A 57,671-nucleotide genomic window follows, 5' to 3' on the forward strand; every position below is an offset into this window, starting at 1 on the left:
CTGTTGCTGCGTAAAAGCCAGAGCCTTACAGAGACTCCACAGCCACAGGCAATTCTGCTCTCGACTCTAGAGGGTGCCAGCGGCTGGGGGACTCTGGAACGTAGCCTTTCTGCAGTGGCAGCGGCGGGGTATCGGCCCGTGGTTCTGGCCCACCCACGCCTTTCGTCCGATCTGTTCCCATCCAGCCTCGGTATCGTGCGTCCGGCACGAGTAGACGCCGCGACGCTGCTGGCAACCTTGCGGGTGTTTGTCGTCAACCTGGTTCGGTCCCGTCCGCTGGTGCTGGCAAGTTGTGTGGCCCGGCGTCGTTTGTGGCAGGGCAGCCTGAGAAGAACCTTGACTGGCAGCCGTGGCGTACTTCTGTTGCACAATGACTTTGACATGATGAGCCGCTCTGCGATCGGCCTCGGCCTGCCTGCTGTCTGTTTGCAGCACGGCGTGCCAACTGACGAATTCTTTCCCACCAACGCCGATTGGTACCTCACATGGGGGGGCAGCAGTCGACGCGCATTCGATGCCGCCGATAGCCGCTCCAGCCAGCTTATCGATGATGCGCTTGGGCGAGAGACAAAAGCGTCACACCCGCTGATAGCACCGGACGGGCTCTGTCTACTCTCCCAGACCCATGCCCAGGTATTGGGGGAGGGCATTGAGGCGGCGTTGCATGATTTTGCCGATGCATTATTGAAAATCGCACCGCAAGCGAGGATCCTTTTACACCCGCAGGAAGGCCAGTCTTATACAGGCAGCGCAGCAATGGCGACCCGCAGGCCTCCACACCCGGAGTTAACGCCTGGAGCCCGTGGCTCGTGCCTGATGATGGGGTATTGCTCCACCGCCATGCTTGAAGCTGCTTTCGCGGGTCATTGGGTGGTGGCCCTGCAACTCAGGCTTGACGGTAATCTGCCCGCCCGCAGCCTATTGGCGGCACCTTTGCGTGCAGAAACGGCGGGGCAGGCTGTCGCCCTTTATCATCGTTTGATCGGGGACGCCGACTTTCGTCGTGAAGCGGCCGAGGCGCAGCGCCAGTGGTTGAAGGACAGTTTTTGCAGCCAGCCAGGAGGGCTTCAGCAATTGCTACAGAACATTGATGTGCCGTCGCGTGCGGAGTGCCGACAGTGACGATACACGTCTTGCAGGTCAGCAAGGAATTTCAGCCCTTGTCCAGCGGGGTGGCGCGTCATATCCAGGGGCTTGCCCAGGCACTGAGTGGCAACCACGAGATTGCGCTGAATATCCTGGCACCCACCGTCGAGGCAGCCAGTGCCCCCTGTCCTGTCAAGCAAGGCGGTTATCGCCACCTGTGGGCGCTCATCGGCGCCAGTGACGTTGTGCATGTCCATGGTGCGCGCACGCCATTTGCTGCCGTGGCGGGAATACTCGCCCGGCTGCGTGGCGTCCCATTGGTGTATACACCGCATTGTTACTACGACTCCGGCGCGCCGTGGCGTCGGTTACTCAAGACCTTGTGGGACAAAACCATTGAGCGTGCACTGGTGGCCAGCGCTGGCGCTGTGGTGTTGCTGCATCAGGGCTGGGTTGCCGATCTGGCGCGACGTGGGTTGTATCCGGCCAGCGTGATGATTATCCCCAACTGCATTGATGACCAGCGGCGATCAGCTCCGTGGACGGTAGAGCGTATTCCAGGAGCGCCAGCCCTGTTGTCAGTGGGTCGACTCGATCCGGTCAAGCGTATTGATGACGTCATTGCGGCTTTGGCGACTTCATCTCTGGCGCATGCAGTGCTGCACATCATTGGCCGGGGCGAGGATCGCTCACGACTTGAAGCCATTGCTCTGCAGTCAGGGCTTGCCGATCGCGTGCGTTTCCACGGTTGGCAGGACGACGACGCTACACAACGAATGATGGCCGGTTGCGATGCGATGGTGCTGGCTTCCGAGCGCGAAGGCATGCCGACGGTGGTGCTCGAAGCCCTGTTGGCCGGTGTGCCCATCGCTTGCTCGGACATAGACGGCTGCCGGTCTATCACTGACGCGGTAGGCTGGGAGCATCTATTTGCGGTTGCAGACATTCCCGCGCTGTCTGAGTGTGTTGCCCGCACCGCTCTAGGCGCGGTTCCGGACGCGGTCATCGAAGCGGTCAAGGAGGGTTTCACCTGGCAGCGTAAGGCCCCCCAACTGGCTGCCGTTTATGTTGATCTTGCAACAGCGCGCCGCCCCTCGCAGTCTCTGATGAAGCGCCTGGCAAGGCATCTGAGCAACTATGACAATCCTCACTCGCTGGGTTCGCGCCTGCGTGCCAAACGCATCGGCCCGTTGCTGGCGCTGATCGATCAGGCTTATCTGCGCCATGGACATGTCAATCTGATCGATGTGGGTGGGACAGTGCGTTACTGGAACATCGTTCCGTCTGAGTATCTGGATGCCCGTCGCGTCTCGATCACACTGGTTAACCTTGGCACCGTGCGCCAGGTGGCCAGTCATCCGCGCTTCACCCTGGTACAAGGCGATGGATGCGACTTGAGTGCCTACGAAGACGGGGCGTTCCATGTGGCGCATTCCAACTCTGTCATCGAGCATGTCGGGGGCGCGCTTCGAGCGACAAAATTCGCTCATGAGATGAAGCGGGTTGCGGAGCACTATTTCATCCAGACCCCGGATTTCTGGTGCCCATTTGAACCCCATTGCATGACCCCGCTGTTTCACTGGTCACCGTACTGGCTGCGCACCTGGCTGGTGCAACGCGTGGCGTTGGGTCACTGGCCCCGTGCTCGCAATGGCGCAGAAGCACGCGCGCTGGTAGACAGCGCTCAGCTGTTAACCCGCCGCCAATTTCAGGCGATGCTGCCTGAGGCGCGGATCATCCGGGAGCGTGTTATCGGGCTACCCAAATCATTGATTGCCGTGAACTCATGAGCGTCAGCCAACCTTTTTCATTACTGCGCATTCCGTCCCGCGCCCTGAGCTTTGTCAGAGGTTGCGGCGCCACCAGGGCCAGCATCACGTCGATGCTTTCGATACTGGCAGGAAAGGCCGGCCTTGATGCGATATCTGCACTGTTGCTGGCAGCCGTTCTCACCGTGATTCTGCCCGTGAACAGAGCCGCAGGTGGCTGGTACGCGCAGATTGAAGCCTTTGTTGAAGGCCCTTTCACTGGTGTGGTATCGCCATTGCTCGTGCTGGTGGCTCTTCTGGTGCTATGCAAGGGGCTGCTGATTCCTTTACTGCTCGGGTTACGTGGCCGCCTGATGGATCAGTGGACGTTACTGGTGTCCATGCAAGTGCTGACACAAGAGTTACTGCCGCAGGCTCGTTATCGGCCGCAGGCTCACGCACAAGGCAGCAACGTGGCTGTCAACTTTGTAGTACCCCGAATAGTTGCAGGAGTGATTCTGCCGAGCCTGGATGTGCTGACAGAAATTGCCCTGGTCAGCCTTCTGCTGTGCGCTCTGCTGGTGATTGAACCATTCGCTTCTTCGGTGCTGATTCTGGCATTGCTGGGCATCGCGTATCTGGGCAATTTGCTGTCGCGCAAGCTGGTAGATAGGCAACAGGATCAGAAATTCAAACTCAATACGTTAATGCAACGGTGGGTGACTGATTCGGTTGGATGCGTTCGCGAGATCAGGCTTTACCGGCGCATGCCTGCGGTGCTTGACCGTTATCGCTCTCTGGCGAGGCGTTTTGCCCGCGACAGCGCACGAGAGCGGACGTTTATGGATGTTCAGGCACCGGTCATGGAACTGACTTTCCTGCTGATCCTTGGCGCGTCGGTGCTGGTGATCACCGAACGATCCTGGCAAGCAGACTTCCATTTGCTTGCGCTTTTTTCTGCTGTGGGAATGCGTTTGATTTTAGGCTTGCGACGCATTCTGACCAGTTTGCAAGTCATCAGGTTTTCCCGTCCTGCGCTGGAGCACATGACCGCCGATAGGCCGGTAAACGTTGAAAAAGTGATTCGCGCTTCGAGCCAAAGAGAGTGTGAAACGGAAGAATTATTGGTCTGTGAATCGCTGTACTACGCCCATCCGGGTGCGGATCAGGACATCATTCGCCGCCTGAATCTGTGCCTGCGCAAGGGCGAGTGGGTCGGGCTGGTGGGCCAGTCCGGGGTTGGCAAATCGACGCTGGTTGACCTGCTCATCGGAGAGCTGGAACCACGCGAGGGGCATATCCATTGGCGGTCGGTTGGCGGGAGGCGCTCGGGTATCGGCTATGCAGGGGCCGTCACGACACTGATCCCCGGGACGCTGCGGGACAACGTTGCCTTCCTGGGGCAAGCGTGTACTGACTCGAAGGTCATGGAGGCCCTAGGTTTCGCGCAAATAGCATTGCTGGTAGAGCGCCTTCCGGAAGGCCTGGACACCGCCGTCGAATTTTTCGAGCAAAATATTTCCAGCGGTGAGCGTCAGCGCATCGGGCTGGCCCGCGCCTTGCTTCATGCAACCTCGTTGCTGATTCTCGATGAGGCAACCGCTTCTCTGGATCAGTCAACTGAACGTGATTTTCTGGAACAGGTGCGCGCCGCGCGGCCTGATCTGGCGGTTCTGCTGATCACTCACCGACTGAGTGCCCTGCATTACACCGAGCGCAACTTGCTGATGACTAACGGTACATTGGACGTATTTACGCCTGATCGACAGAGCGATCAGGTCGCAGGATTTACAGGGTAGTTGAACACATGCATATAGCATTCGTTTTGGGGACGCGCCCCGAAATCATCAAGCTTTCGTCACTGATCATCGCCTGCATCCGTGAAGGCGTGAGATATACCTTGATCCATACCAATCAGCATTACGCGGCGGTGATGGATCGTTTGTTTTTCGAAGAGCTTGGTCTGCCGCTCGCGCATTTCAACCTGGGTGTGGGGTCCGACCATGCCGGCTCGCAACTGGCAAGGATGATCATGGGGGTCGAGCCCGTATTGCGAGAGGTGAAGCCCGATTACGTCATCGTCCAGGGCGATACCAATAGCGCGCTTGCTGGCGGGCTGGCGGCCAGCAAGGCCGGCATCCCGGTGGGTCACGTAGAGGCAGGGTTACGCAGTTTCGACAAAACCATGCCAGAGGAGACTAACCGGGTCTTGCTGGATCATCTGTCCAGTTTCTGGTTTTGCCCTTCGTCGCTGCAGGTCGGGCTTTTGGCGGAGGAGGGGATCGAAAGTGCCAACGTGGTCGTTACCGGCAACACCGGTATTGATGCAACGCTGCAACACGCGCAGTCGGCGGCCCGGCACTCGGTCATCCGTGAGCGCCTTGGGCTGGAGGCCGACAATTATTTGTTGTTGACGTGTCATCGCCCTTCAAACACCGACCATTCAGAGCGTTTCTCGCAGATTATGCTGGGCGTACAGCACCTGGCTGAAATTCAGCAACGCAAAGTGGTGTTTCCGGTGCATCCGAGGCTTGGCCAGCATCACCATGACGTGCTGCGAGCCCAGACGCATATTCATACCATTGAACCGGTTGGATATCTGGACATGCTGGCGTTGCTGCAAGGTGCCGCTCTGGTGCTGACTGACAGTGGCGGGCTGCAGGAAGAGGCCTGTGTTCTGCAGCGACGATGCTTGATACTCAGGTCCAATACCGAGCGCCCTGAAAGCCTGGAAACCGGCGGAGCCCGGCTCGCTGGCTCTCTGACGTCGACCAGTCTGGTTGAGGAAGCGCAGGCGCTAGGCCGTAACCACGTTAGCTGGAAAAACCCGTTCGGTGATGGTCATGCGCATCGGCGCATTCTTGACACTCTCAAATCCGGGCTAAACCCGGGCTTGGCATCCGCCACCCGCTATATGGCAGGCAGCGACCTTGATCGCACAGCCTGACCGCGATCATGGCTGGTTTTTGAGAATGACTGTGATGCTACCGACACACGCAGGTACCAGCCCATGAGGCTATTACTCAACATCGAATCGCTCATCCCGCCGCTGACCGGCATCGGCAACTATACGTTTAACCTGATTGAGCAATTACAGGCAGAGGACATCGAGAAAATCGACTGTTTCATAGGCGCTCGGCACTATTCGGCTGAGCGTGCCCTGACCGATTGCATCCATGCCAGCAGCGTGTATGCGCAACGCAGCGGTTCAACGGCTTTTTCGCTGTTACATGATTTGCTGCGCCGTTCGACTCTTGCTTATCGCACCCGCGAACTGGTGCGTAATACCCAATTGCGGGTCGGTGCGCACAGGTTTCGCCAGCACGTCTATCACGAGCCCAATTTCATGCTCAAGGCCTATGCAGGGAAGAGCGTGGCGACTATTCATGACCTGTCATTCATCTACTATCCTCAGCTCCACCCACCCAAACGTGTCGAGTGGCTCAGCGCACAATTGCCCCGAACCCTTGAGCGTGCCGACTTCCTTATCACTGACTCGGACATCATCCGTGACGAGCTGATCAGTGATTTTGGCGTAGGGGCGGATCGCGTAAAAACCGTATACCTGGGCGCAGCAGAGGTATACCGGCCGCACACTGGCGAGCAAACCCGGTCAACGCTTGAGCGATACAAACTCACACAGGGTCGTTACGTGCTATTTGTTGGCACTATCGAGCCGCGCAAAGGGGTAGGTACGCTGTTGGAAGCCTGGTCCCGATTGCCCTTGGCCGTGCAGCAGGATTTCCCGCTGGTGCTCGCTGGCGCGAATGGATGGCGTAACCAGCCCCTGAATGATCGCATCAAGGCTATGGCCGCCAGCCACGGGGTGCGTCAGTTGTCCTTCGTGCCTCGCCATGACTTGCCGGCGCTGTACGCCGGGGCTGCAGTGTTTGCCTATCCTTCGCTGTACGAAGGTTTCGGTTTGCCCGTGCTGGAGGCGATGCAAAGTGGTGTGGCATCCATCTGCACCGCAGGAACGTCAATGGCCGAATTCACACAGGGCTGCGCTGTATTGGTGGAGCGTGGCAACCATGAACAGCTCGCTGCCCATCTGAACGATCTGCTGGGCAATGAAACCCTGCGCAATGCAGTGGCCCAGGCCGGACTTGCGCGTGCGCAAGCATTTTCCTGGCAGCGGTGTGCCAGGGAGACACTGGATATTTATCGGGCTGTGGGTTAACGGGCGTGTATCAATGATTGCGTTCGGGGGGATATATGAAAAGCTTGAGAAATGGTTTCAGCTGTAAGGTTAGGCTGGCTGAGGTTGGCAAGAATGAATTCCTTGACCCTCATTAGGGAATCTCCGAACAAGTCCCAAGATGTGATGAAATACGCCTGACCACCTGATCCGAGCCGCCCCTTGGGACTTGTTCGGAGATTCCCTAGACGCCCAGCGGCAGTGGCGACAACGTGGGCGGCAAAAAAAATCGTTAACTGAGCTGCAGCGCTACATCACGTTTGTGTTGCAAACGGCGGGTCAGCATTGCAAGTGTCACGGCCAATGCACCGCACAAGCTGTTAACCAGCGCCATCGGCAACGCCGTGCCATCGTGAAGCACACCCACAAGCGCGGCCGCCGCCGCTACGCTTAACTGCAGGCAACCTAGCAATGCCGACGCGCTGCCCGCACTTGCCCATTGCCCGTTCATGGCGCAGGCTGAGGCATTGGGGGCGATGGAGCACAGGCAGGCAATGCAGATAAACAAGGGCACTAACAGGGGCCAGAGCTGTTCGGTGCGTAGACTTGCAATCGCCAACAATGCCAGTGCAGCAGCGAGGTACATCCAGATAACCCGCGACAGCAGGAACGTAGGCCCCTGTTTGCCCACCAACCTGGCATTGAGCTGCGAGACCAGGATGAAGCCCGCCGCATTGGTCCCGAACAGCCAGCCATAGTGCTCAGGCGGCACCTCGTACAGCTTGATGAACACGAACGGCGAACCGGCGATGTAAGAAAACATCCCGGCCATGGCGGTCCCGCCAGTGAGCGCTTGCCCGAGAAAAATACGATCGCCCAACAAGCGCCGGTATTGCGTCAGTGCGCCAGATAAAGGCAGGCGCGGATGAGTGGCGGGCATGCTTTCCGGCAGGCCCACGGCCAACGAAGCCAGTGCACTGAACGCTGTTAAGCTGATGAAGATTGACTGCCACCTATAGAGGTTGACCAGCAAGCCGCCGAGCATGGGCGCCAGAATCGGCGCCAAGCCCATCACCAGCATCAATTGCGAGAACACCTTGGCCGACTGAACGGCATCGCACTTGTCGCTGACAATGGCTCGGGCAATTACCATCCCTACACAGCCGCCCAGCGCCTGAACGAAGCGCGCGCCGATTAGCCATTCCCGATTCGGCGCGAAAGCACAGGCCAGCGATGCCAGGGTGAACAGCGAAGTCCCGAACAGCAGCGGGATACGTCGGCCGAAGCGATCCGCCACCGGTCCGTAAGCCAGTTGGCCAATGGACAAGCCCAGAAAATATGACGCCAGGGTCAACTGGACATGCTTCTCGTCAGTGCCAAACGCCAGGGCAATGGCCGGGAAGCCAGGCAGATAAAAGTCGACGGCCAAAGGGCCGAAGGCGCTCAAGGCACCGAGAATAAGGTAAGGATCGCGCGCAGGTTTATCAGGCATCCAGACGATATTTAGAGCAGTTGGGTAGCCGTCGGCAACGGGCATCAAGACGCTAGTTCAAGTCGAGACCTTCCTCGAGTATGGATTTCTGTACGGCTTCACGGCTCTTCACGCGCTCGTACCAGGTCTGCAGATGATGAAGACCGTCAAGATGAAGTGGCGTGTCCTCGTAGGACTTCAGCCAAGGTGCCTTAGCCCAACCAGTCACCGCAAACAGGTACGAGTCAGCGACCGTGAATGTGTCACCCATAAGAAACTGTTTGTCTGAGAGGTGCTTATTAATCCAAGCGTAGCGTTTCTCCAACTTCGGTCTTGCAATCTCGATGTAAACTCCTGCCGGAGCAGCATAAAAAAGCGGAATAAAGCCCTTATGAATTTCCGTTGAAAGGAAGGCGAGCATCTCCTGAAGTTTATATCTTTCAAATGTTCCGTTGGCTGGAGCAAGGCCTATTTAGGGATTCTGGTCAGCAAGATATTGGATGATTACAACACCCTCTGAAAGCATTTCACCATTATCAAGCTCAAGCGCAGGGATTTAGCCGTGCGGGTTGACCTTGTAAAGGTTATTTCCTTGTTCTGTTACATGATCTTTGAGGTCGACTTTGATGAGTTCGGCTTTGAGTCCATGTTCGTTTGCAACGATGTGAGGCGACAGGGAGCAGGCGCCAGGCTTATAGTAGAGCTTCATTCTTTGAAGCTCCATGGACTTAAGTGTCGTGCTTTAAAATGTGAAGCCTACGATAGTCCCTTGTAAGCGACTCGCTCGTTACGTCTTAGCGAGATATGGTCGAGTTACCCATGTGCCATTTTCCGCACAGCCAGAGACAGCGAATCACCAAGAATCCGCCACAAAGCGGCAAGACGCCGACAATAGGCGCCTTCACTGCAGTAAATTAACTCGACATGAAGGCTGTCGATCACGCCGATATAAGCATCCTGAAACATCGATATTTCGGTCGCCGATAGGGCTGGATACGTGTTCTCAAGGCTCGCGCCAAAGAGTTCACGCAGGCGATCAAGATAGGATTCAAAGCCAGTCGTGACCGATGCCTTTAGCTCCAAAGGCGGAAAAAATGCCGTGCGCAGCAGGAAACGCAGGGCAGCGGAAGACTCGTACCGGTTTGAAAGACTGTCTGTGTACAGCTTGCCGGGCTGCTCATTATTTGCCGGGACGTTTGCAAATATCTCTTCGATATAGAGCCTCTCCGTCACCAACGCCAGATTCAGCGCAGCGTCGAACAGATCATCCTTGCTTTTGAAGTGCGCGTATAACGAAGGCTTGCGCATACCTGCCACGACAGCGATTTCATTGAGCGAAGATGCGTCGTATCCCCGCTCAGCGAAATGCACCAAGGCGATGTCACAGATTCTGCTTGCCGAAGGGCTCAGCACTTTCATCGGAGTAACCTTTTAATCAGTGATTTAACACGGTGATGTGCTCGGCCCGGCCTTCGCGCACACTGACCCAGGTCAGCGCACCCACCAGAACGGCGCAGACTATCAGGAATGCGCACCAGGCAATGGCGCCATGGCTGCTCGCCCAGCCGGTCAACGGTGTGGCGAAGGCCGAGATGCCAAGCTGAAAAGCGCCCAGCAATGCAGCAGTGGAACCTAGCGCAGTGGTTTGCGAAGACATCACAAGGGTCATCAATGTAGTTTCTGCCATCCCCAGTCCAAGCAGGGCTACCGCGACACCGGCGGCCAGCCAATACAAACCGGAACCAGATACCGCTGCACCGTAGGCGATCAAAGAACCTGCAAAGATGCAACAAGCCCCAGCTGTTGCAATGCGGGCCAAACCGTATTTGCCCACCAGTCTGGTAGCCACGACGGCCCCGATAAGAATCGCTATGCCGGTTGCGCCAAAGAGCGTACCAAACTGGGCAGCAGGCAACCCGTATTCCTTCTGATAAACAAATGTAGCGCCGCCTACATAGGCAAAAAGAAAGAAGAATACGGCTGACAGCGCTAAGGCGGGCCGTAGAAAACGACAGTCTTTTGCGATCCGCGCATAGGTGCCAATCGCCCGTTTCATATTCAGTGGCTCGCGCTTTGGCACGGGTAGTGTTTCAGGCAAAACAGCCAGCGAGTTCACCGCCACCAGCGCACCAAGAACAGCCAGCACCAGCATGACGGCCCGCCATCCGAAATGCGCTTCAATATAACCACCCACCCCCGGGGCGATGATGGGAGCAACACCTTGAATGGTCAGCAGCAGGCCAAAAAGTTTTGCCGCCTGAACGCCCTGAGTGACGTCACGCACCATGCTCATGATGACTACCAACGTCAAAGCACTGCCTATCCCTTGGGCAAATCGTGCCACAAGTAGCCACTCAAGGGTTGGTGCCGCGCCTGCAGAAAGCGCACTCAAGCTGAACAGCAACAAACCCGCCATCAGTGGACGTCGTCGGCCTAAGGCGTCGACAACCGGCCCGAACAGTAATTGCCCAAGCCCCATTGCCAACAGAAAGACCGTGAGCGTTAGCTGAATGCTGGCAACACTGGTCGAATAATCGACCGCCATTTCGGGCAGGCTTGGCAAATACATATCGACGGCTGAGGGGCCCAGTGCGGCGATGGCGCCCAAGGCGATGGCAAACTTCAATGAAGGATTGCCGGAAAGACTCTTTTCCATAACAAACTCATAATTAGCTTCCTACCGGAAGGTAGGAAGACTCGACGAGGTTAACGAGAATACGTAGGGAAGGTCAAGTCGTTATTGTTTCGGTGGTCAGCCAGCGTCGGCCAGCGCGTCGCCTAGAGCGGGGGAGGCGCAGGTAAGCGCATTAGGCTTCGGTTCAAAGTGTTTTTTGAAGGAGCGGCTTGAGGGTAGTCTGTGAGACTCCATTTGTGAGCGATGGAGATAGTCGACTCCGTGCGCAGAAACAGGTTGGCCAAATCAGTCGTGCCACGGCTGGCCCACATGCCAACAGGATACTTAGCAACTTTGTGGGCGGAATCAGGGTTCAAATCGAACCCTGTGTGAGCGAGGCTTGCCTGCGAACTAGGCTCCTTGGTATGTCAGGCAGACCTCTTCCTCACGCGCGCGGGCAAGCCTTGCTCCAACCGATGTACTCCGATACTTCTTACAAGCTAAACCTCGAAACCATGTTGTTCAGGTCAACCGCCAGGCGGGTCAACTCGCCGCTGGCGGCACTGGTCTGGGCGGCGCCGTTGGAAGATTGCGTCGACAGGTCGCGGATGTTGACCAGGTTGCGGTCCACTTCACGGGCGACTGCGGCCTGTTCTTCCGCAGCGGCAGCGATGACCAGGTTACGCTCGTTGATCTCGATTACTGCGGTGTTGATTGTTTCCAGCGCCAAGCCTGCGCCTTTCGCGATGTTCAGGGTAGATTCAGCACGATCGGTGCTGTTACGCATTGAACCGACCGCTTTTTCGGTGCCGCCTTGAATGCTGCCAACCATGCGTTCAATTTCGCTGGTGGACTGTTGGGTGCGATGGGCCAAGGCGCGCACTTCATCGGCAACTACCGCAAAGCCGCGACCGGCTTCACCGGCCCGGGCCGCTTCGATGGCTGCGTTCAGCGCCAGCAGGTTGGTCTGATCCGCCAAGCCACGAATCACGTCCAGAACCTTGCCGATGTCGCGGGATTCTTCAGCAAGATTGCCGATCAGATCAGCCGTGCTTTGCACATCGCCGCTCATGCGTTCAATAGCGTTGACGGTTTCCTGAACCAGATCCCGGCCATCGCCAGCTGATGCCGTCGCGTTTTTTGATGCCTCGGAAGTGCTGACTGCGTTACGCGCCACTTCTTCGACGGCGCTGGTCATTTCGTTGACTGCCGTTGCGGCTTGCTCTATTTCGTTGTCCTGCTGCGCCAGACCACGGGCGCTTTCATCGGTTACTGCGTTCAACTCCTCGGCAGCGGAAGCCAGCTGTGTTGCGGAGCCGGAAATACGCATCAAGGTATCGCGTAGTTTTTCCTGCATTTTTTGCATGGCGAGCAGCAACCGACCTGCTTCGTCAGTGCCATCGACCTTTATCGGTCGGGTCAGATTTCCTTCGGCGATGGCTTCAGCAGCTTCAAGTGCCAACGCTATCGGTTGGGTGATGCTCTTGGTCAGCAGCCAGGCAAACAGCATGGTCAGCAGCGAGGCAATAATAAGCAAGCCGACAACCAGGTTGAACGCAGAGCTGTAATCGTCAGCAGAGGATTGATTGATGATAGCCAGTTGGGCGTTATTGAAGTCAGTAAGCTTGCTCAACGCCACATTTATCTGTTCAGAGTTGGCCGCAGACTCGGCGCTCAGCACAAGCGTCAGCTCTTGCAGATTGCCGGCCCGACTGAGGGTGACAAGGCGCGTTTCGATCTTCCGATAGTCATCCATCAGCCGCATATAGTCGTTGTAGTCGGACTGCTCTTCAGGCGATGAAATCAGTTTGGCGTATGCGGCCTGCAACTTGTTAAGTTGTTGGTTTTGCTCCGCAAGTAATTCGATGGTTCTGTTCTGAGCATTCGGTTCCCGATCAGTCAACAGCCGATACGACAACACCCGCATGCGGACGCCCGTCACCGTGAGAGCATTCAGGGTCTGAAAGCTTGGGACGCCAACTTTCGCGACGTCATCGCCTGCTGCACGGATCTTGCTCATCTGCGACAGAGCGAAGAGGCCGAGAATCAGCATGAGCGCGCCTATCAGGGAAAACCCAAGAAATGCGCGCGGAGCAATATTCATTGTTCTTATTGTCATGGTCTTCCTAAAGCGTGGAATGTGCTCCCAGCGAGCAGCGGCGAATAGTCCAACGCATAGACTATTATCGGTAAATTGATCTCACACTTGAGCGAAAAAGCGGTGTGTCTTGAATCAAAACAGATATAGCTCACTCACAAACTTTTTATATAGAAGTTAGGTTGGGAATAGGTGACTCGATCGCAAAACACTCCAACCCAAACGACCCGGATGGGATCTCGTCATTTGGGTAGATACACGTCACCAAGGTCAACTATTTCCCACACACAAATCAGCGTCGAAGGCTGAGGCAGCTGGGTACAAGCAGCTGTTCAGATTGGCACTCAAGGGTAGGGCATGTTCGGTTCGATGCCAGCGAACACAGCGCCGGCGCCGTCATAAGTCGCTTCGCCGAGGAAAGCATGCTGGGTTACTACCATGGAGTCGCGTACGATCCATTGCAGACGATTGTCATTGAAAATGGCTGCAGTCCCAGCCAACCTATAAGCCTTCATGACTACGTCCGCGCCGGTATGAGCTGCATGGGTGGCGCTAAGGCGCAATAAGTTTGCCTGCTGCAGGGTCACCGGATTACCGGCCAAAAGCGAGGCCCATACAGCTTCTGCAGTTTCGTAGAAAAACGCCTGGGCACTGCGCAGCATCGCCTCCGCCTTACCCAGTTCGCTGCGGTAATAAGCCCGATCACCCAAGCGTGGGGCGCCGGTGACCGTCTTGTTACTGCCCGACATTGCGATTACCAAGTCCAGTGCTGCGCGCGCCAGCCCAAGGTTAACGGCGGCGTGGACTTGCGCTTGATAGGCCACAGATGGGTAATGATAGAGGGGTTCATCAATGGTGGCAGCGCTACCACGCACGAATGTCCACTGGCGCTCGACGGTCTTTTTGTGCAGTTTCAGGTCATGGCTACCCGTCCCTTGCATGCCGACAACATTCCAATTATCGACGATCTGCACTTCCTCAGCCGGAAACACTGCGGTCAGCGGTTTGCCTGCCGTCGGTCCTCCACCGTTGGCCGATGTGCCACCGATGCCTACACCAATCCAGTTGGCACCTTTGCACCCACTAGCAAACCGCCAGTGCCCGCTGACTTCCCAGCCATTTTCAGTCTCTTTGGCGGGTTGTAGAGGGTAAAGGCCGCCAGCATAGACCTGGTCTGGCCCTTTGGCATAGATCAACGCCTGGGTTGCCGGGGGGAGTGCCGCCAGATAGATATTGGCTGAGCCGAACGCGGTCACCCAACCGACCGAACCGTCGGCTTCGGAGACACGCTCGACGATGCGGAGAAACTCGGCTGGAGCCAGTGCATCGCCGCCAAAACATTTGGGAGTACTGGCGCGGAAGATACCGACTGCTTTCATTTTTTCGATCATGTCTAAAGGGACATGGGAGCGTTGATTAAACTCGCTACGACGCTCGGCAATCTCCGAAATCACATCATCCAGGGTAATCGCTTTGATGCTGATTGGAGCGCCTTTAGGTGTGTCACGATCATCAAAATTATTCTTGCTGTTCATGTTTATTGTTCTCTGTCTAGGGGGGGATTACATGCACGTTCAGGATGCGTGGGCCGACCAGAAAAAATCAAATTCGGAATATGAATAAGCTTAATAATCGGTGGGAATTAACTGTCGCGCCACGCTCCTTTAGCGGGGAGGGTGCTGGTTATTCCTGCTGTCAATAGTCCGTATGAGTAAAGCGAATTTGACCGGATGAGTCATCCGTCTCAACATAGACCCACTACATCAATAATTACAAGGTGAAAGTAATGGGTTGCGATCAATCAAAACAACATTTTCGGCAAGCGCTGTCATTGTTGTCTGCGGCGGTGAATATCATTACTACCGATGGTCCTCATGGTCGCTTCGGATTAACTGCGAGTGCGGTCTGTTCCGTCACTGATACGCCCCCAACATTGTTGGTTTGCATCAACCGTAGCAGTTCAATTCATGAGGCCTTACTGAGCAACAGGGCGTTGTGCGTAAATATACTGACCGGTGATCTGGAGGGGGTTGCGCGACAGTTTGCTGGTATGACCGATTTGCCGCCTGCGGAGCGCTTTACGGGTCAGGACTGGCGTACTGGTTCCTCTGGCGTACCTGTATTGAACGACGCGCTCGCAAGCCTTGAAGGGACCATTGTAGATATCAAGGAAGTCGGATCGCACTCGGTGTTGTTTGTCGAAATCAACCAAATAGAGGTGCGTGAAGATGGAGAGAGCCTGGTTTATTTTGGGAGAAACTTTCACCGTCTGGGTCGGACTGCAGCCGTCAACGCGCAGACTTCGGCGTCCTGAATCATTGCACCCCTGAAACGACCGAGGCCTTGGTAGACCTTTAGCTATCAGGGTGCGTTACAAAGCTTGTAGAAGCCTGACCAAAAGCTGCACGTCGAATGTCATTGCAGTTCTCCAGTTCGCTGGTGACATGGTTTATACATAGGGCCCGACGCATCATTTGATATGAGCTCCAGTATGGCTGCCGGAGGCAAACAGACTAATGATCAACCCGCGCAGCCAGGTTATCCCGGCATCTGATAGGAACCGGCGATGGTAATAAAGTCCCACCGAGATGGATGGCAATTCGATGGGCAGACTCAGCAGCCGATAGCGCTGGTCGCGGTTTAGCTGAATGGCAATCGCACGCGGGAGAATCAATGCCAGATCAGTGTTGGCAACGATTTTCGGGGCAATGGTGAAGTTAGGTACTTTCAGAGCGATTTCGCGCGCAATGCCGGCTTTTCCGAATGCAGCATCGGCGGTCAGGCCATGGCCGGTAATGTTACTCGACACGTCAACATAGCGCAGGGCGAGAATGTCTTGAATGCCCAATTCATCTTGCCGAAAAGGATGGTCCTTGCGCAGCAGGCAAATGAACTCGTCGTCTAGCAGGTTTTCATAAATGCACTCTTCACCAGGTTCCACCAAATAGCCCACGGCAATGTCTACATCACTTTTGCGCAATGCCATGGCCAGTTGCTCGATAGGCATTTGAAGCACATCCACGCGTACGTTCGGCGCCTCGCGCGATAACACCTCCATCATCGTCGGCAGCACGTAGAGTTGTGACATATCCGACATCGAGATACGAAAGGTGCGATCCGCTGTTTTTGGTTCGAAGTTTGAATACATCATCAATGCGCTCTGAATAATAGTCAGCGCATGCTCGACTGGGCCATGCAGGCGAATAGCTGCGTCAGTCGGCTCCATCGACGTCGCAGTTCGTACGAACAGCGGGTCGTCAAAAACATCACGTAGTCGGCGCAGTGCGTGACTGACGGCGGGCTGGCTGAGGTGTAGGCGCTCCGCGGCGATTGTCAGGCTCCGGTGTTCCCAAATAGCCACAAAAGTCCTGAGAAGATTCAGATCGATCGTGGCCATGTTGATGTGAGTCATATGCTCTACCCCACCTAATGAAGCGCAGCAGGCATGATATCTGCGTGGCCTCGAACGCAGACATGCCCGCGCAACGGGCTAATAATAAATCTCTCTGGCGCCTGAGTGGCGACTCACCGGTCATGTGACGGCGAAAGCCAATCGCCTCGCCGTCTAACTGACCGAAGCCCATAAGCGAACGCTTATCGCCAGATCCAGAGGCGTAAAGCCTCTGATGTTTTTGCATGGCTTAGTGCGAATTTATTCGCCAGAAGTCTTACGCGTGATGCTGGAGAAGACGCCGTCGCGGTAAATCCAGGCATGGATCAGCGCTGCGCAAAGATGCCCTAACACAAGTAGAAACAGAAGCCAGGCGAAAAGCCCATGTGCGGCCCGAAACCAGGCGTAAAGCACGGAGCTGACTGGAGCAATGGGTGGCAGGTTCCAGCCCGCGAACATGGTGACAGGCCAATTGCCGGCAGAGAGCGTTGCCCAACCGAGCAGTGGCAGGCAGAGCATCAGCAAGTAGAGCAGTAGATGCGAAACATGCGCTGCCATTGCCTGCCAGTACGGTACGCTGGCAGGCAATGGCGGCGTGGCGCTTAAAAGCCTATTGCCTAGACGCAGGAGGGCCAAAAGAAGAATGGCGATTCCCAGAGGCCTATGAAGATCAATGAGCCAGGGGCGCAGGCTCAGAGAAGACATCATGCCGACGCCTATAAATAGCATGGCCAGGATAAGGACAGCCATGAGCCAATGGAGAACCCGTGCCGCAAAATTGAAGTTTCGCACACCGTTGTGCTTCTGCTGGGCATGCATTATTTGACTTCCTTCTTGCCAACCGCGTCAGTGGCTTTACCAAAACCGATTTCTCGTAATCTGGCGTTATAGGACTGGGAATAAATACCCGCACGGGCTGCAAGCACCGGGTCGTCTGAAAGTGCTATTCCTGATGGTACAAGCGTAGGGTCAAAGTTAATGTCACGACATGCCCCATGAGTTTGCTCTACCACTTGGTTGACCTCTAGCGTTCCAGCGATTATCTCCTTACGGTTGCTCGGCCATGGTTGAGAAGGGTCGTTCACCGGATCTCCTGCCTCGGCCAGTTGGAATACCAGATCCCAATACAAGGGCGCTACACCCACACGCTGAGTTATTTCATCAAACAGGAAGTCATGACTGGCTTGCGCATGAGCCTCTTTGCTCAACAGCTCTACAGGTGCATGAGGACGCATGGACCAGCGCACAGGTTGACGTTTTCCATCCGCTGCAATGAGTAGGAAAGCGTTGATGGAATTATATTCAGTTCCTGCAAAACTGGCCGGCCAAGTCGCATTCGCCTCTCGCTCTACAGACTTGCGAGCCTCGGGATATTTTTGAAAAAACGCGGCCACCTTGTCCGGGGCTGGTTGTCCAGTGGCAGCCACCGGTTCAAAGGCTTCGACCTGCGCCAGGAAACCCTCTGCATCTCGAGTCGCGAAGTAGGGTTCGTTGTTGAGCTTCATTCGCCACTGTGACTGATCGTCGCCTATCAGCATAAGTGCCATGCTGACGGTCGCCGTGGAATTGTCCGCCGCATGCGGGTCCACGGTGCCGATTGAAAAACGCCCTACAGCGGGAATGTTGGCCGGTAGAAAAATACGTGATGTCGACAGAGGGACGGCCGCGCCGCTCGCATGAAAAGTCCCGCTGAAACACATGCCCTTACCGTGGGCCCTTCGATAGCCTGCTGGAAAATTATCCAGGGACTCACCCAGAAATTCCTTTGTGGTAATGCCAGTGCCTAAGAATCCTCCTGTCCAGGCAAATGCCAGCACAAGAGCAGTCGCGATACTGAATATGCCTAACAGCGGCAGTCGAAATTTCCATAAACCTTGAAGGCTATTTTTAAGCATAAAATTCTCAGCTACCTGTTGTCAGGCAGCTCTGGATTGAAACTGCCGAATGGGATGGAGCGGAAAGTAAATGGCGCAAGGCAGTAGGTATGTGTAAATCAGAGGATTTCAAACGCCGATACGGCAAAAAATCCCGGTGTGCTCAAGGCATTTGCTTGAGCGGCAACGCCTGCTAAGCCTGCGGCATAGCTGGCGAGGGCTATTCCTCGTTGAAGACACCCAGGACGAAAAGTGCCCGGGTTGCAACAGCTTTTCACGTTTATATGTCGAGAACCAATCGTGGAGATTTTGATCGTGAACAGCATACTAATATCGTATCGTTCGCCGCTTTTTCATCAGCAGTGAGATACACATCGCGGTGGTCTGGTTCACCCTCTAATACGTCACACAGGCACGTTCCACATACACCCTGTTCGCAGGATATTTCGATATCAATACCGACTTCAGCCAGTGCTTGATAAATGGTCTGCCCGGTCACGACATTGACGGTTTTACCGCTGCGCGCCGCTACAACCTCAAAACCCGACCCATTGGTATCAATATCGGCCTGAAAGTATTCGCGATGGATGTGTGCATCAGGGTAACCGAGTTCGAGAGCATTATTAATAGCCCACTCCATGAAACCTCCTGGTCCACATGTATAGATGTGAGCCGTCTTTTGACGACCTCCTAATACGCGTTTGAGGTCAAGCTTGCTTTCAGGTTCATCGTCGAAGTGAAGCTGGACGGCATGGGAAAATCCGGAGCGCTCCAACTCTTCAAGAAACGCACTTCGGTTACGTGAGCGTGCGCAGTAATGCATTTCAAACGCCTTGCCCTCAGCCTCAAGCGCATAGGCCATGGCCAGCATCGGTGTGATGCCAATACCCCCTCCGAGCAGGATTGAATGTTCGGCATTCAAGTCCAGCGGGAAATGGTTACGAGGCAGGCTAATGTTTAGCGTTACGCCTTCTAGCAATTCCTTATGGACTGCAATGGATCCACCCCTGGATTGAGGATCTTTCAAAACCCCAAGGCGATAAATGCCTGCGTCAGCGGGATCGCCGCACAACGAATATTGGCGGATCACACTTGAAGGGAGGTGCACATCAATATGCGCACCGGCTTCAAAGGCCGGCAAATTGCCGCGGTCTGCCCGCGCCAACTCGATGACGACTACATCATCACCTTGCAGCACTCGTTTAAGCACGACTACGTTTAGGAGTTCATTCATCGGGTAATACCTGTACGCACGCGGGAATACAATTCATATTGATGGTTTAAAAAAGCTCGCTAATGTTCATTCAGACTGATCAAAAACACGCATAACACCGGCCTTTAGAGAGGTGTGGGCGAGTAAGCCTTCTTCACCCAATTCATGACCTGCGCCCGAATCCTTCATGCCGCCAAAGGGGAGGCTGAGATCCAGCACATTGTGGTTATTGATCCAGATAGTGCCCGCCTTCACGCCGCCGAAGAAGGACGTGATCCGATCAACGTTTTTGGTCCAGATACTGGCCCCCAAACCAAATGAGGTCGCATTGGCGCGCTGGATAACCTCACGGTCGTCCTTGTAGGAAAACGCTGTTAGCACCGGCCCAAAAATCTCTTTTTGGGAGGTGATGCTGTTGTGTGTAAGGTCGGTCAAAATGGTCGGCTGAATATAGGCACCAGGGCCGTTGATCGTTTCGCCCCCACACAGTAATTCTGCACCGGACTCAAGGCCCTGGTGGATCATGCTCATCACCTTGTCGCGGTGGGCGTGATGAACGAGTGGGCCCATCTGCGAACTTAAATCCAGACCCGGGCCAATTTTTATGGTCCGTGCGATTTCAGCAACTCCCGCAGTGACTTCGGCGTAGTGGCGTTCGTGGACGTACAGCCGGGAACCTGCGCAGCAGTTTTGACCATGATTGCCGAAAATAGCCCAGGCCGCGCCGGGAATGGCAATGTTCAGATCGGCATCTTCAGCGATGACGACCGGTGACTTTCCGCCAAGTTCAAGCGTGTATTTTTTCATCAGGGGCGCGGCTATCGCGGCGATTCGCTTCCCAGTCTCAGTCGAGCCTGTAAAACTTATCTTGTCCACGCCAGGGTGCTCAACAAGCGCCGCACCCACTTCATGGCCCAGGCCGGTAATGACATTGACAACGCCAGGTGGAATACCCGCTTCATTGCAGAGTTCAGCCAGACGCAAGGTAGTGAACGGCGTTTGCTCAGCGGGCTTGAGAACAACAGTGCACCCCGTTGCAAGAACAGGCGCCAATTTCCATACCGCCTGGCAAAGCGGCACGTTCCACGGGGTAATGGCTGCTACAACGCCCAGTGGCGATCGTTTTGTGAAACCAAAGAATTTTTGATCGGGTAGGTAAGGGACGGACAAATCCAGGGTCTTTCCAGAGATTTTGGTAGACCAGCCCGCCATATAACGAAGCGTATAAACCGACAGGTCCACATCGAATGCGCGAGTGTTTCGAATAAGGCGGCCACTGCTGAGCGTCTCGAGTTCAGAAAGCTCTTGAGCATTTTCCGCAATCAAATCAGCGAGCCGCAGCATCAACGCTTCACGTTGATAGGGTTTCATTCTGGACCAGGCGCTGTCTTCGAATGCCTTGCGTGCAGCGGCAACTGCCAGATCGACGTCCAATTTGTCTGCCTGTGCGATTTGACCTAATTCAAGACCGTTACTGGGATCCGCGATAGAAAAGTATTTTTCTGAATGCGGGTCCTTGAACTCACCATTAATGAACAGTTGCGTGCGTTTACCGATCCTGGATTTAGCGCCAGCGGTGAGGTGTTCGTAGTTATTTGCCAGTGTCATGATCGAATGCCCATTGTTATTGTTTCAGGGGCCGCTATCGTACGAGCGGAATAGAAAGGAAATTAATATCCCGCACCGTCAAGATGTGGACAATGACCGCAGAGGTACCTATTGTTGCCCTTGCTGCAACAACGGCGAATCATCCAGGTGGTGCGCCCCATGACTCACTTGCGTGAAGGGCGGATTGGTTTTTGCTGATCGTGCCACCGGTAGTGGGCCACGACTGCACTAAGCTGAGACGATAACGCGGCCGAGTATATCGGGCCTGAATGGAATCCAGATATGTATGGGCTTTGAGGCGAATTAAGAGTGTTGTATAATCCATGGAATTTTTTAGGTAACAAGGAAATTTTCAATGAGGATTGCTAAAAACAGTCAAAAGACTGAAGAGAGGCGTGCGGCTATTTTGGTCGAGGCAAGGATGGTATTTCTCGATTCAGGAAATGCTGGATTCAGCATGAGAAGCGTGGCTAAAAAAATCGATATGTCGCTCAGTCATCTTCAATATTTTTTCCCGACTAAGGATCAACTTTTTTTGGAGATGGTCAGGTATACGGTGAATGACTATCTGAGAAATTATAAACTCATTATGCTGGAGTCATATAACAGTCCCGAACAACAGATGGCTGCTGTATTGGATTATTTATTTAGCGATCTCATGCGGCTGGATGTTACAGCTATCTTCGTCGAACTCTGGGGGATGGCCCTCCGGGATGCAGAGGCTCGCCTTTTTCAGCGTAAACTGTACAGAGTCAATAGGCGAAAATTTTCGACAATCCTTACCAGGGTTTACCCTGATGCATCGCGTGAGACCATCAAACGAGTCGCAACCCAAGTGCTGTTACATATCGATGGTATTATGGTGCTTTACATGGTGGATTGGCCGTCTGCCCAGCATTATGAACGAATCGTTAAAGACGCTAAATCCGTCATATGGAGAATCATGGAAAATATCGCTCAGCAAAAATAGGCTACTCAACTGCCGTCGCAATGGCATTTTTCCGAACCATAAAAATCTTATTGGGATTTCTGCTGCTGCAATCACGAATGCGCCGAATCTGTGCGTTTATCGCCATTGCCAGGTGATGCACCAAATCGCGTGAAAGAGGGGACAGCTTCCTGGATTGGCGCGAAATAATCTGTACTTGGGTTATATTCAACGCGTGGTAATCGATGGGAATAGCTTTTAATGTGCCGTTGCATAACTCATCAATAACAGGAAAGTCACTGAGTATTGTCGAGGCTATGCCGTTGCGCGTGAGGTCTAACATTATCTTCAGTGAATTTGAAGTAATGTAAGGCTGGAAGTGAGCGCTGCTCTCACTTCGCAATTGATCAATAATTCCTCTGATGCGGTACTCAGGGGGCGGCAGCACAATATCTTCGTCCGCCAAATCTTGAAGATTGAGTATCGATCTGCCCGCCAGCGGGTGGTCGGGGTGGACAATGGCTCTCATGGGTTGATCGAAAGAATGGAGCCTATTGATGTTTGCAGTCTTGGTAGGAGAAAACACCAATCCTATGTCTGCTTCGTCTTCAGCGACCATTCGCTCAACTTCGTGAGAGGGCGCAATCAAAAGCTCAGTGTGCGATTGTCGATTAGCTTTGAAGAATTGATAAAGCTCACCGATCGCCTGGGTGCTAAGTAGTCCTTCGCCCACCGCAATGCTTGTTCTATTTAAATAGCCTTCTTTGAGTTGCCCAAGTTTTTTCAGTAGTTGATTGTGATGACCCATACGTTCAACATAATAATCAACTGCAGCCTGACCCGCGGCGGTCAAGCAGATCCTGTGAGTACCTTCTTGTATGAGCTGAATACCGAGATCCGACTCCAGTTTTGCAATCTGGCGACTGATGGAGGAGACGGCGAGCTCCAGCTCTTCGGCCGCCGCGCGCATGGTTCCCAGTCTGGAGCTCAAATATAGATACTTGAAGCGTTGATCTTGAAGCTCAGTTTGGGAATTTATCATGGGTGCCTCGCACGGGTCGCATCATCAGGTTTTTTATTATGCTGACGAATCTAAGCTAGTGAATGCCGGGAAGCAAGACCGCGCGTTAGTATTTTTGGTCAGTGACCTACAATATTCTTATAACCTTTTGATCTAAGAGAGCGCTTCTGTCTGCGTCTAAATTTTCTTTCAAAAACTGAGTCTCAATTCAATGCCAGAGCAGTTGGAGAATTGTCGACGGTGCGCGAAATGGCATCAGGGTGGGAGGGTAATTGATGCACTAACGATGGAGTTGAGTTACATGACGTTTATTGTCAGGTTGGAGGAAGTTGTACTGGCAATAAGTATTCAGTCGTTTCTGTGTCCTGCCCAATCTGAAGATCCCGAACCATACCTCCTATTGACTAAAGTCGGCGACAATTAAAGCGGGCTAAACATGTTCCGTCAATCTGTTCAGGAGGTGAAGCCAGTGATGGCTATTCCAGACTTTGTATAAAAGCAAGGGAGAAGCTATTTTACTTGGAAAATAGCCTCTTCTACGTCGCAGGTTTAACTGTCTATGGAGGGCTTGATTGCTGATCCCTGAATTTCTGGCTTTATTAGCTGCGCTGGCGCTTGAGGTGATACGGTGCGGGATTAACTATGGGTGTGTCACCAGTAACGAGATCTGCTACGAGTTGTCCCGCTGCTGGCGAGGTGCCAAAACCATGGCCTGAAAATCCGGAAGCAAGCGTCAAGCCCGGAATTTTATCTACAGGGGATATCACTGGGAGGCCGTCTGGCGTTACATCGATCATGCCAGCCCATTCGAGCTCTATGATGGCTTTTTTAAAAGCGGGCCAAGCTTCAGTAAGAGTGCGTAATGCAGCCCGATTCAGTCCGTGATTGACAGTTGGGTCTATTGTCCTTCTCTGCTCGAAAGCAGAGGTGCCCTCATTAGAGCCGCGTCGCGACAGGGCCAGTTCTGTCATGAACTCTCGCCCTAGGGAAAGATTCATATTTTTCCATTGAGAACGCAGTGTGGACAAGTAATGATGCCCGATCAGCAAGCTGTCAGGCACGATCGGCACCATGAAAGCTCCCCTGTTCGTAATGATGTATCCGCCGTCCTGATGTTTGCGAAAGGAGATATCTGGAGTTCCTACTGCGACCTCAGTCATTCCCTCTATCGTCAGAGGAGCTGTTCGAAGGACTGAGGCGACTACCGGCAACGTCAAGAGTGGAACACCCAAGGTAGTCAGGAAGCGTCTCGACCACATGCCGCCAGAAAGGATTACGTTATCGCAACGCACTTCCCCTCGCTCGGTTACAACACCGCTTACCTTGCCTGCCGACATGGATAGCGTTCGCACCGCGCAGTTCTCCACGATGATAACGCCTTTTGCAATGGCCGCCCGTGCGATGGCACTGCAGGCAAGAGTAGGCTCTGCTCGGCCATCAGAGGCTGTGTAAATTCCGCCTGCCCAATCGACGGTGCACCCGGGAGAAAGATCAGCGATTTCTCTCCCTGTGACCAGGCGTGAGTCGAGCGAGGCATCAGCGACTGAATCCAACCATTCTTGATGTGAAGCCATTTCTGAGGCTGAACTGGCGGTATACAAAATACCGGTCTGTCTGTAGCCAACATCGGCATTGAGCCGTTGCGCCATGGTGCCCCAAAGTTTTTCTGCAGCGATTGAAAGAGGGAGGTCCGGTTTGGCCCGGCCCATTTTCCGTATCCAACCCAGATTTCGCGAGGATTGTTCGCCAGCAATTCTGCCCTTTTCAAGCACCGTAACGGGTATGCCACGTTCTGCCAGCGACAAAGCTGCAGTGAGTCCGATAATGCCCCCTCCGATCACCACCACTGTCGTGGCGGCAGGAAGAACGACAGAAGTCTGGACGGGAGAGATAGAGGGGGCCAAGTTTCTTATCCTTGATACTGTATTCGTTATCGAAAGTGCGTTGAATCGCTACGTGCTTGGGCAGCTAGGCGTCACGTGATGTTTTGAGTAATCGTGATTTCTTTGATATCGGCCTTTGAAACCCCGCGATAGGCGGTGACTTCAATTTCAACTTTGTATATCTCAGATCCCAGGGGAGGGCTGGTCAGCGTCAGCGTTGGATTAATGCCTCGCATTTTTTCTGCGTAAGTGGCCATCACGATATCTATATCCTTCGCAAACGGTATGAACACGCGCGCGGCAACGATATCGCCTAGCGAAGCGTCAACCGCCGACAGGGCATTTTCTATATTGGCGAGCACCTGAAGGGTCTGTTCAGCCGGGTCTTCGGGCATTTCCTTTGTTACGGGATTGCGGCCGGCGGTATTGGATACAAAAATCAGATCGCCGACGGCGATCAGGCGCGAGTAGCTACCCAGTTCCTCAAACTTGGATCCGGTTTTTACTTTAATCACTTCTTTCATGTGGGTTGTCCGATATTCAAATGAAGCTTCAGATGGCGCGTGGGCCGTGTGGGCCGTGTGGGCCGTGTGGGCTTAACTTAGCGTTGGGGTTTCCCAGAGATTAAGTTTGACGCCAATGCCTTTTTCGCAGGCGTTCCGATAAACCACAGTGCCCCACGCAACGTCTTCTACAGGCATGCCACCGACCGACATGATGATGATTTCATCGTCATTTTTGCGACCAGGTGCTTCACCTACAACAATCTTGCCCAGATCCTCGAGCTGTTCAGGTGACATTTTTCCTTCGTCGATCAGATCCAGGAATTGGATGCCCACCACTGGCACAATGTTGTGCACTGGCTTGGGATTTTCTTCATGCCATGCCTGGTACAGAGAAGGATTGTCCAGAACCTTGCGAATATCGGGTGACTCCATGCCTTCATCAATACTCGTCAAGGCGGGCATGGAAAGAAACGTACCCGGGCTAACCCATTCACGCTTCACCACAGGATAGGCAGAGGCATCACCAATCGCTCCAGAATTACAGAAGGTGACGATGTCACAGTCGCGTACTACTGCTTCGTCGGTGTCAACCACATGAATATTGACAATCTGAGGGAAAGTCTCACTGACCCACGAAGTAAACGCTTCGATATTTTTTTGGCCACGTCCCTTGACTTTAACGGTGTCAATTCCAGGGCATTCGGCAACAAATGCCGACAGCGAGGTTTTCGCCATCACGCCTGGACCCAGAATGCCAACTACCTTCGAATTCTTTCTCGCCAAGTGGCGGGCGCCTACGCCAGGCACGGCGCCTGTTCGATATGCAGAAAGCAGGTTCGCTGACATGATTGCCAGAGGAGCACCGGTATCGGCATCGTTGAGTACGAATAGAAGGATAGAGCGGGGAAGACCCTTCTCTCTATTCGCGATATTGGATCCGTACCATTTCATCCCGGCCGTCCGAAATCGACCACCCAGGTAGGCAGGCATTGCCATGAAGCGTCGATCAGGAGTGGGCTTAGGCATGCCCGGAAAAGGTGAGTCTTCGGGAAATACGACTACCGATCCGTGGGAATTGTTATTGGGACCTGCCATGCGGTAGTCGCCGTGGTACATCAGGGAAAACATTTCTTCCATCGTGTCAACGCAGGCTGCCATATTGGTAACGCCCGCCTGAATCATGTCTGGTTCGGAGAGGTAAATGAAATCAATATTGGGTAGGTTTTGCATAGTCGTTGATGCTCATTTGGAAATACTGCTCTTGCCGCTGAAGCGAACCCTTCTCAGCGGGGACGTGATCTGACCGGTTGCGCTCTAACCTTCGACGCCGTTGTCATTCTGAGTCGAACGGTCCAAATCGCAGGGCCTTCGAATAATCGGGTGAGCCATGACGGTTATGCGCGTTTTTGGCGCTTAACTGCTCCAAATCAGCCTTGGAGCATTCGGCATGAGTTCTGGCGCTCAGGCTAAACGAGGTAACAGACAACGCTTATCCTACAGTTCGATTTTTTGAACTCGATGACATTCGAGGCGACACTTGTTGTGGTAATGACAACGCTGGCTTTAGCAGGCTACAGAGGCTATTCCAGTCAAGCACGGATCAATGTCATTGCCTAAAAGGCAACATGATCCCTGGTTCCTGTGATTGTGGCCCAATTTGTATGTCACTAATTTCCTTGTCTTGTTTTTTGCAAATTAAACAGGAGCCTTTTAATGATTTCCCCAATTTCTGACATTTCCCTGCTGGAAAAACGTTTGCGGGTACTCGAGGCCGAGTCTGCGGTTCGCCATTTGCTGAATCGGTATATGTTTTTATGCGACGTTCCCGGGCCTGAAACACGTGATAGCGAGCTGGGCCAATTGTTCTGCCAAGACGCAGTGTGGCAGGGGGTCGGATCTCGGTATGCCCTTAAGTTTGGCCGTATAGAAGGACGCAAAGCGATAGTGGCGATGCTCATGAGTTACCTGCCGCCGGCTCCCCACTTTCTGTCAAATATGCACTTTCTTTCCGGTGAGCAGATATCTGTCGATGGTTTTCAAGCCAAAGGCCGATGGGTAATGCAGCAACTCAGTCGCTACGAATCTGGCCAATCAGGATCAATTGTTGCCGCCCTCAGCGTGGAATTTCTCTGGGAGGCAGACGCCTGGCGCATCTCCTCGTTTTCAACTGAGCGCGTTGATGCCTTTCGTCTTGAGAATGTCCAGGGTGCGTCACTGTGAGCCCGCTGGTCATTGAAGGTTGCATCGGGGGGCCGGGGCGGACTGTCGCCATCAAGGATTCTTTGGATGTGGCAGGTTGGCCAACACGGTGTGGGAGTCGTGCTTTCGAACACGTCACGCCAGCTCAGGACCATGCAACTGTTGTGAAGGCGCTTCTCGACGATGGTTGGCAAATCATTGGCAAGACTGTACTGCATGAGCTGGCTTTCGGTGTGACAGGTATCAACGAGTGGGCTGGAACTCCCGTTAATCCCCAGGCACCGGATCGGATACCTGGTGGGTCTTCCAGCGGCTCAGCGGTTATCGTCGCTCAGGGAAATGTGGATGTGGCACTGGGTACTGATACAGGAGGTTCGGTGCGAATGCCAGCCGCCTGCTGTGGGGTGTTCGGTCTCAAGCCATCGTTCGGTCGTTTGAGTCGTCACGGTGTGTACCCGGCTTCCAGTTCTCTTGACGTTGTAGGACCCATGGCTCGTGATCTCGAGACGATCGTGGCTGCGATGACTTCAATGGACTCAACTTTCTCGCCGCATAAGCCTCTCGCGCAATTCCGGGTAGGGTTGGTCAATGTTTCTTGCGATCCGGCGATTGAGCAAGCCATACGGGACGAGATGAATCGTCGCGGCTGGGCCTGGGAAGTCGTCACGTTGCCGCTTCTTGATCAGGCATTCGAAGCTGCATTGACCGTCATTAATGCTGAAACGTGGGCTGCTTATGGTCATTACACCGGCCAGGCTTTACTGGGCGCCGATATTGAGGCGAGGTTACTGCGTGCGGCCAACACCGATGCCGTGGCCGTACAAGCTGCACAATCGGTGCGCACGGCATTCAGCGAACAGGTAGACCATTTGCTGGAACGCTTCGATACGCTTGTCCTTCCGAGTTTGCCTCGTCTGCCACCGCTATTGGTTGATGTATGCAAAGGTGAATCGGTGATCGATCTGACCCGCTTCCTCAGGCCGTTCAACTTGAGCGGGCACCCGGCATTGAGTGTGCCAATTCCATATCCGGGTTCCTCCATTAAAACCAGCCTGCAACTCATCGGAGCTAAGGGCGAGGATGCACGTCTGTGTGCCATAGCTGGTGCATTCCTTTGAATAAATCAGCGTTCGTCATCGAGCGCAGCAAGAACGCTGGTCAGGCGGCGCAATTAAAAAGTGACTCAGTTCCTTCTCGGGCGACGAAGGACCTGATCAGGGATGTCACCCAAAAGGTTGCAGCGTTGCAATTTGTACAACAAATGTCGCTTACGGTGTCATCGTTCTCGGGGCGAAGTACTGCAAGGATGCCGTTAGGCCGTACACTCATATGAATCCGGCTACCTGTGATGCGCAATCTACATCGCGCCAAAAATTAGAAGGATACGCTTGAGCCAGAGTCAATCCGGTTGCCTAGGCTAGTGATACACACTTCACATCGATGTCTCGTTGAATAGAAGTCATGAATCGTGCCATAGAAGACAAGTGATTGGTTTGAGCTCCTGCATACCCGCCTTTTGGCAAGATAAGAGTTTGATGAACTTGGCAGCGAGTGAAGACCGGTGTAAAGAATAGCCAGGCTGCGGTTTTCAGGGGCAGCGGGCGGGTATCGCTTGCGCTTGAGGAACGCTCGCGTTGGTCCGCAAGGATGCTGCTGCATCGATTTATTTCCGTTATTCATAAAATAATTAGAGTGGAGAATTGGGATGACAGAGCTAACCGAGCCCCTATCTGCAGAAGTGCCTGCAGGCGGCCAGCAATTAGAAGGTAATCTAAGTGCTTATAAAATCGCGTTATTGGTGATTGCAGCTGCAGGACCGTTAGGGGCAGTTCTCACAGCGGCGCCCATTGCTTTTGAGCACGGTAATGGCGCTGGGCTTGCCGGAGCATTCCTGCTGGCGGGAATTCTGATGATTTTTTTCTCGATAGGCTATGGCGAACTGATACGGGCCATCCCTGGGGCCGGGGCATTTTACAAGTACCTTACGGTGATCTTTGGGCGGGGCGTAGGAGCGGGGGCGGCATGGGTTGCCTTAGCCTCTTATCTGGCGATTACCACGGCGATCGCTGTGGCGTCCGGGTATTACACGAATATGACCATGCAAGGCTTTGGTATTGATATCGGCTGGGCAGCATGGACCGTTTTATACGTGGGGGCGATCTGTTACCTGGGTCGGGCGAATATTGATTTTGCCGCAAAGATCCTGGTGCCTTTGGTGCTTGCAGAGTTCTTTGTGCTTTTTCTACTGGGCATTTCCATATTCCTGGATAAAGGTCTTAACGCCTTCCCGGTTCAAGCCATATCGGTAGACGCAATAATGTTGCCGGGGCTGGGGGTTGGACTCATGGTGGCGCTGGCATCATTCCTCGGTGTCGAGTCCGCCGCGCTTTATGCGATGGAAGCCAGGAAGCCAGCAAAAACCATTCCGCATGCCACTCGTCTGGCGGTCGTGTTGGTAGGCGTCGCCTACTTGATCATTATCTGGTTGATCATCGGTGAGGTTGGGTTTGACGCCATCAAGGACGAGGCAGCGATAGCGAAGGGCGGGTTGGTCATTAATTTGTTCACGACTCGTTTGGGTAGCACGATGGCGACAGTGGTTTCCCTCATGCTGTGCACCAGCAACTTTTGCTGTTTGTTGTCACTGCATAATGCTGCGACTCGGTATGTTCAAGTCTTGGCCAAAGACAGGCACTTGCCGAATGTTCTTTCACATATTCATGAAACGAAAAAATCTCCAGCCAATGCAAGTCTATTGGTGACCGTGCTCGTTGCGCTGACCATTATAGTCTCTTCGTCCCTGGGCTATGACGCTTTTGTGTTTCTGTTTCCCGTGACGGTGGCATTGTCGACGCTTGGATTGATAGGGCTTCAGACATTTGTCACATTGGGGGTCGTCGTTCACTTCAAAAAAGCCAACGATAAACGTTATTTTAAAACGTTACTCAGCCCGCTCATCGCACTGGCTGGGCTGAGCACTGCTGTTTATCTCATCTACGATAATTACGGCATGCTAACGGGCAGTGAATCTGCCTGGGTCAATGGTACTCCATTACTTCTGGTTGTCTTGTTTCTCTACGGGATAATCAAGGGGCGCATCAGGAAAGCTGACTCGTCCGGTGTCAAATGATATAGGCCATGCCTACACCGCCGTTAAGCTAGATCTAGGTGGCTGCCGCTTGTTGTCTTTAAAACAATAAACCTCTCGCGGTCGGCGGTTGATGAGGTGTGGGTGCGGGCTTAAGGTTATTTAAAAATAACTCTCGTCACATTGCGATAGAAAGGTAATTAATTGTGAGCGATTTAATTAACGTTGTCGGGCTTGATATGGAGCCCACAAGCTTGATCAAGCACGACCGCGTGCACACGTCGTTGTACACCGACGCCAAGCTGTTCGACATGGAGCTGGAAAAGATTTTCTACAGTACCTGGGTCTGGGTCGCGCACGTCAGCGAGATCCCGGAGGCGGGCAGCTACAAAAGCACCTACATCGGCAAGCAGCCGGTGATCGTAGTGCGCGACCGCAAGAAACAGGTCCATGTGCACCTCAACCGCTGCCGCCATCGCGGCGCTACGGTATGCGAACACAAGAAGGGCAAGACCAACAGCTTTGTCTGCCCATATCACGGCTGGAGTTACGCGCTGGATGGTTCACTGCGTGGTGTGCCGAGCCCTGAAAGCTACGGTGATTGCCTGGATAAGGGCGAGCTGCCTCTGGTCAGCCTGCGTGTTGAAGAATATGCGGGGATGCTGTTTGCCACTCTCAAGGACGACATCGAACCACTGGTCGACTTCCTCGGGCCTGCCAAGAAATGGATCGACCTGTTCATGAAACAGGGCGCCGGCTACCCGATCAAGGTCCCAGGCGAGCACCGTTTCCGTTTTCCGGGCAACTGGAAAATCCAGTTGGAAAATACCACAGACGCCTACCACTTCCCGCTGGTGCACAAGTCATTCCTGGCATCGGTTGATGAGCAAACCCTTAAACTTTTCGACTTCGTTGAAGGGCCGGGCTACGTCGAAGACCTGGGTAACGGGCACAGCGTAATGGTGATGATCCCCGACTTAGTGGATCTGGAAGCCGATCTTGATAAACCGATCCCCGAGCGTTTTGAGGATCTTGCCGCTCAATTGCGCGAAGACGGCATCGAAGAGCAGCAAGTGCGCCGTATCGTTCGTGCTGTCGGTGGCTCGGGTTTCAATCTCAACCTGTTCCCCAACGTTGCCTGTTCCATGGCGTTTTTCCGCGCGCTGCAACCGATCTCGGTGACAGAGACGGAAATTCATCACTCGGTAATCACCATGGACGGCGGCCCTGCTATCGCCAACCGCTACCGCCTGCGTTTGCATGAGCACTTCCAGGGTCCGATGGGCTTCGGCACTCCTGACGATTCCGAAGCCTGGGAGCGTGTGCAGAAAGGCGCCAGTGCCGGCGAAGACTTGTGGATCATGCTCAACCGTGGCCTGCCGGGCGAGAAACCGACCGAAGACGGGCTGGTTAGCGACGTGAGCGCCGAGACCGGCATGCGCGCTGCATACCAGCAGTGGAAAAAGATGATGACGGCAGAGACTAAGTAAATGAACCTGCAATTACTGAATCAAGTCACAGCTTATATCTGGGCTGAAGGCGACATGCTCGACCACGGTGAGTTCGACACCTGGTTGAGCCTGTGGAGCGAAAAGGGTACGTACATTATCCCGATCAACCCGAAGGAAGAAGACTTCGAAAACACCCTCAACTATGCCTATGACGATCATCACATGCGTCAGTTGCGAATCCAGCGCCTGACCGGAGGTGAATCGATTTCCACCAGCCCGCAGCCGCGAACCGTGCGCACCTTGTCACGCTTTCGGGTGCTGTTTGAAAGTGATGAAAAGGTGACGGTACGTTGCGCGCAAAACCTGCGCGAGTTCCGCAAGGACTCCCTAAAACATTACAGCGCGGACATCGTCTACGAGCTTGAGCGCGTCAGTGACACTTTCAAGATTCAGCGTAAGTTGATCCGGTTGATTAACGCTGACGACGCCCTTGCAGGCATCGGTTATATACTTTGAGCTGATACCGCCCATTGCTTGAGGCGGCAGTACCAGCACGGGGTACGCCGACTATTAAAGCGGTACCTTCTTAAGCACGCCAAACGGAGTGATCGGAAGGTGCCTTCCCGGGAGGCTAGAATAATCCAGGCTTCCTGGGATGGAGTATCGAGTAATGTTGAGTACTGGGCATTCCCTCAGCACAGGCAGCCCGTTCTTTCAAATCAGGCTGATTGTCGCGAAGTTTCCTGAGGGTTCCAGTTACGGGGTTAGATATAAGTGTCTGTTGATGTAGGTATTCCTTGTCTAATCCTCACCATTGAGGCTTGACCACTGATTCATGCTTAGCGCTCGGCCACATACAACCATGTTGTACCCAAGCTGTTGATCGAACACGATAATGCCTATATCTGGTATGCGATAGAACTGTTCAAGCGAGCTGAAGCCAGGAGGTGGGCATAATAGATCACGTAACTAAAAAATAATAAGCTTTGAAGGCATTTATTAGTGGCTCAGATTGACCACGTCAAAAACTGCAGAATCCTGGCGACATTTAAATACAGGTTAATCAATAACCTATTTATACATCGCTTAACTCAATAAAAAAAATGGAAATGCAACCATGCGTCGATACTCCGTGTTTCACCTTTGTACTCTCGCTGCACTGTTCAATACGACAATTCCTGCGAACGCTTATGAGCTTTTTTCAAAAGACGACACCCATCTCAATGCTAACCTGGATGCGGTTTTTGGCGTGTTCCACAGTCGTGAAAGTTATCCAGCCTCTGGCCGGTTAACACCGGGATCGTCCTCATGGAGAGAGGGCTACATCAAGTATGGCGTGAGCGGCGATCAGGGATTGCGAGGCGCAGGGACGGCCTATGGCGCCTTCTCACTGGTCAGTTCGGCCACCTGGGGGGGCGGGGACGCTGCAGGCTACACTGATGGCTCTGAACGCACCACCAAGATTGAAGATGCTTATTTGGGATGGCGTTCAGGCAACCTTTTTGAAGTCCTTGGCAAAGACGGCATCGACTTTTCATTCGGTCGACAGAATATTGCAGTGGGCGATGGCTTTCTTATTCAAGGCGACGCCTTTAGTGCGGGCCGCGGCCTGGGCGACGGTCAATACAACCGAGGTGGCGCTTTCTACGTGGCTGCCCGTAAGGCATTCGACAGGACAGCAGTTTTACGTATCGGCGGTAAAGAGGGCTGGCGTGGTGATCTGATGTGGCTTAAATCCGACAACCCTACCCAGGCCAATACCGAGATGTACGTCGGTACGCTGGAACACGTCGCTGCCGCGGGTACCGTTGGCCTGACGTACATCAACACCACGAAAATCGCTGAACAGTACGCTTCCCCCCTGCAGCTTGAGCGTGACGGCATGAGGACCTACAGCGTGCGCGCAGTGGGTAATGCGGGCGTGGAAAACCTGTTTTTGTCGGGTGAATACGCCAGGCAAAACAAACCGAATGCGGCGAACGAGGACGCTTGGTATCTGGAAGCAGGGTGGACCTTTGCTGATGCTCCGTGGAAGCCGAGCGCCAGCTATCGCTACAGCCGCTTTTCAGAGGGTTATGACACCTTGTTTTATGGAACGGGCCGTGGCTACGGCACATGGTTTCAGGGTGAGGTGGCAAGTAACTATGCCGGTCCCTTCAATAATAACGCTCGCATCCAGAACGTCACGTTCAAGGTCTCTCCTTTGGAAAGCCTGACCCTTGGAGCCATGTATTTCAATTACGACACCATCGACCGTAACGTGCGTAACACCGACGGTCATGAAATCGACTTGTATGCCGAATGGCGCGTTAATCAACACTTGACCGTCTTGCCGTTGTTAGGCTTCTACCAGCCAGACAAGAGCGCAGAACAGGGGGGGACACAGTTGGGTAACAAAGATACAAATGTGTACACCCAGTTAGTGTTTGCTACTACATTTTGAGACCTGGCAGGTGACTGATGTCACCTGACTTGTCCCTGACTGTTAGATAAAGTTGTATCCATACTTACGCCATAGCCCACCGCCGGATCGCCGAGTCTTGCCTGGCAAACGTTGTGTGCTTCTTGCGACATCTAGCGTGATCATAGAAAAGCATGAAGTAAATAATGCAGTCCGTTATAGAAACCGGCCGAGCGTTTCATCCGGGCGGCTGGAATAGTTTTCCACTTTGCTCCTTGGTGGAGGTGCCCTCGTTCCGGAGGGCACTATTTTTTGTGCAGCCACTCTTTGGACCTGGTTTCAAAAGTGTATTCAGGTTTGAAGAGCTTTAACGTTATTGTCTGACTTGCGACAGTCACTAGGGGCTGAGGGAGGGAGACATCTTTTCGGGACAAAAAACTTAATTTTCGAATTCGCTAAGCCCTAGTCATTGGAGCGAATCCTCGGAACGCCGAAGCCTACGCCGTGGCTCCCACTATTGCCAGAGCTACCCTGGCTGCTGATCGGCGAGGAGGAGCAACATGTTTCGGCCTGAGTCAATAGTAGGTCGGTGCCCTCACTTGGGGAGGAAAGCTACAGCCTATATGAGCGACTTACCCGTCATGGAGTGTGATGGCCCGGGTGGTGAAACACAGCATGCTCGATCATCGTCCTTGAAGACGCAGGCGCCGTTATCAGCGCCCTTGCTCAAGATCGATGCTAATCGCTGAAGCAGGAGCCCTCAGTGATTAACACGGGTAGCAAAGGTGCGCTATGGGCGAGACATCAGAAACGCTAAAACCGCTGAGCTGAAGGACTGCGCAGCCTCCACGTTGGAAAGGTGTGCTGCACACAGCGTGACAAGCTGTGCGCCGGCGATCGCCTGTTTGAGAAGTTCACCGTCAGCCACTGTGGTGACCGGGTCGCGATCCCCGCATACAACCAGAACAGGCAACTGAACGGCGCAAAGCTGGTGAGTAAAATTGGCGTCGCGCACGGCGGAGCAATTGGCGGCGTAGCCCTGTGGGGAGGTGTCTACCAGGCTGTCGAGCAAGCGTTCCACTTCGCCCGGTCGCGAGGCGGCGAACTCGGTACTGAACCAGCGAGTGACAGTCGCCTCACGCAGACTCAGCATGCCAACCTTGCCATCACGCAGGACCATTTCAATACGCGAGTTCCAGACTTCTGTGCTGGCGATCTTCATAGCGGTATTGCAGAGCACGACTTTTTCCAGGCGCTGAGGCGCATTGAGCAGCAACCATTGTCCAATCAGACCACCCATGGATAAACCACAGAAGCTGGCTCGCTGCACATCGAGCGCGTCCAGCAGGGCCAATACATCTCTGCCGTTTTGCTCGATGCTATAGGGTCCGGCACTCACCAATGAGCGACCGTGCCCGCGGGTGTCGTACCGCAACACCCTGAAGTGCTGGGTCAATTCCGGAATTTGGCCATCCCACATCCCTAGGTCCGTACCCAAAGAGTTTGAGAGTAACAGGATGGGCGCATCGGGCTGGCCGTCGAGTTGGTAGTGCAGATCGCCGTCAGGTAGTGCGAGAGTAGGCATGGGAGTTCTTTTTATAGGCTGAGGGAAATGCGACCAATGGCGCTGACAACTCTGAAGGGGTCCTGAGAAAAACCGCTTCGCAGGGTGTGCAGCGCCAGCTGAATTGCGCTTGGTAAAATACCGGGTGTCGATCAGTCCTCTAACGCGCGAACCCGTTCCTGGCGATGTTGCGCTTTGGTTTCTGCAGTCGCCTGCAGGGTGAAGTCGAACTCGATTTCAGCAAAGCGTCCACTGACGCCATGCGCCTGCGCTTTGGCCTGATCGTCGAAGAAATGGATTTCAGCAATCAGCTCGTCGCGGGTGGCGTAGGCGAAGTCATCGTGCAGGTATTTGTCGCCCGCCAGGTTGATCTGGGTGGTCAGATGCCGATAGCCAGGCGCAGAGATGAAGAAATGCACGTGAGCGGGGCGTTGACCATGGCGGCCCAGTTGATCCAGCAGTTGCTGGGTCGGACCGTCCGGTGGGCAGCCGTAGCCTGACGGCACGATACTGCGGAAACGGTAGCGGCCTTCGGCATCGGTTTCGATGCGACGACGCAGGTTGAATTCGGATTGCGAGGCGTCGAAGTACGAATAAGTGCCGCCGGTATTAGCATGCCAGACATCAACAATAGCGCCGCTCAGCGGCTGGCCGTCGGTATCCAGGACCCGTCCTTGCATGAACAGTACGGTGCCGTTGTCCTGGCCATCATCCAGGCGGGCTTCATGCTTGCTCAGCGGTGCACCGGCGACATATAGCGGGCCTTCGATGGTTCGTGGAGTGCCGCCAACCAGGCCGGCCGCTTCATCTTCGGCGTCCATCAGCAGATCCAGATAGTGTTCCAGCCCCAGGCCCGCCACCAGCAAACCGGCTTCCTGACGGCTGCCCAGTTCGTTGAAGTAGTGGACCGCCTTCCAGAACTCTTCAGGGCTGATCTGCAGGTCTTCGATGATCTTGATCGAGTCGGTCAACACCCGATGCACCACGGCTTTCATCCGCGGGTTGCCCTGGTCGTTGTCAATGCCGCTGGCTTCTTCGAAGAACTTCTGCACTTGAGCAGTTTGCGCGATACGTACACTCATGGTTCTTTCCTCATCATCTTGTTTTTATGGCAGTTGTACCGCCGGCATTAGCGGTCGTCGTCGTGCACCGAAGACGGGTGACGGCACAGCGCCGTGACTTCGATATCCATGTAGGGGTAAAGCGGCAGTTGCATCAGGGTGTCGTGCAGCGTCTGATTATCGGTCACGTCAAAAATGCTGACGTTGGCATACAGCCCGGCGATGCGCCAGAGATGCCGCCAGGTGCCTTCACGTTGCAGACGCTGAGCCAGTTCTTTTTCATCCGCCTTGAGTCGGGCTGCCTGATCTGCGGGCATGTCATGGGGCAGTTTTACGGTCATGCGTACTTGAAACAGCATGGTTGACTTCTCTCTTGAGTATCCGTGAGCCCTTGGGCCATTCAGGTTTCAGCTGCGCTGGAAACGTTTCAGGGATGCTTCGTCCAGAGCGATCCCAAGACCGGGCGCTGTCGGAATCATCAGTTGAAAATCCCGGTAGATCAGCGGCTCGGTCAGGATGTCATGGGTCAGCAGCAACGGACCGAACAGTTCGGTGTGCCACTCGATTCGGCCCAGTGTTGCAAAGGCGTGGGCCGAAGCCAGCGTACCGATTCCGCCTTCAAGCATGGTTCCGCCATACAGGCCGATACCCGCGGCTTCGGCGATGGCGGCGGTGCGCAACACCGCACGCGGGCCGCCGTTCTTGGCGATCTTCAGAGCAAATACCGGTGCTGCACCGGCTTTTGCCAAGGCAAAGCTGTCTTCGACGCTTTCAATGGCTTCGTCGGCCATGATCGGCACCGGACTGCGCGCGCTGACCCGCGCCTGAGCCTCTCGATCCTGGCGCGGAATCGGTTGTTCAATCAGGTCGACACCGGCGTCGCCCAGCATCTGGCAGCCGCGTATCGCCGTGGCTTCGCTCCAGGCCTGGTTGAGGTCGACCCGCACGCTGGCCCGGTCACCCAGAGCGCGCTTGATGGCCGCCACGTGGGCAATATCCCTGGCGGGTTCGCCCGCACCGATTTTCAGTTTGAAAATCCGATGGCGGCGGATATCGAGCATCCGCTCGGCTTCCTCAATGTCTTTTTCGGTGTTACCGCTGGCCAGGGTCCAGGCGACCTCCAGGCCATCGCGCACTCGGCCGCCGAGCAACTCGGCAATCGGTAAGCCCAGACGTTTGCCCTGTGCGTCCAGCAGTGCCGTTTCCACTGCGGATTTGGCAAAGGTATTGCCACGCACCACTTTCTCGATGCGCAGCATGGCGGCGTTGATATTGCTGGCATCCTGGCCGATGAGCAGCGGCGCCATGTGGCTGTCGATATTGGTTTTGATACTTTCCGGGCTCTCATTGCCGTACGACAGACCGCCAATGGTGGTGGCCTCACCGAGCCCTTCAATGCCATCGCTGCAGCGCAGGCGCAGAATCACCAGCGTCTGGTTTTGCATGGTGTGCATGGCCAGCTTGTGAGGGCGGATGGTGGGCAAATCGACGATAAAGGTATCGAGGCGGATGATGCTGATCATTGGCGGGTCCTGATCGGGATGGACTGTGCAAGTCCATATCCCTTGGGTTTTTATTTGTAGTAAGCAGAGATTGCATCGCCAGAGGCATTGGGTCCAATATTGAATGAGTCTGGTTTGATACCTGGGAGGTATCGTGGAGTTGCGTCATCTCCGTTATTTTCGCGCTGTCGCGCAGACCCTCAACTTCACTCGCGCAGCGGAGCAGTTACACCTGGCTCAGCCGCCTTTGAGTCGACAGATCCAACAATTGGAGGAGGAGCTGGGCGTTGCGTTGCTTGAACGCACTCGACCGTTGCGCCTGACCGAAGCCGGGCGGTTTTTTTACGAACACTCGGTGCAGTTGCTGGAGCAGCTGGAGCGGGTTTGCGATGACGCCCGGCGTATTGCTCAAGGGCAGCGGCGCTGGCTGGGGATCGGGTTCGCGCCCTCAACGCTTTACGGCGCGCTACCGGAACTGATCCGGCGTCTGCGTAGCGATGGAGGCATTGACCTGGGACTGTCAGAGATGGTCACTTTGCAGCAGGTCGAGGCCCTGAAAAGCGGGCGCATCGACATTGGCTTCGGTCGCATCCATATCGACGACGCTGCGGTGGTGCAGAAAGTGATTCATCAGGATCCGCTGGTAGTGGCGCTGCCTGCCGGGCACCACTTATTGGGCACGCCAGTCAGCATGGAACAACTGGCCCAGGAGCCCTTTGTCCTTTATCCGGGCAACATTCGCCCGAGCTATGCCGACCATGTGCTGCAGCTGTTCGCCCGGCATGATTTGAAGGTCCGCGTGGCGCAGATCACCAACGAGCTGCAGACCGCCATCGGGCTGGTCGCGGCGGGCATCGGTATAACGCTGGTACCGGCTTCGGTCCAGCGCTTGCACCGCGACGATATTGGTTACGCGCCGTTGCTGGACCCTTCGGCCACTTCGCCGATTATCGTCAGTTACCGGGCGGGGGATGAGTCGGCGTTGTTGCAGCGATGCCTAACGTGGATTGCAGAGTTAGTTGAATAGCCATCGACCTCTGATTTGTAGGTACTCGTGCGCCGTTGCTCATGCTCTTAGTACTTTGCCCTGACGGTGGCCCGGTTGGCCGTCACCTACTAAAGTCGCAGATTGATAGCTGTCTTTTGCTGCCGACGGGCGTGTGAGCCTAGGCCAGCAGCACACCATCTGGGTACTCAAGGAGGTGGACTACGACTTCCCACACAGCCGCATCGGCGAACATGCGCGTAACTATTTAGGCAAGTGGAACGGCAGTATCATCTGCGATGACTTCGCCGGCCACTAGGGCAGTTTCAGGTTGGGCGTAACCTAAACCGGCTACATGGCCTATCTGCGTATGACTGCTTTCGACCCGAAGCGGACGCTCAGCTGCTTAAAGATCGGCCAAATCGACGAGGGTGAGGGGCCGCCCTGTGAACTCACTTGCTTATCTGCTTGGTGTTACAGCACGATGCCGGCTCAGAGCAAGGACCGACCCGATGACCAAGCCCCTCGAACAAGAAATCTCAATGTGAATTCACCAGACTACACGGCTAAGGGCGAAGACCTCGGCAACCGCATGATGAAAGTCGACCATGCGGGCGAGCATGGCGCGATCTGTATCTACAGCGGACAGCTGTTTATGGCCCGGCTTTTTGTCCCGGGCATGGTGGATGAACTCAAGGAGTTCCTCTCCCACGAGCGCCGCCATCGGACGGTTTTTCAGGAGGAGCTGCAACGTCGCAGTTATCCCCGCTGCCGTAGTTATTGGTTGTGTGGCATCGGCGGTCTGGCGTTGGGTCTGGTTACTGGCATCTGTGGCCGCAAAGCCATTGTTGCTACTACCGTCGCAGTTGAGAGTGTGGTGCTCAAGCACCTGGCTCATCAACTTCAAGTGCTGGCCGATATCGATCTCCACGCGGTGGCCGCCATTACTTCGATTGTGGAGGAGGAGCAGCATCATCATGACCACTCCGCAGCGCAGATTGATGTGCGCGATCCCTGGTTCAGGATACTGACACCGATGGTGACTGCATGGACTGAGGCGGTAATCTGGATGGGTATGCGTTCTTAGGACGCAGGTGTAATTATCCCGTTTCACTGCCGCAATCTTTTAGACAAATAAACGACTGCTTCTGGCCGATATCAGTAATTGGCGGAGTGCAATGAAGGATCACAGCGCTATTTCGCATTTTCATGCTCTTGATAAACAGCAACAGATCGTTGGCAAACTTCTGCGCTCTGCGGTGCGTCTGTCGGATGAAGTCAAAAAGCCCCTTCGAGAATGACAAACGTACCAGTTGCAGCTCCAACGCGTAGATCCTTTGCCGCTTGGTATTCGGGGCCTTCATAGAAACGCTTGGCGTCAGCAAATGAGTCGAATTCGAATATCACATGCCGCTCATGGGCCTCGCCTTCCAGGTTTGCATACTGTCCTCCCGCGATGACCTTGGGATTGAAAGGTCGCATGGCTTCGCCTGCGGCTTTTGCATAGGCCGCGTAGGCAGTTGCATCCAGTATGCTCACGTGCCCGATCAGATATCCTTTTGGCATTTTCGTCTCTCTTTCAATGGAAAAACTGGCGTGTTTCACAGGCAACATAGCTGCACCCGTCGATATCAAATTGGCTGAGACCTGCCGGATCGGAACTGCCCGGCAATCACTGCGACGCGGGCGCCATACAGTCGTGCCGTATCCAGATCTCCTTGGGACATTTCTTCCGGAGAGGCATCGGCGGGTGTCTGCGCCATGGGCGCGATGTAGGAGCCCATGCGATTCAAGTCGTCACGTTTCGAGGACTTGATGTTCGCCGGTTTAATATCCAGGCCGACCCAGATCCCGGCGTGCTGCCCGGAGAGCAGGAAGAAGTATTCAAGCGTATTGAGCTTGTCGCCGTTAATGCTCGCGCTGTTGGTGAAGCCGCCAAAAATCTTGTTTTGCCATGTGCCTTCGAACCAGGGTTTGGAAGAGGCATCTGCGAATTTCTTGAACTGCCAGCTAGGGCCGCCCATGTAGGTCGGCGAGCCCAGGACGATTGCATCCGCGCCGGCGAGAGTTTGCCAGGCATCATCGGAAATATTTCCCTCGGGGTCGATTGCAACCAATACAGCACCGGTTCCTGCGCCTTCGGCGACTGCGGCCGCCATGCGCGCCGTGTGGCCATAGCCGGAGTGGAAAACGATGACAGTTCGGACGGGCGTGGAGGTTGAGTTCATGCGTGCTCCCTTATGTGCGATGAGTTGCGGACGACATGGGAGCTACTTTACTGAGTGCAAAATGCGCTATAAACCATGCAATTATGAACACGCTGTTATCGTTATGGTGAACAATGCCAAATCTCCAGGCACTTTTGATTTTTGCCCGCGTTGCGGAAATGATGAGTTTCACGCGCGCGGCTGAGAGCCTGGGAATTCAGAAGGGACGCGTGTCGACGGTCATTCGCGGGCTGGAGCGAGAAGTGGGCGCCACCCTCTTGCACAGGACGACGCGCAGCGTGCAGTTAACCGAAGACGGGCGCGCTTTCTATTCGCGTGCACGTGATCTGCTCGCTGAGGCTCAGGACGTGCATTCCATGTTCGGAATCGACGACGCACCTCTAAGGGGGAGATTGCGTGTCGATATGCCGACTGAGCTGGCAAAGACCGTCGTGATTCCCGCTCTGCCGCAACTACTCAGGGGCAATCCTGAGCTAGAGCTGGAACTGTCGAGCACGGATCGTCGGGTGGATCTCGTTCAGGAAGGCTTCGATTGCGTTATCCGTCTCGGGCCAATCATTGACGACACGCTGGTTGCCCGCTCCCTCGGCCAGTTGCGGATGATGAACGTGGCGAGTCCCAGCTACCTGGAAAAGTACGGCATACCGCGAGCACTCGACGATCTGCTCAGCCAGGGTCATCAGATGGTTCATTACACGCCAACGCTTGGCGCCCGCCTTTCAGGATGGGAATATCCGGAAGGTGATGGTTATGCGTCGCTTGCTCTGCCCGGTACGATGCAGGTCAATAACGTGCAGACCTATCATGCTGCGGGGCTTGCGGGGATTGGAATGATCCAGGCTGGGTATTTGGCTCTTGCGCATCACATCAAAGCCGGTGATCTGGTGGAAGTTCTGCCTGATCTACGTCCCGAACCGCTCGCTGCATCGCTCGTGGTCGCGCATCGGCGAAACCTTTCCTCGCGCGTCCGGGCTTTCATGACTTGGATCGAGGCCGTATTAGAGCCTTATTTTGACTAGGTCACGAAGTGAGCAATGCGCTATTCAGTCATTCGTCTCATCGCAGATGCCTGCATGGTGAATATTTGTAAGGGGCACGGGGAACAATCGCTGCTTCTGGCCGAAGATCTCGTGGTCACTTTAATTAGATACCGTGACCAACCGCGAAGGTCTGCCACCTTCCACAGGCTGCAGGTAGCCCATTAGGGCGGTAGCGCTATTCGTTAAGTGCGTATCGAAAAGGTACTTGATCGACACTAGGCAATGGCTCATCGTCCTGCCAGACTGCACGCCCTGCAGCGGTTGCCGCCTGCGACAGGTCGACCCGGTAATGAAATGACTTCCCTCTTTGAGACCGTTAACCCCAGCTACGCGACGGGGAGCATAAAAAAACATATCGTGACGGCGGTAGCCGGTACCGGAGCCAGTTTCCTGGCTATTTTCTTACTGGACATACTTTCAGTCGTTTACATCAGTTTGCTGCACGATGAGCAGGCGTTGGCCGCATTCGGAGTTGTCAAACCCTTTACCTTTCTAATTTCAACACTGTTGAGCGCTTTCAACGTCGCTTGCGGCGCGCTGCTATCCAGATTCATTGAGTATGAACGTCGACACGCTGCTGCCGGTTTTATTCGGTGCCTGTTTCTGGTGGCATTGTCGAGTATCGGAATAGTTGTGCTATTGGAGCTTGCGGGCTTCTCAATGATTGCTCAATGGCTGGGGTTACAAGGCGAGATCAAAACTATCGCCCATGACTACATCTTCATTGTGGCACCCGCAATGATTGTTATGGCGGCTGCTCATTTGTCCATACAAGTCATGCGAACGTATGGAATGGTGAAGGTCTCAATGTGGATGACATTGGGAAGTACTGGATTGTTCGCTGTTATTGCACCCCTCTGTATGTTTGTTCTGGACCTTGGTCTGACCGGCACTGCTATAGCTTATGCAGTCACAGCTGTAGTGACTGGGGCTATCTGCTTCAGCCGTCTGATTGCTCAGCCCGGAATGCCCGGAATCACAGTCGCTGCTCCCATGATTTTGAGTATTCGCAGCTACGCTCCAATGCTCCTTCGTCTGACTTTCCCGGCTTGGCTGGCTAATCTTGCGACATTTGTGAGCCTTGCCTATCTCCTTGCGACGCTGGTGCCTTATGGAGCTTCGGCATTAGCAGCCATGACGATAATTGACCGGTTTATTCAGACCGTTTATTGCTTTTTCTTTGCAATACCCTACGCGCTGACCCCCATCATAGGGCAGAACATGGGGGCCGGTAACGCTGTTCGTGTGCGCGATGCAATAGATTACGCCCGAAGGCTGGTCCTGATTTACGGAGCCCTGGTATGGCTCGCCAGCCTCGGCCTGGGCAGTACTGTGGCAAGGGTCGCCGGGCTGTCAGCAGAGGGCAGCTCCATGCTTGTTCACGTGTTTATTTTCGCAGGACCGCTGTGGATACTGATTGGCAGGGAGCTGGTAGCCGTGGCGGTATTTGTAAGCTTCAAGACCGCATGGTATGTTCCGGCTTTCGCTTGGCTCCGTGCCACTATTGGTACCGTCCCATTTGTATGGTTGGGCTCATCCCTCTACGGCAGTTCTGGCGCTTTTATCGCTATGCTGATGGGTAATGCCGGTGTTGCAATCATTGCCAGTATCATTAGTCAGCGTGTCAGCCTGAAGTGGCAGGCTAAAATGCTAAACATCAAGAAATAAAGTGCTATTTATATGCCTGCGAACCCTATTGATACGCACGAAGTTCCCGCCATCAAGCGTCGTCGTATTCCAAAAGGGGACATGCGCAAAGTCGAAATTATTCGTGCTGCGACAATCATCTTTGCGCGCGACGGGTACGCAGGTTCCTCGCTTTCTAACGTCGCAAAAGTAGCGGGTATCTCAACGGTAGGTCTGCTTCACCACTTTCCCAATAAACTCGCTTTGCTGCAGGCTGTCCTTGAACATCGAGACGCCTATATCGCCGAAAAATTGCAAGAAGCAGAGCAGATAGTGTCATTGGAGGGGTTTTTATCTTTTCTGAAATTCATCATGAAGTTCAGTATCGAAGACGCTTCGGTCAGCCAGGCGCTCATGATCATCAACACAGAAAGCCTTTCGGTCACCCACCCGGCCAACAGGTGGTTCAGTGAACGTTTTGGCATCATTCACCGCCATCTTCAAGAACATCTGAATCTGCTTATCGGTGCTGGACAAATCAGCCCGGACGTTGATGTGAAGCAGGTCAGTCTTGAGATTGCGTCAATGATGGACGGCATGCAGATTCAATGGCTTCGATCGCCTGACGATGTGCAGATTGAAGTCGCCTTCTCGCGATTTCTCCAACGTCTGGCGCTGGATCTGGTTGGGCGGGGATGATTCAGCGGGGGCGGGTAGAGGAGACCAATGGGTTGTTGTAATCGGTGGCCCTCAGGACCACCGATCACTTCCTGTCAGTAAGCTTGCTCTGGTTTGACCTGCACTGCTTTGCGCAATGGAACAGGCAGTGGGTTGGAATCTCGCGTCGTCAACTGCTCAGGGTAAAGCGCCGTCACCGTGCGATTAAGCGCAAGGTTTTCCGAGTCTGCACCGACCAGAACCTTGAATTTTCCAGGATCTACGTTCCAGCTCACCGAGTTGGGCGAGTAGTAGGCAAACGAGCGCGAGTCCAGCGCAATGCTGACTGTCTTGCTCTCGCCTGGCTTCAGATAGACCTTGGAGAAACCCTTCAGCTCTTTCTCCGGGCGTTCTACTTGTGCCTTGGAAGGCTGAACATACAGCTGGGCGACTTCAAACCCGGCTTTGTTGCCAGTATTGGTCACTGTGAATGTGGCCTTGATTGTCGCGCCTGGCACCAGAACGTTATTGGACAGTTTCAGGTCGCTGTATTCATAGGTGGTGTAAGACATGCCGAAACCGAATGGATAAAGCGGTTTCGTGTGTTTTTTGTCGTAACCACGGTAGCCGAGGTAAAGACCTTCGCTATAGGTCATTTCGGTCGGCGGATTTGGGCTGCTGAAATAGTAGGGCACGGGATCAGAGAAGGACGGGTAGCTTGGGTTGTCCTGCACTTTCTTGTCCAGCGTGATCGGCAGCTTGCCCGAAGGGTTGACCTTGCCGAACAGAATTTCAGCCAGTGCCTGGCCGCCTTGCTGTCCTGGGAACCAGGCGTGCAGGGAAGCGGCTACCTTGGTTGCCCATGGCTGCATGTCCATACCGCCGCCGCCATGCAGCACGACGATGGTTTTAGGGTTTGCCAGATGGACTTGACTGATAAGCTCGGACTGGAACTGCGGGAGTTCAAACGGGTGATCGAGGGACTCACCTTCATATTCATAGTTACTGCCAGCAGCGACGACTACAGCGTCGTAATCAGCCAGATTCGCAGGAGGACGCAGCGATGCCCAGCTCATTTGAACGCCATTCAACCCACCCAGCACCGGAATGAAGTTGCCCTTCAATCGGCGATATTCCAGGCGCACATTGTATTCTTTGCCAGCCGTGAGGTTGACCGACTTGACTGTGCGGGGTACGACCGGGATCAGGTCGAATGAGACTTGCCCGCCTTCATCTTCCAGCACCAGTTTGTCGTCAATCCACAGTTTATATGCGCCATCAGCCCTGACTTTGAATACCTGCGGGCCTGAGATGGTCGGCTTGATTTTTCCGGTGAAGCGAGCGGAAAACGCGCCAGGGGTTGGGCTATAACCGTTGACTGTGGTCGTGCCGCTATCAGTGACATTGTTGTTAGTCGCCCAGCTCAAATTGACTCCAGGTTCGACTTGGGTGGCTACCGGGTCGCCTGATAACGAGGTGTTTGAGTAGTACTCAGCTCTCACGCCATTGTTGCTGATAGCTTCCTTGCCTTTGCCGGAGCTTGGCTGATACCAGACCGACGATTTAGGATTGAGGCTCATTTGCGGGAGGTATTCGACATTTGAAGCGTTCGACGCAAGCTGCTTCAGACCACTGAGTTCGGTGACATAGCTTTCCGGTACGGAATAAGGCGTGCCAAAGGGGGAAGTGGGGGGCTGGAAAGCGAGGTCGCCAATAACGGCAATCCTGGCGGTCTTAGGCAATGGCAGCAGCGGTTTTTGGCCGTCAACCGGCTCGTTGCGCAGCAATACTATCGATTCCCTGGCTACGTTCAGCGCGGCTGTTTGACCATGCTCACGATGTACCAGCGGCTGAGCCTTGTTGATTTGTTTGTCGAAGCCGTAGCTGACCAGCGCTCTCAGGTTTCGGCGCGCTTTGTCGTCAATCACGTTCTGAGCCAGCTGACCATTCCAGACATAGGGGAGCAACTTCGTTTCGGTAAACTGCAAGCCACTCGGCATGTCGATATCAGTGCCCGCCCACGCGCCTTTGAAGGCGTCCTGGATGGAGTTGAAATCGCTCATGACATTGCCCTGGAAGCCCCATTGGCCTTTCAGAATATCGGTGATGAGGTGGTGGTTTTCACACGCGTACTCGCCGTTGATTTTGTTGTAGCCGCACATGATTGAAGCGATGTTGGAGTTCTTGACCAGAGATTCGAAAGGCGGCAGATACAACTCCTGCATTGCCCGTTCATCGATGGTGACATTGAGATAGTGACGGTTCGCTTCCTGCTCATTCATCAGAAAATGTTTGCCGGCCGCCTGGATGCCTTGAACCTGGATGCCGTTAGTGACCGCGGGTGCCAGTACCGCGCCGAGGAAAGGATCCTCACCGCTCATGTACTCGGCAGAACGTCCATTGAACGGGGTTCGGTACAGGTTGACTGCAGGGGAAAGCATTTGCTGCCCCCCGGCAATTCGTGTTTCGTAACCTATCGCCAGGCCGAATTCTTTTGCCCGGTTGATGCTCCAAGTTGCAGCCAGAGCGGACGGGGAAGGGTATTGCGCGCCGAAGGTTTTGCCGTTGACTAACACACCCATCGATGAGTCGTAGGCCACGGTGCCTTGCAAGCCCTGCGACTCCAGCTTGGGGATCATGCGTCCATCATCGACCCGGGAGAAGTTGATTTTCTGTGACTGATTCATGTTGTCGAGCATGGCGCCTACTCGCGCTTCAACCTCATTACCCGTCATTGGCGTTACTGCGAGCACTGAGCTGGCTTGTGCGATGCTCAGCGCGAGCAAGCTCAGACTCAAGCTGTGTTTGATCATGGACATGAAACTACCCCTTGGATTGTTCGACGGCTAATGCTGCGCGTTTGAATTGAAAGCTCAGTTGTCTTCATCGGCGGACGGGGCATCAGCGGTCTCGATAGGCAGGTCCAGAATCTTTTGCTCGCCAGTGGAGCCCTGCGTCTTCACTGCATTGGCGCCGGTGATTTGCTCCCGTTTTGTATCTACTGAAGTGCGCAGTTCACTCGAAGTAGAAGGTGAGGGCGTGCTGTGGTCCGAGGCCGATGCGTTGGTTACGGTGAAGACCATAAAAAGGGTTGCAGCAAGAGGCAGCAAGCTTCTAGCCATGAGGAGTATCTCCAAATAGAGGTAGTGTGATCTATGAGCGGCTAAGCAGAACGTGGCTTAAGGCCGTGAGCATAAGTCTGCATATCTTGCGTAAAGTTTCACAAGGTAAAAAATAAATATAAATCTTGATTATATATTTTAAACAATCACGAATATAACTCTAATAGGCTTGATTAATGTGGAATAAATACCAATGAAAATATCAAAAAATAGCTAATTTTTGCTGAATATCATGTTTATTTGGTGATTTGTGCGTATTTGTCAAAACAGAGCGATCGTTAGGTTTTGGTGATATATTGATCCTTGGCTATGTGGACGGACAGTGTTTAGTTTGGGGTAAATTTGAGGCTGCTACTCTTGCCAGGAGTGGTGGCGTAATGATGGCTAAGAAAGTTTTATATTGTTGGTATATAAGCCAGGCTCAAGGAAATCAGAAGGAAGGTGGGTGCATAGCAGTAGTGCGGCTAGTGTGAGTATTGCGACGCACTTTGAAGTTGGCCTTTGGCTAGTGAGCGCGCCATTGCGCGGTAGCACCCAGATGCGCGACGTAAAGCGGTCAGAAGATAGCATCCGCAAAACTTGAGGCTCAGGAGCGTATAGATGCTGCTATTGCAGAAGCGTTGGAGGGAAAGCGACTGCACTCGCACACAGCTGAATTACTCAAAGCGGTAAGGACAGATCTAGGCCAGGCAGAAGCGAAAATTGTCGAGCTGACGACGCGACTCAACTCGGCACTATTAAATCTTCTTGGCATGGAGCAACAGGTTCTCACACTGACTGATCGCAGAGCTGAACAGGCCATAGAAATTCGTAGACTACATGAAGAAAGCAAGAACCGGCAGGCGGCTTTCGAGGCATTCCAGGCTGCCACGGCCAGAAACACCAATGAGCTGCGCGAGGCACATGAGTCTACTTTTCGTCACGAGCGTGCGCAGAACAGCAAGCTGTACAACGAAAGACTCGACCTTGCTTTAAGGAATGTCGATCTGACTAGAGATAATGAGCGACTCGAACAGCAGCTAGCCACCAGTATTCGAGATCTTGCCTCGGCAAGAGCCGACTTGAGCGAAGCGCCAGACAGGCTCCGATCATAGACGGGGGCCTTGTTTAGTTTCAAAACGGTCGCGCCAGCCCGTGCCTCGATTGCCGGACTTGGGACGCAGGTCTGAGAGCGGGCCAACCCTAAGCGTAGTTACTTATGCCAATCCCCAGCATTCACGTAAGTAAAGAGCGCTCTGAAGTAAATCTTACCCTAAACCCCCTATAAAGCCTTCCTATCCAAATCAATAACCTACAATCTATAAACCATAACTAGGCTTAGGTTTGGCGCAGCGTTTACTTCAGGAGAAGTTGAAGTAATTTTTATTTAAGGCATACATTTGAAGTAATAATGCTTTAAGGCATACAGCCAAGATGAATGCTTGTGCACGGTATTGGCGCAGAACTGGGGAAGGTCAAGAGCCAGAGACATTGCTGAGCGAAGCCCCGCTACGTACGTCAGCGTTCGAAGCCAGCGGCAGTGACGCATCCGATAGCTACACCAAAAGTGGTAGCTGGTCGGGATTTTCGGAGCCCGCATCTCAGATGCCGGGAACGCAGACTTATTCGTAAGGCAGGGCATTCGGTCAAGCAGATCTCCTCCCTCGAATACTAGAAAATGCAGCTTCACAAGACTCGCCCTACCGCAGCCAGAAATAAGTGCAGGCTAGCCCCCCCGGCATCAGTAATAGGAACCACAGGAATCTCTAATTGATCGCCCCATAGACAGAGGAGTAGAGGGCCGTCCATACACGGCTGCTGATCGGGCAAGGCCAGCTGCCTCGCATTTCGGTTTCGCATAAGGAATAAGGTTGCTCTACACCAGTGCAACTACTCAGGGTGTGGCAGGATGAATACCCGATAATCGAGTGCCGGTAGATCCCAAACGGGCGGTACCGTCCGTCTGATTATTGAGCATAAGCAGTTACGTACCTCGGTGCTGGACGGAGAACATTGGCTTCAAGACATAAGAAATTCTGCATGGGTCTAATCAGATTTTTGGGACGCTGAGGTAGGATTCATTCATCTCGAGGGATCGGATTACCGCTCCTTCTTGCCAAGGAACTCCACAGCCAAGGGCTTGGCCGGAAGTAATCCCAAGTAAAGCTGCGTTCTCATTACTGTGAAGTATGCAGCACAAAAAAAGCTACGCATACGTACGAAAAACAAGACCGCATAAAAACATCAAAAGGCACAAATACCTCCGATATTGAGGATAAGCCCCTCTCAAGACCACTTGAAGTTGCCGCCATCGTGTGCGATAGGTGAGGGAAAGCGGTCTTGACGAAGGTGCTTTCCATGCCATCACTCAAAAGTAAAATGAGGGGGAGATTAGCCGCTGCGCATGGCCAGCGCACTAATACCACAAATAACCTGTGGCTTTGCTACAGCGTGAAACTCAATCAGGACTTATCACTGAGCAGTAATAATGAGCTGATCTATTGGCTGGCTGATCTCGAATCTAATAGGAATGTAAGGTCATTCAAGTTTGGATATAATATTCACATCCAAGTAAATGACCCAAAGGAAAACTTCAAGCCGATTGACGCCATCCAGGTGATTCTTGATACAGGGTATGAAGAGATACATCATATAACCTCGAAGATTGGACACGTAGATGCTTTCTCTGCGACATTTTGCCTTGAAGACGACAGCGTTCGAAACATAACATATCGAGCTATCACTGAAGACTACCTGGTCATTCGAGCAAAATATGCCGCAAGACTGCTCAGACTTCTGCCCTTTGTAGCCCAGATGCGCTATAAGAAATGGCTGTTTGAGGAGGAGATTATCTTAAACACCCTCAAGATTCTAAAAAGTGGTGATGTTCAGGAAGTTATTGCCAACACCCCCGTGAGCGATGAAATGATAGTGATCGGGATTGTTGCTAAGTTTATTTTTCAAGGGGTTATCAAACAAACAAACTTAAGCATGTCTGATTTTGGGCGCTCAACATGGTGGTCGCTAAGTGAAAGCTAGACGATCTCGTAGAGAAATTATCACCGCAATGGAAGCCACTCGGCCCTGGAGTGACGTCCATACAAGTCTGATGAGTGAATCAGATAAGGAAATTTTTGAAGCAAGGAAGCTAGCGGTTGATATGTACGTTGACGGTGCGCCGCTGGAAGACATCTATAATAGTACAAATATCTCATCTTCGGATGTGGGACGCTTCACGAAGCGTTGCATGTTAGTATGTTCGAACGGAATGGTGGCAGGTTATACCGCTCTGATACCACATTTCAGGATAGCGACTTACGAGAGAGTCGCTCCCATGGATAATCCCGGCGAATCGGGTCGTGGAGGCTATGCAGGTGCTCTCGGGGCACTCTTTAAGCAATACCCTAATCTAGAGCAGTATTTGATAGGAAAAGTAATAACTAAGAAATCAAAGAACGCGCCAAAAGAAATAAATATGAAGCCCAAGGCGTTATTCTCACATTTTCATGATTTTTTGAAAGCAGAAGGACATCCTTCGGATCAGTGGCCGCTGAATGTGGAGTATCAGGGCTATCGAACTGTGGCAAATTTTTTGGAGAAGATTAAACTCAGATATTTTGACGCCTTTACAATGATATCAGGAAGTTCCGAAGCGATTGCAAAATTGGCAGTAGGACGAGGCATTGACTCTATTCTAAAACTCGATGGCTTTCTAGACGTTTTTGAAATTGACTCGCATAAAGTTGATGCCCATTTCGTCGTGGCGATGAGAAATAATGCGGGTCTTCTGACATATGTGCCAATCAAGAGAGTCAACTTGATTGCGATCATTGAAAAGGCAACCTCTGCCGCATGGTGGATGAAGGTGGTATTCAGCCCAGAGGTTAACTCTCAAGATGTTGTTGATATTATTACAGAGTCTTTGAGGAATGTACTGCCAAAACCCCGTACTAACAATTTAAATCTAACCCTCCCCGACGGCGCTGGCTACCCTACCGAAAAGTTCCCAGCGTTGGTAGGCTCTTTGCCTAGCTGCATATTTTTTGATAACGCGTTAGCGCATCAAGCGACCGTTGTCTCTTCCGAACTTAGGAAGCTACTCGGGGTTTCGTTATGCTATGGCGCGCCGGCAAAATTTGAACGCAGGCCCAATGTTGAGCGAGCATTCAGAGAAGTGGCCGCTCATATGATGCGAATGCCCAATCGTGCCAGTTCAAAGCCTGGCGAGGGTGCAGCAGGAATGAGGGCGGCAGCTGAGTACCGTATCGAAGCAGACGAAGTTGAGGAATTGTTGTATTACCATCACGCGATGGCAAACGGCCTACCTTCTGAAGGCAAAGGAGGGTTAAGTCCATTAGACATGATTGGCCAATATTTGGGGCGCGATAATAGCAGCTACATTCCTCGAAGCCCTATTGCAGCAGTTCTTCCATCAATAGCATTCAAAAAGACTGTTGCACAAGTGAAAGTCATCGGCTATCTGAAAAAGGGGGTTAGGGGGTACATTCAAATTGATCGGGCTAGGTATAAGAGTGAACTCCTTTCGTATTCAACCTGGCTCATAGGTAAAACTCTAACCGTCGAAATCGATGAGAGCGATATGAGATCTGTTGAAGCATTTCTGGAAGATGGAGCACCACTTGGTACATTGACCGCTATGGGTGGGTGGGGAAAGACCAAACACAGTCGACGCACAAGAAAGGCTATCAACAAACTAGTGCGGGCCCGACTACTTATCCTCGCACACTCAGACGATCCTGTCGTAGCATTCCTTGAGTACCAAGCAAAAAAAGCGCAGTCACTCCATGCGTCCCAAGAAAAAATTGTCGAAACACCTAATGACCGAAAGAACGCCGGAGCTGCGTCCGCATATAAAAAAGCGCTGCATGAGTCGGGTGAGCCCGCGCCTCCCCCGAAGCCGAAACCTTCAAAACCTAGCACTGAGCCACTCATAGATCCGACTAAGTCTTACGACTCGGTGGTTCCAGATACAGCCCTCAATATTAAGAGTTTATTCAAGTAGACCGGAGACCGTCCAGTGTTTGATTTTGACCCCAAAATAACACCCATGCGAGATCAGCTACTGGAGGGTCATCCTGTTGTTCTTCGAAATTATTTTGTGTTAACGCCGACCATTGAGTGGGCGTACAAACAGGTTCGCGAGCAAGTTTGGTTGAGCATGCCTAGCGTTTATTTCCAGTCAGTCCCTCGGATGGGAAAAACTCAGTGTGCAACCGCTATTGTAGCAATTTTGCGTAACGACTTTCCCACTCGGTACGTGAAATTTGTTACCGCGGATATAGCCCGGGAGGAAAGTATAATCCATTCTATGGTCAAGGCTATTGGTCTGATGGTCAAGCCCAGGACTAAGTTGAGCGGTATTAGAGATGCCGTGATTGATCACATTATCTGTGAGCTTGCCAGCCTCGGGAGTACTCATTTTATATTAGTGATTGATGAGATGCAGGCCCTAGACTACAAGGACTATCAGCATCTTCAAGTGCTGCAAAATATCCTGAGTACGCGTGGTTTAAAGCTCACGACTGTTGGCTTCGCACAAAATGAAATCGATAATGTCCGAAACTCGCTACATGCTGGGAATCATATGGCTATATTGGCAAGGTTCCTAGGTCGAAAAATTGATTTCGTTGGCTGCGGAAGTGTTGAGTGGCTTGGTGCAATTTTAGCGTATTTCGACGAGGGGTCGGCCTATCCGCATGGCAGCAAATGTAGTTTTACTGAATTCTTTTTGCCCAAGGCATTCCATGCGGGCTTCAGGCTGGTGTCGATGGCTGACGAAATTTATCGGCACTCGATGAATTGCGTGGTGGCAGCGGGTGCTAAGACAATCCCGACCGAGCATATATTCCTAACTATGTCATACCTGCTAGTCGGCGCTAGGCTGAACGACTGTGAGAAATTTTCCTTTAGCCAAAAAGAAATCAAAAGTGCAATCAAGAGCTCCGAAATGAGTCAGTTCGCTGCGCTAATGCGTGTCGATCCGCCGAGTGGGCCAGATGATGAGTGATCACAAAGTATTATCATTCATAAGGCGCCTAGCACCTTTCGAGTCTATTTGGTTGATTCTGATCAAGGTGCTGTTGATCAATAAGGTCAGCGGACGGCAGGTGATCGATTTAATTAAAAAACCAGGAATGGAAGGTTCTCGTAATTTTAGTTGGTGGGCAAAAGGCTCCATCGATCAAGGAAGGTTGGAAGATGCGCTTGGTTACCAGCGCGGCGATTTGGATGACAGCTTTCTTACGATGGTACCCAGAGACCACCTTCATTATACGGGGCCTCAAATATGGCACTGCCCTAGTTGCATTAAAATTGGTTACCATTCATCTATATTTTGCCTCCGAAAAATTCAGTTCTGCCCATGGCACGGTGATAAACTTGTTGGCTGCACCAAGTGCTACGAATTGTTAAGTTTACTCCATCTTCCTTCACAAAAATCTCGGAGCTTTCCAGCAGAGCCTGAGCGCATTTGTGAACATATTTTGCCACTTGCTGGGCGATTTATTATTCCAGATCTTTCAGCACCTATATTTCAAGTGATGAGTTCTTGGTATCGTGATTTTGCGGAGTGGTTAGCGGCTTCGGAAAAAATAGTCGGGGGTGACATATTCCGTTGGATTGAATCACCCGAGTATAAACACGATCTAGATGATATGATATTGCAATATCTGGAGGATAAAACCCATATCCCAAAGCCGTTTAAAGCTTGTTTGAGTTTCCCCGTGACGAGGCTCAGTCTTGAATACTCTTTTGAGCGAGAGGGTGGAGTTCCAAGGTATTGGAGTCCTGACCCCAGCACGCGCAGACTATACGACATCCGGTGCATGGGAGCCGTATCGATTTCAAAAATAGACCAGATTCGGTGTATAAAATCTCTCAGGAGGTACATATGGAAAATTTACATTTCAAAACATAGAAAATGTTTTCGTTCTTTTATCAACTTAACGCTTCACCAGCGTATGCATTTGCAGCCTGAATCTAGCTGTTTTGCCTCGCTGGCGTATATTTGTTGGCTGATGCATGCCTTAACAACAAATGATGTGGCGTTGGCACTCGGGAGAGGTCAATGTACATATTCGACATATGGCAGCCGTGACCACTGCCCATTGGCGGAGTTTAAAAATAGCCTGAACAACAAACTGGTGCGATTCTACAGCGTGTGGGGAGCTCTCTTGATCGGTACTGCTGAGAGCGGTGAGACGGTGGTGAAATTCCACAACATGAAGGTAGAGCAGACCCTTAATTACAGTTTCTCTCATACCTACAAAAAAATTCCGTTGGCACCTTCGATCGATGATTCAGAAAAATATGGCGCTTACTTTGTATCGCCATCTCACTTGAAAGAATTGTCGAACTTGCGCTGCGGATGCAAATCAGGAGCCGCGGACTATGTACCACAACATCTTATCGAAGATACAGTTGAACGATTCTACCCTGATGCTACATCTGTTTTGAAGTTTATCGATTCACAGAAATCCAAAATAGTAAAAAGTTACATTTATTTGTGAGATATTGAATACCGCTTACTTTTGGTGGAGAATTTTCATGAAGGGTCGCTTCGTCTTGTATTGTACCGTTCTTGTCGGGATTATCATCGTACCAAAAGTTACGGTATGATAATGATAGTCATCACTTAACCGCACTAGTCGCGCCAATATCGACTGACAGTCATCTTGTTCACACCAAGATTCTGAGACGCCTGCGCCTGGGTTAAGCCCTGGGCTTTGCAATCCTGAATAGCGGTCTTCAAATCTCGATCAATCACTCGGCCGGCCGGCCTGCTGCGTAGCCCATTGTCATCCAACTCTGCCCGCGCTGCCGCGAGTGTGCCGGCGGCATCCAGTTCGCGCATCTGGTCTGCGAATCTCTCCACGAGCGCATCAACAGTTATGCCTTCCTGGATCAGCGTGGCTGCGCCGACTAGCAATAGGGGAGACTCCCCGTAGGCTTCCGACAGATCCTGCAGCTTGTCCAATGTCGGACTCGACTTGCCGTGCTCAAGCTGACTCAGGTACTGACGATTGCTCCCCTCGGGAATTGACTCCTGGGTCAACCCTTTGTGAGCTCGCAGCGCGCGAAGGATCGCGGCTAAAGGTACCTTCATCGACACAGGCATTCCTCAAAACCGAGGATGTAGCCATGTTGCGCCGTAACACTCTACCGTATATAGTAGTCGCAAAGTTACGGCGCAAGTGCGTAGCTCGACCTACCGCTGCGTGGGTTCAGGCAGGCGGTTGAGGGCAGCGGCTCAGGGTGACATCTCTCTACCAGATATCAATTTAGCCCTAAACCGTCGATTGTGATTTTATCCTCTACCCCTAGGCGAGCTGCAGAGCCCAGGTCAGCAGAGGTTACGTCCGGGTTTTGGCAATCAGCTACAGAGGCTGCCTCGGAACTGGATGAAGAACCCAAAGCGCGAAGTGATAACGGTGGTCTCGGAATCGGTGTGCAGCGAACAGAGCAGCGTGAGAGACCTGGACTTATGCGAGGAACCACCAGTGAGCCACACAGCATTGCCAGCCCCTTCGGCACTCATGGTCAAAACCTTCGGATCGACGATTAGAGACCTGACCTTTAACGGTTACCTACGGTGATTCAAAAGGCGAAGGCGGCCATACCAGAGGATGACGTGGTGAGCTTTCTTTTATGCGCGCTATATCGACCTCCGCGGATGACCGGGTTGATCTTCTGTAATCGCATGAGCCTCCTACCCCCGGGTTTGCCTGCCCACACGCCGCCAGTAGTTAGGCGGTTTCACCGCAACGATTACCTGATGGTGCAGGCTGACACGGGCGGGTTGTTCGTGGTGGCGCACCATTACTTTGAAAACGGTGCTATCAGGCCGTTTTTTGAAGTGCATTGAACACAGGTCAACAACACAGGACATCATGCCGGGACAGGTTGAGTAAATTGCTATGCCTACAGACTATAAAACCTTGAACAGCTTGCAGACCGCCGCGGAGGTCAAGCCGACCTCGATTCCCGCGAGCGTCGAGCGTGCTATAGCCGTGCAGTTTGAATTTCCGGCTACCGCTTAAATGTGCTGCGCGAGTGTGGATCACGAAATCAACTGCCTGGTAGGTGTGGTTTACCAAGAACAACGTGGGCGTTTTCGAGATGGAGCGACCGTTCGAACGTCCTCGCTACGTCGAAGGTTCGAGAGCCACG

At 53.3% G+C, this 57,671-nt stretch carries 48 protein-coding genes and 1 pseudogene (1 of these 49 only partly in view); 23 read left to right on the top strand and 26 right to left on the bottom strand.

Going from position 1 to position 57,671, the window contains the following annotated elements; genetic code table 11:
* From BUB69_RS02730 to BUB69_RS02760, 5 genes are all read left to right on the top strand, one after another.
* Window positions 1–1,122, top strand: the 3' portion of a protein-coding gene (locus BUB69_RS02730; RefSeq protein ID WP_175561631.1) for a hypothetical protein. 90 nt of this gene lie to the left of the window's left edge; only the last 1,122 of its 1,212 coding nucleotides appear in the window; the start codon falls outside the window, past its left edge; the stop codon is at window positions 1,120–1,122.
* Window positions 1,119–2,876: a glycosyltransferase gene (locus BUB69_RS28150; protein ID WP_175561632.1), complete on the top strand. Its 1,758-nt coding sequence runs from the start codon at window positions 1,119–1,121 to the stop codon at window positions 2,874–2,876. Before BUB69_RS02730 ends, BUB69_RS28150 begins: the two co-directional genes overlap by 4 nt.
* Entirely contained in the window at window positions 2,873–4,633 is a 1,761-nt protein-coding gene (locus BUB69_RS02750; RefSeq protein WP_073162169.1) for an ATP-binding cassette domain-containing protein, read from the top strand. The genes BUB69_RS28150 and BUB69_RS02750 overlap by 4 nt, the downstream gene beginning before the upstream one ends.
* A gap of 8 nt (window positions 4,634–4,641) precedes the next feature.
* Window positions 4,642–5,781, top strand: coding sequence for a non-hydrolyzing UDP-N-acetylglucosamine 2-epimerase (wecB, locus tag BUB69_RS02755; protein ID WP_073162170.1), 1,140 nt, complete (start codon window positions 4,642–4,644; stop codon window positions 5,779–5,781).
* A 63-nt stretch (window positions 5,782–5,844) separates the two neighbouring features.
* Window positions 5,845–7,014, top strand: a complete 1,170-nt coding sequence (locus tag BUB69_RS02760) for a glycosyltransferase family 4 protein (protein ID WP_073162171.1) — start codon at window positions 5,845–5,847, stop codon at window positions 7,012–7,014.
* Window positions 7,015–7,264: 250 nt separating this feature from the next.
* On the opposite strand, the gene BUB69_RS02765 is transcribed toward BUB69_RS02760, so the two are convergent.
* The 8 genes and pseudogenes from BUB69_RS02765 to BUB69_RS02790 form a co-directional block, all read right to left on the bottom strand.
* Window positions 7,265–8,464, bottom strand: a complete 1,200-nt coding sequence (locus BUB69_RS02765; RefSeq protein WP_073162254.1) for a multidrug effflux MFS transporter — start codon at window positions 8,462–8,464, stop codon at window positions 7,265–7,267.
* Window positions 8,465–8,516: 52 nt separating this feature from the next.
* Window positions 8,517–8,864: a glutathione binding-like protein gene (locus BUB69_RS29055; RefSeq protein ID WP_245825248.1), complete on the bottom strand. Its 348-nt coding sequence runs from the start codon at window positions 8,862–8,864 to the stop codon at window positions 8,517–8,519.
* Between the two features lie 135 nt (window positions 8,865–8,999).
* Window positions 9,000–9,152: a glutathione S-transferase family protein gene (locus BUB69_RS29060; protein ID WP_245825249.1), complete on the bottom strand. Its 153-nt coding sequence runs from the start codon at window positions 9,150–9,152 to the stop codon at window positions 9,000–9,002.
* Between the two features lie 104 nt (window positions 9,153–9,256).
* Window positions 9,257–9,862 (bottom strand): TetR/AcrR family transcriptional regulator, encoded by a 606-nt coding sequence (locus tag BUB69_RS02775; RefSeq protein ID WP_073162172.1) that lies wholly within the window; start codon window positions 9,860–9,862, stop codon window positions 9,257–9,259.
* Window positions 9,863–9,878: 16 nt separating this feature from the next.
* Window positions 9,879–11,099: a multidrug effflux MFS transporter gene (locus tag BUB69_RS02780; protein ID WP_073162173.1), complete on the bottom strand. Its 1,221-nt coding sequence runs from the start codon at window positions 11,097–11,099 to the stop codon at window positions 9,879–9,881.
* Between the two features lie 451 nt (window positions 11,100–11,550).
* On the bottom strand, window positions 11,551–12,423 hold the full coding sequence (locus BUB69_RS29430; RefSeq protein ID WP_425439336.1) for a methyl-accepting chemotaxis protein: 873 nt from the start codon (window positions 12,421–12,423) through the stop codon (window positions 11,551–11,553).
* Window positions 12,406–13,176, bottom strand: a pseudogene (locus tag BUB69_RS29435) (MCP four helix bundle domain-containing protein); the annotation flags it as partial. The pseudogene BUB69_RS29435 and the gene BUB69_RS29430, both read right to left, overlap by 18 nt.
* 323 nt (window positions 13,177–13,499) lie before the next feature.
* Window positions 13,500–14,690 carry an acyl-CoA dehydrogenase family protein gene (locus BUB69_RS02790; RefSeq protein WP_073162175.1) on the bottom strand — a complete coding sequence of 397 codons (1,191 nt, stop codon included), beginning with the start codon at window positions 14,688–14,690 and terminating at the stop codon, window positions 13,500–13,502.
* A 251-nt stretch (window positions 14,691–14,941) separates the two neighbouring features.
* Here BUB69_RS02790 and BUB69_RS02795 point away from each other — a divergent pair, with 251 nt between their 5' ends.
* The gene (locus tag BUB69_RS02795; RefSeq protein WP_073162176.1) at window positions 14,942–15,469 is read left to right on the top strand and encodes a flavin reductase; all 528 of its coding nucleotides are present in this window, start codon (window positions 14,942–14,944) and stop codon (window positions 15,467–15,469) included.
* Window positions 15,470–15,625: 156 nt separating this feature from the next.
* On the opposite strand, the gene BUB69_RS02800 is transcribed toward BUB69_RS02795, so the two are convergent.
* The 5 genes from BUB69_RS02800 to BUB69_RS02820 form a co-directional block, all read right to left on the bottom strand.
* Window positions 15,626–16,567, bottom strand: a complete 942-nt coding sequence (locus BUB69_RS02800) for a LysR family transcriptional regulator (protein WP_073162177.1) — start codon at window positions 16,565–16,567, stop codon at window positions 15,626–15,628.
* Window positions 16,568–16,807: 240 nt separating this feature from the next.
* Window positions 16,808–17,365, bottom strand: coding sequence for a cytochrome b (locus BUB69_RS02805; protein WP_073162178.1), 558 nt, complete (start codon window positions 17,363–17,365; stop codon window positions 16,808–16,810).
* Window positions 17,365–18,441: a catalase family peroxidase gene (locus tag BUB69_RS02810; protein WP_073162179.1), complete on the bottom strand. Its 1,077-nt coding sequence runs from the start codon at window positions 18,439–18,441 to the stop codon at window positions 17,365–17,367. The genes BUB69_RS02805 and BUB69_RS02810 overlap by 1 nt, the downstream gene beginning before the upstream one ends.
* A 259-nt stretch (window positions 18,442–18,700) precedes the next feature.
* Entirely contained in the window at window positions 18,701–19,654 is a 954-nt protein-coding gene (locus BUB69_RS02815; protein ID WP_073162180.1) for a PDR/VanB family oxidoreductase, read from the bottom strand.
* Between the two features lie 66 nt (window positions 19,655–19,720).
* Complete coding sequence (locus BUB69_RS02820; protein WP_073162181.1) at window positions 19,721–21,241, bottom strand: aldehyde dehydrogenase family protein; 1,521 nt, start codon at window positions 21,239–21,241, stop codon at window positions 19,721–19,723.
* Window positions 21,242–21,596: 355 nt separating this feature from the next.
* On the opposite strand from BUB69_RS02820, the gene BUB69_RS02825 reads away from it, so the two are divergent.
* Window positions 21,597–22,211: a TetR/AcrR family transcriptional regulator gene (locus BUB69_RS02825; RefSeq protein ID WP_073162182.1), complete on the top strand. Its 615-nt coding sequence runs from the start codon at window positions 21,597–21,599 to the stop codon at window positions 22,209–22,211.
* A 1-nt stretch (window position 22,212) separates the two neighbouring features.
* On the opposite strand, the gene BUB69_RS02830 is transcribed toward BUB69_RS02825, so the two are convergent.
* The 4 genes from BUB69_RS02830 to BUB69_RS02850 form a co-directional block, all read right to left on the bottom strand.
* Complete coding sequence (locus tag BUB69_RS02830) at window positions 22,213–23,211, bottom strand: LysR family transcriptional regulator (RefSeq protein ID WP_175561633.1); 999 nt, start codon at window positions 23,209–23,211, stop codon at window positions 22,213–22,215.
* 578 nt (window positions 23,212–23,789) lie between these two features.
* Entirely contained in the window at window positions 23,790–25,094 is a 1,305-nt protein-coding gene (locus BUB69_RS02840) for an NAD(P)/FAD-dependent oxidoreductase (protein ID WP_073162184.1), read from the bottom strand.
* 71 nt (window positions 25,095–25,165) lie between these two features.
* The gene (locus BUB69_RS02845) at window positions 25,166–25,597 is read right to left on the bottom strand and encodes a Rid family hydrolase (RefSeq protein WP_003314942.1); all 432 of its coding nucleotides are present in this window, start codon (window positions 25,595–25,597) and stop codon (window positions 25,166–25,168) included.
* Between the two features lie 72 nt (window positions 25,598–25,669).
* Entirely contained in the window at window positions 25,670–26,809 is a 1,140-nt protein-coding gene (locus BUB69_RS02850) for an ornithine cyclodeaminase family protein (RefSeq protein WP_073162185.1), read from the bottom strand.
* 483 nt (window positions 26,810–27,292) lie between these two features.
* Between BUB69_RS02850 and BUB69_RS02855 the strand changes: the two genes are divergently transcribed.
* From BUB69_RS02855 to BUB69_RS02880, 6 genes are all read left to right on the top strand, one after another.
* Window positions 27,293–27,799, top strand: coding sequence for a nuclear transport factor 2 family protein (locus BUB69_RS02855; protein WP_073162186.1), 507 nt, complete (start codon window positions 27,293–27,295; stop codon window positions 27,797–27,799).
* Complete coding sequence (locus BUB69_RS02860) at window positions 27,796–28,896, top strand: amidase (protein WP_073162187.1); 1,101 nt, start codon at window positions 27,796–27,798, stop codon at window positions 28,894–28,896. Before BUB69_RS02855 ends, BUB69_RS02860 begins: the two co-directional genes overlap by 4 nt.
* Window positions 28,897–29,483: 587 nt before the next feature.
* Window positions 29,484–30,908: an APC family permease gene (locus tag BUB69_RS02865; RefSeq protein WP_073162188.1), complete on the top strand. Its 1,425-nt coding sequence runs from the start codon at window positions 29,484–29,486 to the stop codon at window positions 30,906–30,908.
* Between the two features lie 164 nt (window positions 30,909–31,072).
* A complete protein-coding gene (locus BUB69_RS02870; RefSeq protein WP_073162189.1) occupies window positions 31,073–32,356 on the top strand; it encodes an aromatic ring-hydroxylating oxygenase subunit alpha in 1,284 nt (427 codons plus the stop codon).
* Window positions 32,357–32,833, top strand: coding sequence for an aromatic-ring-hydroxylating dioxygenase subunit beta (locus BUB69_RS02875; RefSeq protein WP_073162190.1), 477 nt, complete (start codon window positions 32,357–32,359; stop codon window positions 32,831–32,833).
* A 601-nt stretch (window positions 32,834–33,434) separates the two neighbouring features.
* A complete protein-coding gene (locus BUB69_RS02880) occupies window positions 33,435–34,760 on the top strand; it encodes an alginate export family protein (protein WP_073162191.1) in 1,326 nt (441 codons plus the stop codon).
* 748 nt (window positions 34,761–35,508) lie between these two features.
* Here BUB69_RS02880 and pcaD read toward each other — a convergent pair.
* The 4 genes from pcaD to BUB69_RS02900 all read right to left on the bottom strand — a co-directional run bounded on the left by pcaD (window position 35,509) and on the right by BUB69_RS02900 (window position 38,866).
* Complete coding sequence (gene pcaD, locus BUB69_RS02885) at window positions 35,509–36,303, bottom strand: 3-oxoadipate enol-lactonase (protein WP_073162192.1); 795 nt, start codon at window positions 36,301–36,303, stop codon at window positions 35,509–35,511.
* Between the two features lie 131 nt (window positions 36,304–36,434).
* Window positions 36,435–37,364 (bottom strand): catechol 1,2-dioxygenase, encoded by a 930-nt coding sequence (gene catA, locus BUB69_RS02890; protein ID WP_073162193.1) that lies wholly within the window; start codon window positions 37,362–37,364, stop codon window positions 36,435–36,437.
* A 47-nt stretch (window positions 37,365–37,411) separates the two neighbouring features.
* On the bottom strand, window positions 37,412–37,702 hold the full coding sequence (gene catC / locus BUB69_RS02895; RefSeq protein WP_073162194.1) for a muconolactone Delta-isomerase: 291 nt from the start codon (window positions 37,700–37,702) through the stop codon (window positions 37,412–37,414).
* A 48-nt stretch (window positions 37,703–37,750) separates the two neighbouring features.
* Entirely contained in the window at window positions 37,751–38,866 is a 1,116-nt protein-coding gene (locus tag BUB69_RS02900) for a muconate cycloisomerase family protein (protein WP_073162195.1), read from the bottom strand.
* A gap of 133 nt (window positions 38,867–38,999) precedes the next feature.
* Between BUB69_RS02900 and BUB69_RS02905 the strand changes: the two genes are divergently transcribed.
* The 3 genes from BUB69_RS02905 (at window position 39,000) to BUB69_RS02910 (ending at window position 40,917) form a co-directional block, all read left to right on the top strand.
* A complete protein-coding gene (locus BUB69_RS02905) occupies window positions 39,000–39,872 on the top strand; it encodes a LysR family transcriptional regulator (protein WP_073162196.1) in 873 nt (290 codons plus the stop codon).
* A 133-nt stretch (window positions 39,873–40,005) separates the two neighbouring features.
* Window positions 40,006–40,149: a hypothetical protein gene (locus BUB69_RS28775; RefSeq protein WP_175561634.1), complete on the top strand. Its 144-nt coding sequence runs from the start codon at window positions 40,006–40,008 to the stop codon at window positions 40,147–40,149.
* 51 nt (window positions 40,150–40,200) lie between these two features.
* A complete protein-coding gene (locus BUB69_RS02910; protein ID WP_245825250.1) occupies window positions 40,201–40,917 on the top strand; it encodes a 3-demethoxyubiquinol 3-hydroxylase in 717 nt (238 codons plus the stop codon).
* A gap of 191 nt (window positions 40,918–41,108) precedes the next feature.
* Here BUB69_RS02910 and BUB69_RS02915 read toward each other — a convergent pair whose 3' ends face one another.
* Together BUB69_RS02915 and BUB69_RS02920 are read right to left on the bottom strand one after the other, a co-directional pair.
* Window positions 41,109–41,444 (bottom strand): DUF1330 domain-containing protein, encoded by a 336-nt coding sequence (locus tag BUB69_RS02915; RefSeq protein ID WP_245825251.1) that lies wholly within the window; start codon window positions 41,442–41,444, stop codon window positions 41,109–41,111.
* 17 nt (window positions 41,445–41,461) lie between these two features.
* On the bottom strand, window positions 41,462–42,058 hold the full coding sequence (locus BUB69_RS02920; protein WP_073162198.1) for a flavodoxin family protein: 597 nt from the start codon (window positions 42,056–42,058) through the stop codon (window positions 41,462–41,464).
* Between the two features lie 113 nt (window positions 42,059–42,171).
* Here BUB69_RS02920 and BUB69_RS02925 point away from each other — a divergent pair, with 113 nt between their 5' ends.
* The 3 genes from BUB69_RS02925 (at window position 42,172) to BUB69_RS02935 (ending at window position 45,423) form a co-directional block, all read left to right on the top strand.
* A complete protein-coding gene (locus BUB69_RS02925) occupies window positions 42,172–43,077 on the top strand; it encodes a LysR family transcriptional regulator (protein ID WP_073162199.1) in 906 nt (301 codons plus the stop codon).
* A 315-nt stretch (window positions 43,078–43,392) separates the two neighbouring features.
* Window positions 43,393–44,766, top strand: coding sequence for an MATE family efflux transporter (locus BUB69_RS02930; protein WP_073162200.1), 1,374 nt, complete (start codon window positions 43,393–43,395; stop codon window positions 44,764–44,766).
* Between the two features lie 12 nt (window positions 44,767–44,778).
* The gene (locus tag BUB69_RS02935) at window positions 44,779–45,423 is read left to right on the top strand and encodes a TetR/AcrR family transcriptional regulator (RefSeq protein WP_073162201.1); all 645 of its coding nucleotides are present in this window, start codon (window positions 44,779–44,781) and stop codon (window positions 45,421–45,423) included.
* Between the two features lie 74 nt (window positions 45,424–45,497).
* Here BUB69_RS02935 and BUB69_RS02940 read toward each other — a convergent pair whose 3' ends face one another.
* Together BUB69_RS02940 and BUB69_RS02945 are read right to left on the bottom strand one after the other, a co-directional pair.
* The gene (locus tag BUB69_RS02940; protein ID WP_084537037.1) at window positions 45,498–48,194 is read right to left on the bottom strand and encodes a beta-glucosidase; all 2,697 of its coding nucleotides are present in this window, start codon (window positions 48,192–48,194) and stop codon (window positions 45,498–45,500) included.
* A gap of 60 nt (window positions 48,195–48,254) precedes the next feature.
* A complete protein-coding gene (locus tag BUB69_RS02945; RefSeq protein ID WP_073162203.1) occupies window positions 48,255–48,503 on the bottom strand; it encodes a hypothetical protein in 249 nt (82 codons plus the stop codon).
* Window positions 48,504–50,840: 2,337 nt separating this feature from the next.
* Here BUB69_RS02945 and BUB69_RS02955 point away from each other — a divergent pair.
* From BUB69_RS02955 to BUB69_RS28390, 4 genes are all read left to right on the top strand, one after another.
* On the top strand, window positions 50,841–51,521 hold the full coding sequence (locus BUB69_RS02955; RefSeq protein ID WP_073162205.1) for a hypothetical protein: 681 nt from the start codon (window positions 50,841–50,843) through the stop codon (window positions 51,519–51,521).
* A gap of 70 nt (window positions 51,522–51,591) precedes the next feature.
* Window positions 51,592–53,505 (top strand): hypothetical protein, encoded by a 1,914-nt coding sequence (locus BUB69_RS02960; protein ID WP_073162206.1) that lies wholly within the window; start codon window positions 51,592–51,594, stop codon window positions 53,503–53,505.
* Between the two features lie 15 nt (window positions 53,506–53,520).
* Window positions 53,521–54,510 (top strand): P-loop NTPase family protein, encoded by a 990-nt coding sequence (locus BUB69_RS02965; protein WP_057423161.1) that lies wholly within the window; start codon window positions 53,521–53,523, stop codon window positions 54,508–54,510.
* A 52-nt stretch (window positions 54,511–54,562) separates the two neighbouring features.
* The gene (locus tag BUB69_RS28390) at window positions 54,563–56,011 is read left to right on the top strand and encodes a hypothetical protein (protein ID WP_141121809.1); all 1,449 of its coding nucleotides are present in this window, start codon (window positions 54,563–54,565) and stop codon (window positions 56,009–56,011) included.
* A 134-nt stretch (window positions 56,012–56,145) separates the two neighbouring features.
* On the opposite strand, the gene BUB69_RS02970 is transcribed toward BUB69_RS28390, so the two are convergent.
* Window positions 56,146–56,607: a helix-turn-helix domain-containing protein gene (locus BUB69_RS02970; protein WP_073162207.1), complete on the bottom strand. Its 462-nt coding sequence runs from the start codon at window positions 56,605–56,607 to the stop codon at window positions 56,146–56,148.
* Window positions 56,608–57,671: the final 1,064 nt, after the last annotated feature.

This window comes from Pseudomonas asturiensis, assembly GCF_900143095.1.
Taxonomy (GTDB): Bacteria; Pseudomonadota; Gammaproteobacteria; order Pseudomonadales; family Pseudomonadaceae; genus Aquipseudomonas; species Aquipseudomonas asturiensis.

Coding starts and splice junctions, on each gene's coding strand:
- BUB69_RS02940 (WP_084537037.1), bottom strand. CDS start 48,194: ATGATCAAACACAGCTTGAGTCTGAGCTTGCTCGCGCTGAGCATCGCA.
- BUB69_RS02855 (WP_073162186.1), top strand. CDS start 27,293: ATGATTTCCCCAATTTCTGACATTTCCCTGCTGGAAAAACGTTTGCGG.
- BUB69_RS02760 (WP_073162171.1), top strand. CDS start 5,845: ATGAGGCTATTACTCAACATCGAATCGCTCATCCCGCCGCTGACCGGC.
- BUB69_RS02915 (WP_245825251.1), bottom strand. CDS start 41,444: ATGTTGCCTGTGAAACACGCCAGTTTTTCCATTGAAAGAGAGACGAAA.
- BUB69_RS02810 (WP_073162179.1), bottom strand. CDS start 18,441: ATGCTTAAAAATAGCCTTCAAGGTTTATGGAAATTTCGACTGCCGCTG.
- BUB69_RS02900 (WP_073162195.1), bottom strand. CDS start 38,866: ATGATCAGCATCATCCGCCTCGATACCTTTATCGTCGATTTGCCCACC.
- BUB69_RS02815 (WP_073162180.1), bottom strand. CDS start 19,654: ATGAATGAACTCCTAAACGTAGTCGTGCTTAAACGAGTGCTGCAAGGT.
- BUB69_RS02795 (WP_073162176.1), top strand. CDS start 14,942: ATGGGTTGCGATCAATCAAAACAACATTTTCGGCAAGCGCTGTCATTG.
- BUB69_RS02790 (WP_073162175.1), bottom strand. CDS start 14,690: ATGAACAGCAAGAATAATTTTGATGATCGTGACACACCTAAAGGCGCT.
- BUB69_RS02945 (WP_073162203.1), bottom strand. CDS start 48,503: ATGGCTAGAAGCTTGCTGCCTCTTGCTGCAACCCTTTTTATGGTCTTC.
- catC (WP_073162194.1), bottom strand. CDS start 37,702: ATGCTGTTTCAAGTACGCATGACCGTAAAACTGCCCCATGACATGCCC.
- pcaD (WP_073162192.1), bottom strand. CDS start 36,303: ATGCCTACTCTCGCACTACCTGACGGCGATCTGCACTACCAACTCGAC.
- BUB69_RS02925 (WP_073162199.1), top strand. CDS start 42,172: ATGCCAAATCTCCAGGCACTTTTGATTTTTGCCCGCGTTGCGGAAATG.
- BUB69_RS02765 (WP_073162254.1), bottom strand. CDS start 8,464: ATGCCTGATAAACCTGCGCGCGATCCTTACCTTATTCTCGGTGCCTTG.
- BUB69_RS02780 (WP_073162173.1), bottom strand. CDS start 11,099: ATGGAAAAGAGTCTTTCCGGCAATCCTTCATTGAAGTTTGCCATCGCC.
- catA (WP_073162193.1), bottom strand. CDS start 37,364: ATGAGTGTACGTATCGCGCAAACTGCTCAAGTGCAGAAGTTCTTCGAA.
- BUB69_RS02750 (WP_073162169.1), top strand. CDS start 2,873: ATGAGCGTCAGCCAACCTTTTTCATTACTGCGCATTCCGTCCCGCGCC.
- BUB69_RS02970 (WP_073162207.1), bottom strand. CDS start 56,607: ATGAAGGTACCTTTAGCCGCGATCCTTCGCGCGCTGCGAGCTCACAAA.
- BUB69_RS02880 (WP_073162191.1), top strand. CDS start 33,435: ATGCGTCGATACTCCGTGTTTCACCTTTGTACTCTCGCTGCACTGTTC.
- BUB69_RS02825 (WP_073162182.1), top strand. CDS start 21,597: ATGAGGATTGCTAAAAACAGTCAAAAGACTGAAGAGAGGCGTGCGGCT.
- wecB (WP_073162170.1), top strand. CDS start 4,642: ATGCATATAGCATTCGTTTTGGGGACGCGCCCCGAAATCATCAAGCTT.
- BUB69_RS02820 (WP_073162181.1), bottom strand. CDS start 21,241: ATGACACTGGCAAATAACTACGAACACCTCACCGCTGGCGCTAAATCC.
- BUB69_RS29055 (WP_245825248.1), bottom strand. CDS start 8,864: ATGCTCGCCTTCCTTTCAACGGAAATTCATAAGGGCTTTATTCCGCTT.
- BUB69_RS02935 (WP_073162201.1), top strand. CDS start 44,779: ATGCCTGCGAACCCTATTGATACGCACGAAGTTCCCGCCATCAAGCGT.
- BUB69_RS02865 (WP_073162188.1), top strand. CDS start 29,484: ATGACAGAGCTAACCGAGCCCCTATCTGCAGAAGTGCCTGCAGGCGGC.
- BUB69_RS29430 (WP_425439336.1), bottom strand. CDS start 12,423: ATGCAAAAAATGCAGGAAAAACTACGCGATACCTTGATGCGTATTTCC.
- BUB69_RS02955 (WP_073162205.1), top strand. CDS start 50,841: ATGCCATCACTCAAAAGTAAAATGAGGGGGAGATTAGCCGCTGCGCAT.
- BUB69_RS02875 (WP_073162190.1), top strand. CDS start 32,357: ATGAACCTGCAATTACTGAATCAAGTCACAGCTTATATCTGGGCTGAA.
- BUB69_RS02850 (WP_073162185.1), bottom strand. CDS start 26,809: ATGCAAAACCTACCCAATATTGATTTCATTTACCTCTCCGAACCAGAC.
- BUB69_RS29060 (WP_245825249.1), bottom strand. CDS start 9,152: ATGAAGCTCTACTATAAGCCTGGCGCCTGCTCCCTGTCGCCTCACATC.
- BUB69_RS02830 (WP_175561633.1), bottom strand. CDS start 23,211: ATGATAAATTCCCAAACTGAGCTTCAAGATCAACGCTTCAAGTATCTA.
- BUB69_RS02910 (WP_245825250.1), top strand. CDS start 40,201: ATGACTGCTTTCGACCCGAAGCGGACGCTCAGCTGCTTAAAGATCGGC.
- BUB69_RS02845 (WP_003314942.1), bottom strand. CDS start 25,597: ATGAAAGAAGTGATTAAAGTAAAAACCGGATCCAAGTTTGAGGAACTG.
- BUB69_RS02805 (WP_073162178.1), bottom strand. CDS start 17,365: ATGCATGCCCAGCAGAAGCACAACGGTGTGCGAAACTTCAATTTTGCG.
- BUB69_RS02800 (WP_073162177.1), bottom strand. CDS start 16,567: ATGACTCACATCAACATGGCCACGATCGATCTGAATCTTCTCAGGACT.
- BUB69_RS02960 (WP_073162206.1), top strand. CDS start 51,592: ATGAGTGAATCAGATAAGGAAATTTTTGAAGCAAGGAAGCTAGCGGTT.
- BUB69_RS02930 (WP_073162200.1), top strand. CDS start 43,393: ATGACTTCCCTCTTTGAGACCGTTAACCCCAGCTACGCGACGGGGAGC.
- BUB69_RS02920 (WP_073162198.1), bottom strand. CDS start 42,058: ATGAACTCAACCTCCACGCCCGTCCGAACTGTCATCGTTTTCCACTCC.
- BUB69_RS02775 (WP_073162172.1), bottom strand. CDS start 9,862: ATGAAAGTGCTGAGCCCTTCGGCAAGCAGAATCTGTGACATCGCCTTG.